A 55,254-nucleotide genomic window follows, 5' to 3' on the forward strand; every position below is an offset into this window, starting at 1 on the left:
CAGATCAAGAATGAAAATCTGCAGGATCGCGATGGGTTACATACCCTGGTGACCTGGCAAGGCTGGAATATCGTCGAGGGGCCGGGTAACGAATATCGCGCGCAGGGTGACGATCCCGGTGAAAATTTCGACGACTGGTCCGGCAAAGGCATGAGCACGAATCAGCAAGCGACGCTACAGCAGGTCAAAGTGTTGTATCAGGTGATGGCACCGCTGGGAAGCCGCGCGCTGGACGCCGCCAGACAGGCGCCGAACATTACTGCGGAAGAAGCGAGCGTCTTGCAACGAACGATTAAACAGACCCGCCCAACGTTGCGCGGAAAGGAACCGATCCGGTGGCAAGAGGGCATGTGGCACAAAGTGCAACCTGGTAAAGAGGCGAAACATTTCGCCCAATGGGACAGCAAACCCGTGTGGCGCAAGCGCCTGCACAGCGACTTGGCTCAGGCAGGCTAAACTTCGCCCCGCGCCGGATTGGCGGCGCGGGGGCATCAATTCGGCGCTAATCGCACAGCGCCGCTATCTCGTCGTACAGCGTCCTGGGGATTTCCACGCCGTATTGTTCGCTGTGGCGTCGTTGCCGATAGCGCCGCTCGCCGGGAATGCGTGCGCCTTGCGCTTGCATGTCGGCAAACATCGCCTCCGCGCTGGCGAAATACCGCTCCTTATCCGCGCCGAGAAAACGCTCGGGATCCAACGCGATGATCAGTTCACCGCCGTAGGGCGATGAACCCGTGCCGTCGTCATAGGCCAGCGATTCTTTGCTGGTCATGTCGCCGATCAGCGGCCCAGCCAACAATTCAACCATGGCCGCCAGCGCCGAGCCTTTATGGCCGCCGAAAGTCAGCATCGCGCCCTCCAACACGCTGGCGGCGTCGGTGGAGGGGTTGCCTGCCTTATCAATGCCCCAGCCTTCCGGCAGCGGGGTGCCGGCGCGGCGATGCAATTCGATTTCGCCGCGCGCCGCTGCGCTGGTGGCCATGTCGAACAAAAACGGCGGCCGAGCCGGGCGCGGCCAGCCGAAGGCGATGGGGTTGGTGCCGAATAGCGGGCGTGAGCCGCCGGCCGGCGTCACCCAGGCGTGGCTGGGCGTGCAGGCTAAGGCCACTAAACCCTGTTCGGTCAGCGGTTCGATGTCGGCCCACAGCGCGGAGAAATGCACGCAGCGGTTGATCGCCAGGGCGGCGATGCCGTTGGCGCGCACCTTATCGATAAAGGCCGGCAGAGCGGTGCGGTAGGCGAGCAGGGAAAAGGCGCCGCCGGCATCGGCGCGCAAGATGGCCGGCGCCTGGTCGAAGAGCCTGGGTTTCGCATCGGCAGAGACTTTGCCCGCCCGTAATGAGCGGACGCAGCCCAACAGCCGGTACAACCCGTGCGAAGCACAGCCGTCGCGCTCGCCCTGAATGACATTTTGCGCCACTGTCTCGGCATGCGCCTGATTGAAGCCGTTGCAGCGCAGTGCGCGTAGCGCCAGTTGATAAGCGTGTTCCAGCGACAAAACGTGCATGGTTGTCATTTCGATGTCCTCCCTGGGTCATTCTTCTTCATCGCCGATAAAATTGGCCTGGGGTAAACAGGTATAGGCGCCCCAGTAGTAAATCGCCAGCGCAATCACCGCCATGGTGAGGGTGTCCCACGGATGAGCAATAGCGCCGATGCCGCCGAAACTGCTGAGGTAGGAAAGCGCGATCGTCAGCGCATAGAAGACGATTAGCCACAGCGAGGACCAAATTTGCTGCCTGAGGCTAACGGCGTGGGTCGGCACCTGATTCTTGAACAGGATGTAGATGAAGAACATCAGTATCTGCAAGCCGAGCAGCCAGGAGACGGTGTCCCAGCCGGACCAGAAGACGATTAGCGCCGAAATGATAAATGACAGCGGGCCGAGCACGCAGAAACCGCGCACCCGGAACGGACGCGGCATATCGGGCGCATTGCGCCGCAGCCCGGCGGCGGTGACCGGGGCGATGGCGTAACTCAGCACCAGCGCGGCGGACACCACGCCGATCAGCTTTTCCCACGATGGGAACGGCAGCGTCCAGAAGACCGAGAGGGCGAAGGTGAGCCACAACGCCGGGCGCGGGATACCGGATTCACCATCCACCCGGGTGAACAGTTTGAAGAAGGTGCCGGCGCGCGCCCACCCGTAGATCACGCGAGGCGTGGCGTTCATGTAGATGTTGCCGGTGCCGCTGGGCGAAACGATCGCGTCGCTGACTACCAGAAACGCCAGCCATCCCATGCCGAGCGTGATGGCGATATCGCGGAAAGGCAGGGAAAACTGTTGGCTGATGCCGGCCCAGCCGCCGCTCAGCATCTCGCTGGGGATACTGCCGAGAAACGCTATCTGCAGCAGCACATAGATGATGGTGGACAGCACGACTGACAGGATCAGCGCGATGGGAATGGTGCGCTGCGGTTTTTGCACCTCGCTGGCGACCGAAATGATCGGCGTCAGGCCGAGGTAGGCGAAGATGATGCCGCCGGCGGAAATGGCGGCTTCAACCCCGGCGGAGCCGAAGGGGGCAAAGCCCTGGCTGTGCAGGTTTTCCGGTTTGAAAAAGCTGAACAGCACCACGATCACCAACAGCGGCACCAGAAACTTCAGCACGCTGATGAGATTATTGGATTTGGCGAAGGTTTTGACGCTGTAGTAGTTGAGCGCGAAGAAAAAGCACAGCAGCGCCAACTGCACCAGCCAGCCGAGCGCTGTCGGATCGCCGGAACCCGGCTGGCTGAGGAGCGGGAACCAGGCGGCGGCGTACTGACGGGCGGCGACGACCTCGATAGCGATCAGGCTGGAGAAGGCGATCAGCGTGATAAACCCCAGCAGATAGCCCATCAATTCGCCGTGCGAGAACACCGGATAGCGAATGATGCCGCCGGCGCGCGGCAGGGCGGCGCCCAGCTCGCAGTAGACGATGCCCAGCAGCAGCACCGCCAGGCAGCCGATCAGCCAGGAATAGATGCCGGCGGGGCCGGCGATGGAGGAGACATGGCTGGCGGCGAACAGCCAGCCTGAGCCGAATATGGCGCCCAGACCGATGAACGTCAGATCGGTGAGCGTAAGCTGCTTCTTGAATTTGCCTTGGGTTGTCATGGTATTACCCTTTTGTTATTGAGTGGCAGGCAGATGCGGCCGGGCTAATGTTGGGCAGGTGAAACTATGGGATCTCGGGTGTAAACGCCGTTCACCAGCCGCAGCAGGTTGAGCGGGTTGGCGTCCTGCAGCGGCGGCGGCAGCAGCGCCGCCGGGGTGTTTTGCAGGCAGACCGGCCGCAGGAAACGCTCGATGGCCAGCGTGCCTACCGAGGTGCCGCGTGCGTCGCTGGTCGCCGGATAAGGGCCCCCGTGCACCATGGCGTCGCACACCTCTACCCCGGTTGGATACCCGTTGAACAGCACCCGGCCGGCTTTGCGCGTCAGCAATGCCGTCAGCCCGGCGGCCATATCGAGATCGCCGTCTTCCGCCAGCAGCGTGACGGTCAGCTGGCCTTGCAACGCCGCCAGCGCCGCATGCAGCTGCGCTTCGTTATCTACCGTCACCAGCACGCTGGCCGGGCCGAAGACCTCTGTTTGCAGCAGCGGATCGGCCTGCAGCAGCAATGTTTCCTCCGCCTGATAAAGCTGCGCCGCTGCCCGGTGAGGCAGAATCTCGCGCTCCCCCGCCAGATGCCGTATGTGCGGATGGGCATCGAGCGCGGCCAGCCCGCGCCGGTAGTGTTCGAGCGTGCCGGCATTCAGCATCGGCTGTGGGGGGGCGGCGTCGACCAATGCGCTCATCGTCGCGGCCAACCGTTCGAAGGCGACGCCGCGCAGCGCGACGATCACGCCGGGCTTGGTGCAAAACTGGCCACAGCCGAGCGTGAAGGAGGAGACCAGTTCCTGCGCGATGTGCTGCCCGCGCCGAGCCAACGCCTGCGGCAGGATCACGACCGGGTTAATGCTCGACATCTCGGCGAAGACCGGGATCGGCTGGGGACGCTGCGCGGCCAGATCGAACAGCGCCCGGCCGCCTTGCAGTGAGCCGGTAAACCCCACGGCCTGAATCGCCGGATGCTGCACCAGCTCGGCTCCTACACGGTTGCCGAAGATCATGTTGAAGACGCCGGTGGGCATGCCCATACGTTCCCTTGCGCGCTCGATCGCCTGAGCGGTCAGCTCGGCGGTGATCATATGGCCGCTGTGTGCCTTGAACACGACCGGGCAGCCGGCGGCGAGCGCGGCGGCGGTATCACCGCCCGCGGTGGAAAACGCCAGCGGAAAGTTGCTGGCGCCGAACACCGCCACCGGACCGAGCGCCGTGCGATATTGACGCAGATCGGGACGCGGCAGAGGAGAACGCAGCGGCAACGCGCAGTCGATGCGTACGCCCTCGACGTCGCCGCGTCGCAGCAGCGTGGCGAACAGCCGCATCTGGCCGCTGGTTCTGGCGCGTTCGCCGCTTAACCGCGCCGGCGGCAGGGCGGTTTCCTGCATGGCGAAGGCGAAGAAGGTCTCATCCAACGCGTCCAGCTCCTCGGCGATGGCGTCGAGAAAACTCGCGCGTTGTTCGGCGCTGCATTGCGAATAGGGATCAAAGGCCGCCGCGGCGGCTTCGGCGGCGGCGGCGGTTTCTGCCGCCGTAGCCTGGTGGAAGCGGTAGCCGGTCGGCTGACCGTCGTCGGCGCGCAGGCTGAGCAGCGCCGCTTCTCCCGTAGCACGGCGCTGGCCGCCGATAAATTGTTGGCCGCTGATGGCGGCATCGCGAGCGTTGGGCATGGGTCCCCCCGGTAGAGAAAGTGCGACGCCCGGCGTGGCCGGGCGGTGAAGGCGTTACAGGCCGACGTTCGGCAGCGCGGGACGAGTGGCCAGCGCTTTATCGATCACGGCGTTGATTTCGGTGAGCGTTTCACCCTGCAGCGCCAGACGCGGCGGGCGAGTGATGGCGCTGCCGCGGCCGACCCGCTGTTCGCACAGCTTGATGCATTGCACCAGATCGGGGCGGGCATCGAGATGCAGCAGCGGCATGAACCAGCTGTACAGCGCCAGCGCTTCCTCATAGCGTTTTTCCTTCGCCAGACGGAACAGGGTTTCCCCTTCGCGCGGGAAAGCGTTGGACATGCCAGAGATCCAGCCTTGCGCGCCGACGGCGATGCTCTCCAGCACCACATCATCCAATCCGGCGAACAGTACGAAGCGATCGCCGACTTCGTTGCGCAGATCGATAAAGCGGCGGGTGTCGCCCGACGAGTCTTTGAAACACACGATGTTCTCGCAGTCGACCAGTGAGGTCAGGATGTCGGGCGTGACGTCATTTTTGTAAATGGGAGGGTTGTTGTAGACCATGATCGGCAGATCGGTAGCGCCGGCGACGCTGCGAAAGTGCGCGGCGGTTTCGTGCGGCTTGGCGGAGTAGACCAGCGCCGGCATCACCATAATGCCGTCGACGCCGGCCTTTTGCGCTTCACGCGCCATGTTTTGCGCGAAGGCGGTGGTGAATTCGGCGATGCCGGCGATCACCGGCACTTGGCCGTCGGCGGCGTCCCTTGCCACTTCGATCACCGCCAGCTTTTCCTGTACCGTCATCGAGGTGTTTTCACCGACGGTGCCGCAGACGACCAGGCCGGAGACGCCGTCGCGCACCAGGTTTTTGATCACCGTATGCGTGGCGTCGAGGTCCAGAGAAAAATCGTTGCGGAACTGGGTCGTCACCGCCGGGAATACGCCGCTCCAGCTTAGGGTTTTATGGCTCATCGTGTTTGTCCTGTCGTCCGAAAGTGTTAATAAAAAGTGAATCTTTGGTGAGGCTCACCGACAGATTGACCGGTATTGCACAGGGAGGCTTGACGCTTTTCGCCGATTGCTGCGACGAAATTGGCACAATGGCACCGGAAAGCGGGCATGCAGAAATCGGGCGCCGGTGCGCCATAAAGAATGATTTTAATGCGGTAAATCAGCGAATTAAGCGGAAAGCGTCAGGCGGAAATCGCGCGGCGTGGAACCGGTCATCGCTTTGAACTGACGGCTGAAGGCGCTGTGATCGGTATAGCCGCACTGCAGCGCGATGTCGGTGATCGGCAGCTCGCCCGCCAGCAGTTCCGTGGCCTTTTCCAGCCGCACTTTGTGGATCATCTGGCGCGGAGTGAGGTGGAAGATACGTTTGCAGTAGCGTTCTATCTGCGCCACCGATAACCCGGTCAACGCCGTCAACTCCTCGAGCGCGATCGGCCGGGCGTAGTGGCGGCGGATGTATACGTCGATCGCGGCCAGCCGTTGGTAAGCCGGATGATTGGCTTTGGCCTCTTGCAGATCGTGTGAAATGCCCGCCATTCCGATGATTTTTCCCTGCGCGTCGTACAGCGCCAGCTTTTGCGTCAGGCACCAGCCGGTTTCACGGCCGTTGTACAGGTGCATTTCCAGCTGATCCTGGATCAGCACGCCGTGGCGCAATACCCGCAGATCTTGCTCGGTGTAGCCGGATCCGAGCTGCGCGGGGAAAACGTCGGCGGACGTCTTGCCCAGCAGCGGCGCGACGGTCTTGAAGCCGCAGCGCCTGGCCAGCGTCAGGTTGGCCAACAGGTAGCGCGCCTGGGCGTCTTTGATAAAGAACACCACATTGGGAATCGCGTTCAGCAACGGCGCGATCAGCGCCAGCGTATTGAGCAGATCGCGCAGGTTGTTCGGACGCTGCTGCGCCAGCCCGTCGCACAGGCGCGACAAATGTTCGACGGCGAAAACGTCCTCCTGATCCGGCAGCTCCACCAGGGCAGGCGGTGAGGGAGAAATCTGATGTTGATGGTCTGAAATGGATCGCATAGCAGTCCCTTTTCGGTCGTTAGCCGGAAAAACAGGCGGCCAGGTTGGCGCTTTCGCATCAATATTAACTTTTTTGTAACGAATCAAGCGCTATTTCCGGCTGGCTACCAAATATGCGGATCGCCGCATACTTTTGCCGGACGGCGCGCGCCGGTTGCTTGAAAACTGCGGTATTTCTCGCTACGCAGTGGTCTAGCATGAAAGTAACGTCATGATAAATAAGTTATTGTTATGGTTGCGTTAAACGTATGCCCGTGATGGGCCAGGCTAGCCTGTCCTCATTGTGCTGATTTCTTCATTCGCCACGCCGAAACGCATCAAGCCGTCATGCGCGCATTCGTTCAGGCTAACGCCATTGGTAACATCTCATTAACCCTGGAGACGCCGATGGCACTTTCTGCGCATATCACCGCTTTGCGGGCGATCGATTCTCATACCGGCGGGGAGCCGACCCGGCTGATCGTCGAAGGCTTCCCCGACCTTGGCGAAGGCAGCATGGCGGAACGGCGGGCGCATTTCGCGCAACATTATGACGATTGGCGCTGCGCGGTGATGCTCGAACCCCGCGGCAATGACGTGTTGGTGGGGGCGTTGCTGTGTCGGCCTTGTTCGCCGCAGGCTACCGCCGGGGTGATCTTTTTCAACAACACCGGCTATCTGGGCATGTGCGGCCACGGCACTATCGGGCTGATTGCTTCGTTGGCGCATCTCGGGCGCATCCGCGCCGGGCGTCATCTGATCGAGACCCCGGTCGGCCCGGTGAACGCCACGCTGCATGATGACGGCAGCGTTACCGTAGAGAACGTGGCGGCTTATCGTTATCGCCACCAGGTGCGAGTTGAGGTGGCCGGTTACGGCCCGGTGACGGGGGACATTGCCTGGGGGGGAAACTGGTTTTTTCTCATCGGCGAGTCGCCGTTGACCATCGATAAACACAATCTGGAGGCGCTGACCGCGTTCACCTGGGCGGTCCGGCAGGCGCTTGAACAGGCGGGCATTCGTGGCGAAGACGGCGGGGCGATCGACCATATCGAGCTGTTCGGTGACGATCCGCAGGCCGACAGCCGCAGCTTCGTGCTGTGCCCCGGCAAAGCCTACGATCGATCGCCGTGCGGCACCGGCACCAGCGCCAAGCTGGCGTGTCTGGCGGCGGACGGCAAACTGGCGCCCGATATGCACTGGCGCCAGGCCAGCGTTATCGGCAGCGAATTCCAGGCTTATTACCGCTGGAACGGCGAGCGCATCACCCCCTTTATTCGTGGGCAGGCTTATGTATGCGCCGATAGCCAACTGTTGCTCGACGAACGCGATCCTTTTGTCTGGGGCATACGCTGATGGGCGGCGGACGGGGAGTTGATGCCATCGTGGTGGGTGCCGGCATCATCGGCGCCGCCTGCGCCTGGCGGTTGGCGAGGGAGGGGTACCGCGTCTCGGTGGTGGACGACTGTCGCGCTGGCGCCACCGCCGCCGGCATGGGGCACCTGGTATGCATGGACGACAACCCGGCCGAGCTGGCGTTGAGCGCTTATTCGCTGCGGTTATGGCGTGAAGTGACGGGCCGGATGCCGCAAGCCTGCGCCTGGCGCGGCTGCGGAACGCTGTGGTTGGCGGAGCAAGCGAATGAAATGGCCATCGCCGAACAAAAGCGGGCGCGGCTGGCGGAGCAGGGCGTGGCGGCGGAACTGCTGACGGCGGAGCAGGTTGCCGCCATGGAGCCGATGCTGCGGCAGGGGCTCGCTGGTGGGCTGCGGGTGCCGGGCGACGGCATTTTGTATGCGCCGCAGGCGGCGCGTTGGCTGTTGGCCGACGCTGGCGTGGCGATCGATGTGGTGCAGGGTGAAGCGATCGCGCTGGACGAGGCGGCTGTGCGGTTGGCGGACGGCAGAGAGCTGGCGGCGCCGGTGGTCGTCTTGGCCTGCGGCCTGCGGGCCAATGATTTGTTATCGCAGCCGTTGCTGCGTGCCAAGAAGGGCCACCTGGCGATCACCGATCGTTATCCGCCGCGGGTGCGGCATCAGTTGGTGGAGCTGGGGTATGGCGCCAGCGCGCATGCCAGCGACGGCGCTTCCGTGGCGTTCAATGTGCAGGCGCGGCCCACCGGGCAATGGCTGATCGGTTCTTCCCGCCAGTTCGATTCCGTCGATTCGTCATTGGATATGCCGCTGCTGGCGGCGATGCTCATGCGCGCGCAGCATTTCTTGCCCACACTGGCGCAGCTGAACATCATTCGCTGTTGGACCGGGCTGCGCGCCGCCTCTGCCGATGGATTGCCGCTGTTGGGCGCACATCCGCGGCATACCTGGTTGTGGTTGGCGTTGGGGCACGAGGGGCTGGGCGTCACGACCGCCCTCGGCAGCGCCGCGCTGCTTGCTGCGCAGATCGGCCGGCAGGCGCCGGAGATTGATGATTCCCCGTATTTGGCGGCGCGGGCGTTTGCCGCCGAGGAGTTGTCCGTATGAAAGAGAGGCAAAACACGCTCGCGTTGAGCATCGATGGCAAACCCTACCGGGTGCCGGTTGGCATCAGCGTTGCCGCGGCGCTCAGTTTGTGCGGCGGGGATCATTGCCGGTTGTCGATTTCACGCCAGCCGCGCGCACCATTTTGCGGCATGGGCGTTTGTCAGGAGTGCCGGGTAACCATTAACGGTCTGCGCCGCCTGGCGTGCCAGACGTTGTGCCAATCCGGCATGCGGATTGAGAGGAGCGATGATGAGTGACTTCGATTGCGAGGTGCTGATCGTCGGCGCCGGGCCGGCCGGCATGGCGGCAGCGCTGGCGGCGGCGGAAAACGAGGGGCAGATACGGGTGATCGATGATAATCCGCACCCCGGTGGGCAAATCTGGCGTGATGGGCCGCAGGTGGCTTTGCCTGAAGCGGCGAGACGATATCGGCAGGCGATGGCGGCGCGGGAAAATATTGTGCTGCACTCCGGCTGCAAGCTGGTGGCGCAGTGTGGCGCTAACCGATTGGCGTATGAAGACGCCGAAGGCTGCGGCGTGATTCGCTATCAAAAGCTGATTCAATGCAATGGCGCCCGTGAGCTGCTGCTGCCGTTTCCTGGCTGGACGTTGCCGGGAGTGAGCGGCGCCGGTGGTCTACAGGCGCAAATCAAGCAGGGGCTGGCGATCCGCGGTGAGCGGGTGGTGATAGCCGGCAGCGGTCCGTTGCTGTTGGCGGTGGCGAAAAGTGTGAAACAGGCCGGTGGCGAGGTCGTGCTGGTCGCGGAACAGGCGGCGCTGCGGCGATTGGCGGCGTTCGCCGGCGGCCTGTGGCGTTGGCCGTCCAAGCTGCGTCAGTCGTTTTCTCTGATTCAGCCTCATTACCGTGCCGATAGCCGAGTATTGGCGGCATTGGGGCAAGAGCGTTTGACGTCAGTGCGCGTCGGCAACGGCGGGCGGGAAAGTACGGTGGCCTGCGACAGGCTGGCCTGCGGCTTCGGTTTGGTGGCGAATATTGAACTGGCGATGCTGCTGGGATGCCGGATCGCACACGACGCCGTCGCGGTGGATTATTGGCAGCAAACCAGCCAGGCGCAAATTTATGCCGCCGGGGAGTGTACCGGTATCGGCGGCAGTGAATTGGCGCTCACCACCGGCGCCATCGCCGGTTATGCCGCCACTGGACAAAAGGCAAAAGCCGAATCCCTGACGGTGCAGAGGCGGCGATGGCGGCGTTTCGCCACGTCGACAGCGGCCGCTTTTGCGCTTGATGAACGCATGAGTTATCTGGCCAAACCGCAGACGCTGCTGTGCCGCTGCGAAGACGTCACGCTGGAACAGGTATGCCATCAACCTGACTGGAACACGGCCAAGCTGAGCAGCCGCTGTGGTATGGGAGCCTGTCAGGGCAAGGTTTGCGCGACGGCGGCTCGGCACCTGTTGGGGTGGCCTTTGCCGCCGCCACGCGTCCCTTTAACGCCGGTGCGGACGGAAACGCTGGTTGCTCTGGGAAGGCATTGCAGCGACGACGATAATTGATGGGGCATCGCGGCAGTGGCGTTTCAGTCCAAATCGATTTCGCTGCATCACCACTGTGGCCAATAGTAGGTTTTCTCTCGCCAGCCCTTGCCGTACATGCAAGCCTCGATGGTGGCGTTTCGGGCTGACTGATTGCGATCGGTCTGTACCGTTTTGATCGACGGCTCTTTGTCATAGCGATATCCCGATGGACAATCTTTCTTATTCTTCTCGCAAGGGATGTATTTGTTTTCGTAGCTGAACTCTACGTCCCGCACGACGTCTGGCGGGAAGCGATCGTAGCCCCGACTGCGGCATTCGGCATATTCGGCATTTCGGGTGCTCTCAACTGCGCCGGGTCTTTCCCATTGGGTACAGGCAGTCATCATCAATAACGGTAAAACAATCAAACAACGGTAATTCTTCATGGTGTCCCTAACTCTTCCTCTATCCTGGTGATCACTGACTAGGAATCTTCCCAACCAGCGATGCGAAAAAGTGTAATCAACTGACGGCACAATTGGAAATGATAATGGTTATTGTTTAGGGGTGGTTGAGGCAACGGCACCCTGAAATGCGCCGTCGGCGATAGGGGAGAGGCTTACAAGGGGCTGATCTGACGATGAGAGTGTGTGGGCAGAGCGATTTTATATCTTTTCTCTTTTTGCTGCATGGCCTGGTCATTATCTCAGCGTTATGAGAGGGAAGAACAGTATGCAAGCTAAGTATTTTCTTATCCTGTTTAAATGGAATTTTGAATTAAGATATTTACCCATGGCCAAGTTTTAATGCACGGTATTAATGCTCTATTTTTTTATTTCTGTTTTTTATTGTGCCTTTATTTTCGGAATTCTTCCATTAAATACTTTTTAGTTACAGGGAATTCATTTGCATTTTAAATTTGGATTTTTTAAATTCAGCTCAGATGAGGGATAACCGTTAGCGACAGGTTCAAAAAAGGAGTTTATTTTGTCTGGGATAAAGAAAACGCCTGAAAGCCATGGCGGTTTGCCTTCACCATCAGGGGATTATGATAATTTTAAGCACCTTTCCGATGTTGGCACCGTGTTGGGATATGGGCGAACTCGCTTTTATCAGTGGTGCCGCGGACGCGGATTTCTAACGCCGATGAATGTTCCTTCGCATGAAATGCTCAGTCTGGGATATATGGTGGCAGTGCTGTCAGAGACCGGTCATACCCGGGTTTACGTCACGCCGGATGGCTTCAGCTACGTCAGTGACGCGTTTGCGGCAGATATCCAACGTGGCATGGTAAAGTTTTAAATTTGTAAAAATCGCCTTTATTTCAAGGTCTTTAATACAGAATCTTCTTATCCGGAAAGACGCGCTGGGCGATGAGTGGGAAGTTATCCGATTTTTTCGTCTTTGCGACATGAAGGCTACTGACAGCAGCTATTCTCTTGTTACGATAAGCATTATTTTTTTCAGGAGCCAAGGATGAAGCATTACGCCGCGTTGTTGTTCGCCTCTGCACTGTTGACGGGATGTGCGACCCAAGCCGTACCACCGCAACAGGCTGAATTACCGCCCCCAAGCCGTCTGATGCTTTATCAGAATATCCCGGATACGCCATACGCCACGGTGGTGGTGGTGCGCGACAGTGGAATGCTGGCGGGTAGCTGCCGCACCGGCGTTTATGTGAATGGGGAGTTCGCTGCTTCGCTGGGCGCGAAAGAAAAAGCGGAGTTTCGCGTGCCGCCGGGCAATACTTCGGTGAGCATCGGGCAAGATATGATAGAGAACTCTCTGTGTATTTGGCGAGATACCAGCGGCAGCGTGCCGATGACGCTGCGCGCCGGTGAAAGCCGCTATCTGCGTATCGCCGGCGATCGGCAGAGAGGCTTCGTTTTGCAGGCAGGGCGGCCGTAACCGCCCAGGCAAGGGCGTTAACGTCCTTGCCACCATCCCCACAGCGTAATTAATAGCCACGCCGCCGCAATCCAGCACAGTACCGCCGCCCCCAGCGCTAACGACAGCCGCAGACTGTTAATCAGGAAATACAGCGAAATCAAATACACCAGATAGGGCAACACCGCCCACATGCCGAAAATCAGCGTCGTTTTCAGCGCCGCTATTGAACGTTCGCTGCCGACAACATAATGCGCAATCAAAGCGAAAGTGGGGAAGAGCGGGACTAAACCGGCGATATAATAGTTGCGCGTTTTGGCCAGCAGGCCGATCAGAACCACGACCAGCGCGCCTATCAGCGCTTTGACAAAGATGCCCATAACGGTCTCGGGTGTCGGGGGAAAGCCAACACACTGCCCGAAAGCCTGAGCAGAATCAATGGCGTATTGCGTAGTGCGGGGAAAAACAGACCCGCATGAATCGCGGGTCTGAGCGGCAACGTTTACTGGCGGTAAGCGTGCTTGATTTGCTGAATGCTGTTCTTGAAGATTTCCGCCTGAGTCGGATCTTCAATCTGGGCGATGAAACGTTCCATGTTGATGATGACTTTCCCGGCATCGGCCTGGCCGATCGACTTCAGGATCAGCGTCAGCGTGGCTTTGAGGCAGGCAACCTCGGTCGCCAAGATCTCCGGGTTTGCAGACGTAGTGAAATCAACGTTGCTCATTTTCTCTCCTGATTTTTGAGGCCGTAGCCTGATACAAGCTGCTTTAGCGCACCGCGCGCGGACTATAGGCAAGTTGCCCACGCACGGCGGCGAATTTAACTGGGCGCGGAGTATAGCATAGCATGCGTCAGCCATCTGCACCGGGCTTGCTCTGGCGGCGCTGGTGGGTGAAGTTTGCTCATTGCACGTCCGGGTCATCCATTGTCGGCCAGTTATTTCGAGGCGGTTAACAAGTATTTGCCCGGCTCGTTATTGTTGAACAATCGGGGTTATTATAATTATTAGGGGCGGGTGGCACTGATTTTGCTGGCGTTGGTCGGTAATAATAGTTTTGTACGCCGGCTGTCAGGCTCGCGTTGGCCGCGGCTTTAAATATCAAATGATTACAAACAGCCAACAGCCGTGTTAATATTATTCATGTCGTGATTGCTTACACAGATTTCTCCCTCGCGGCATGATTGTCGCGCTATCCTGTGTCTGACGCAGCGCGACGAAATTATTTTCGTCGCTCGATCTTTTCCGACGTGACGATTTATCGGCGGCATAGACGGCTAAAATTGAAAAATCAGCTATGCTCCGCAAAGTTATTCGGAAGTATGTATTAATCTGTGTTCATTCTTGTCTGAAAAACAAGTAATATCTCTGGCGAAAACAGAGGCTGATTGCGTTACTCCCTTTTTTTGGAGAATTTTCCTTGATTAGCGTTCTTCTTGTTGATGACCACGAACTGGTGCGCGCAGGGATACGACGCATTCTTGAAGATATCAAAGGTATAAAAGTTGTCGGTGAGGCCCAGTGCGGTGAAGACGCCGTAAAATGGTGCCGTGGCAACGCTGTCGATATCGTGCTGATGGACATGAATATGCCGGGCATTGGCGGGCTGGAAGCCACGCGCAAGATTGTGCGTTATGCACCCGACGTCAAAGTCATCATGCTGACTATCCATACCGAAAATCCCTTGCCCGCGAAGGTGATGCAGGCGGGTGCCGCCGGCTACCTGAGCAAGGGCGCCGCGCCGCAGGAAGTGATTAACGCCTTGCGTTCCGTGCATGCGGGGCAGCGCTACATCGCGTCTGACATCGCCCAGCAAATGGCTCTGAGCCAGCTGGAGCCGCAGGCCGAAACGCCGTTCAGCTGCCTGTCTGAGCGCGAGCTGCAGATCATGTTGATGATCACCAAAGGCAAAAAAGTGAATGAGATCTCGGAGCAACTGAGTCTCAGCCCGAAAACGGTGAACAGTTACCGTTACCGTATGTTCAGCAAATTGAATATCAGCGGCGACGTCGAACTGACCCACCTGGCCATCCGACATGGATTGTTCAATGCGGAGACGTTGTTAAGCAGTGAATGACCGTTTTGATGCCAAAGCTTTCCTGAGTACCGTCACCAGCCAACCTGGCGTCTATCGTATGTATGACGCCACTGGCACGGTGATCTACGTCGGTAAAGCCAAAGACCTGAAAAAACGTCTCGCCAGCTATTTTCGGCAGCAGGTCAGCAGCCGTAAAACCGAAACGCTGGTTAAAAATATCGCGCAAATAGACGTAACGGTTACCCATACCGAAACAGAAGCGCTGTTGTTGGAACATAACTACATTAAATTGTACCAACCGCGATATAATGTTCTTTTGCGAGACGATAAATCTTATCCGCTGATTTTTCTCAGCGCCGATACCCATCCCCGTTTAGCGGTGCATCGCGGCGCCAAACACGCCAAGGGCGAATATTTCGGTCCTTTTCCCAACTCTTACGCCGTGCGCGAAACGCTGGCGCTGCTGCAGAAGCTGTTCCCGATCCGCCAGTGCGAAAACAGCGTGTATCGCAACCGCTCGCGCCCGTGTCTGCAGTATCAGATCGGCCGCTGCCTGGGCCCTTGCGTCGCCGGCCTGGTGAGTGAAGAAGAGTACCGGCAGCAGGTGGACTACGTACGGCTGTTTCTTTCGGGCAAAGATCAACAGGTGTTGCACCAGCTGATTGCCCGCATGGAAGAGGTCAGCAAGCTGCTCAATTTCGAAGAGGCGGCGCGCATACGCGATCAAATTCAGGCCGTGCGCCGCGTTACCGAGCGGCAGTTCGTGTCGGGCGACAGTGACGATCTGGATGTCATCGGCGTGGCGTTCGACGCCGGTATGGCATGCCTGCACGTGCTGTTCATCCGTCAGGGCAAGGTGTTGGGCAGCCGCAGCTATTTCCCTAAGGTGCCGGGCGGTACGGATATGAGCGAAGTGGTGCAGACTTTCGTCGGCCAGTTTTACCTGCAGGGCAGCCAGGCGCGCACGCTGCCCGGCGAGATCCTGTTGGATTTCAGCTTGCCGGAAAAGGACCTGCTCGCAGAATCGCTCTCCGAGTTGGCGGGGCGCAAGATCCAAATTCAAAGTAAGCCGCGCGGCGACCGCGCCCGTTATCTGAAGCTGGCCCGCACCAACGCGGCAACGGCGTTGACCACCAAGCTTTCGCAACAGTCGACGATCCATCAGCGGCTGGCGGAATTGGCCAAGGTGCTGAATCTGGCGGAAATCAATCGTATGGAGTGCTTCGATATCAGCCATACCATGGGCGAACAGACCGTAGCTTCGTGCGTGGTGTTCGACGGAAACGGCCCGGTGCGTTCGGAGTATCGGCGCTACAATATTAGCGGCATCACCCCCGGCGATGACTACGCGGCGATGACGCAGGTGCTGAAACGCCGTTACGGCAAAGCGCTGGAAGAGAAAAAAATCCCGGATGTCATTTTCATCGACGGCGGCAAAGGGCAGCTCGGCATGGCGATCGACGTGTTCAACTCGCTGAACGTCACCTGGGACAAGAATAAACCGTTGCTGATCGGCATCGCCAAAGGCGCCGATCGCAAGGCCGGGTTAGAAACGTTGTTCTTCGTGCCGGAAGGCGAAGGGATTTCGTTGCCACCGGATTCGCCGGCGCTGCATGTGATCCAACACATCCGCGATGATTCACATAATCATGCGATTACCGGTCACCGGCAAAGAAGGGCGAAAGTCAGAAATACCAGCGCACTGGAACTGATTGAGGGCGTAGGGCCGAAACGGCGCCAGGTGCTGTTGAAGTATATGGGCGGACTGCAACCTTTGTTGAACGCCAGCGTGGAGGAAATTGCAAAAGTGCCGGGTATTTCACAAGCATTGGCAGAAAAGATCTACAATGCATTGAAACACTGAGGGCAATGTAGCAACATACTCTTAATTTCCACTTTAGCCAGATAGTTACCGTAGCATTATGCAATTGAATATACCGACTTGGCTTACCCTGTTTCGCGTAGTTCTGATCCCATTCTTTGTGCTGGCGTTTTACCTGCCGTTCAGCTGGGCTCCGATGGTTTGCGCCGTTATCTTTGTGTTTGCCGCTGTCACCGACTGGTTTGACGGTTTCCTGGCGCGCCGCTGGAAACAAACGACGCGCTTCGGGGCGTTTTTGGATCCGGTCGCGGACAAAGTGATGGTGGCGGTAGCGCTGGTGCTGGTGGCGGAGCACTACCACAGCTGGTGGATCACGCTGCCGGCGGCCACCATGATCGCCCGCGAAATCATCATTTCGTCGCTGCGCGAGTGGATGGCGGAAATTGGCAAACGCAGCAGCGTGGCGGTGTCCTGGATCGGCAAAGTGAAGACCATGGCGCAGATGATGTCGCTGGTGGGCTTGCTGTGGCGCCCGGATCGCTCTGTGGAATATGTGGCGATCGGCTTGCTGTATATTGCGGCGGTGCTGACTTTCTGGTCGATGTTCCAATATTTGAACGCGGCGCGTAACGATTTGCTGGAACCGTGATCGATACGCTGCAAAAAGCGGCAAACGATCGTGATGGGCCAACAATTTTATTGACTCATCACGTCAGGTAAGTAGAATGCATCGCATCAGACGACAACGATGAATTGCCGAAAGATAGCAAAGAAATCAGTCAGTTCTGGTAATGCGGGAATAGCTCAGTTGGTAGAGCGCAACCTTGCCAAGGTTGAGGTCGCGAGTTCGAGCCTCGTTTCCCGCTCCAAACATTAGCCTGTTGAATCCCCGTGATTCGGCTGGTAAGGAAAAGGGGCTTCGGCCCCTTTTTCGTTTTCTGCTTCTGCGCCATTCGGCGAAACCTTTCTTCATCTTCCCATATCGATTATTGACTCTCCTCACGTATCTTTCCTGTCGTTGTCATACTGCTGGATGCAGCCGTTAAACGGTGAAACAATAATTTGATACGTCGGGCGGTTCGCCATGCAAGAAGAAAATAACGCGGCATATGACACCATCCGAGCTCTCAGGCACAGCCAGGCTGCGCTGTCGCCTCGCCAAATCGCTGGGTTATCGGCAAAGTGAAGCGGTAGGTCCGCCTTTTGGAACCGGGCATAGGAGGATGTATGGAGTCTGGTGCTTTAAAGCATCTGATAAGAACGGCGGCGGGATGTGCGCTGTTCTTCGGCCTGGTCGCCCCGCCGTTGGGGGGCGTGCTCATGTTTCTGCTAATGGCGTTCGGCAGCGGTGAGTGGGTGGGAATAAGTCTGCTCGATGCCGGCGATTTGCTGGGCATGGCGGGGTTTATCGGCATTTTTTCTTATGCGCTCGGTTTTTTGCCGGCATGTTTGGCGGGGGCTGTCGCCGGTATCGCCCATTCAGGCATTCGCCAATTGCGGTGGTTTCTGCTGTTGTGTGCGGTGGTGTCCGCCATTGCTCCCGGGTTGCTGAATGCCGATCAGCGTATTTTTGGCGCGATCGCGGTCTTACCGGGAATGTTCGCCGGGTTTTTATGGTGGCGCCGGAGATTGCGTGATGCCCCGACTGATGAGGTTTTGCACGATAGCCCTTCGCCATAAGCAAGCGAAAAGCCGGGGAGGGCCATTCCTGTCGAGAAAAAGAACCGTTTTGCCCGTGAATTCCTGAGCCGATGCATATAATATCAACATTCCGCTTGCCTTTTCGTTGGCATTGTGAACAGTGCGCCCACAAAATAAGCAGTTGAAAGCGTTAGAGAACTTTTTGCTATTTCGGGGGGTTGCCAAGGTGGGGGGTTTAGTCCATAATGCAGTCCATCGATTCGGCAGTAACGAAATAAATTACTTAAGAATCAGATGATTAGGATAAGCGATTTTATCATCGCAATCCCGAAGAACAAAACGAAGTGGGTGATTCACCGGCTTTGGCCTGAAAAGGCAAAACAGAATAAAGGCGCGTTAACAAAGCGGTTATGTAGCGGATTGCAAATCCGTCCAGTCCGGTTCGACTCCGGAACGCGCCTCCAACTTTCCCGAGCCCGGGTGGTGAAATCGGTAGACACAAGGGATTTAAAATCCCTCGGCTTATGGCTGTGCGGGTTCAAGTCCCGCCCCGGGTACCAGGGAACGAAAATACCGAATAATCAAAGCAATAAGTAGTAATGTCGTAGACCGCCGAGAGGCGGTTTTTTTGTGCCTGAAATTCGCATTACGCCTGCATTTTTTTCCTTTTTTGTCATGCCGCCACCCTGCCTGCAGGGAGCCCCGCAGGGCTCCACACTACAGATCATAAGAAACCGAACGCCGCGGCGAGGATCCAGCCGAAGACGCAGGAGACGCTGACGCCGATCAGGCCCGGTAGAATGAAGCTGTGATTGATCACGAAGCGGCCGATGCGGGTGGTGCCGGAGCGGTCGAACTGAATTGCCGCCAAATCGCTGGGGTAGGTCGGTAAAATATAATAACCGTAGCAGGCCGGCGCCGAAGCGACGATATAGGCCGGGTTGACGCCGATCGCCAGCGCCACCGGCACCAGCGCCGCCAGCGCGGCGGCCTGCGAATTGACGAATTTCGACACCAGCAGCAGGATCAGCGCATAGGCCCAGGGGTACTCTTTCACCAGCACGCCCAGCGTGGCTTCTATCTGCGTCAGGTGCGCGCCGAACATGGTTTCCGCCATCCAGGCGACGCCATACACCGCCACGATGGCAATCATGCCGGAACGGAACACCTCGTTTTTAGAGATAGACGCCGGGTTGGTGCGGGTAATGATGACGATCAGCGCCCCGGCCATCAGCATGCACATCTGGATCACCAGAACCATGGAAAGTGGCTTGCCACCGAAGCTGGGCCGCAGGTCGGAAAAAGCCCCCAGCACCGCCACCAGGGCGATCGTGGCGAGGAAAATCCACATGGCGATCCAGTTGCTGCGTGGCAATACCCGGTCCAGCAGGGTGGCGGCGTCGCCATAGACGTAGCGATGGTTCTCCGGCACCGAGATGAATTTCTGAAACTCGGGATCTTTGTCCAGGTCTTTGCCGCGGAACCAACTGAAGATACCGATCGCCAGAATGCCGCACAGAGTCGAAGGGATGGTGATCGACAGCAGATCGAGGAATTCCAGATGGCGGCCATTGAAGGTGTAGCTGCTGAGCATCGCCACCAGTGAAACGACAGCCACCGAGACCGGGCTGGCGATAATGCCCATCTGCGCGCCGATCGAGCTGGCTGCCATCGGCCGTTCCGGGCGGATGTTATTTTTGATCGCCACGTCATAGATGATCGGCAAGATGGTGTACACCACATGGCCGGTGCCGCACAGGATAGTGAGAATGCAGGTGACGAACGGCGCGATGATCGAGACATATCGCGGGTTGCGCCGCAGCATCCGCTCGGCGATCTGGAGCATGACGTCCAACCCGCCTGAGGCCTGCAGGGTGGCGGAGGCCGCCACCACCGCGATGATCACCAGCATCACGTCTACCGGCGGTTTGCCGGGCTGCAGGTGAAAGCCGAACACCAGAATCATCAAACCGATACCGCCCAGCAACCCCAGCGCAATGCCGCCTTTACGCGCCCCATACAGCAGGCATGCCAATATAACCGCTAATTGCAGAAAGAAATCCATGATAGATACGCCTTAATAATGTTGAACTTAACTACGTTCAGTTTCCGGCGGCGTTTACAGCAGAAAGTTGTTTTAAATCTAAAGGCATTAATAAATTGTGGTTATTAACCTTAAAGAGTGATGTCGGTCACATTCAAAGAACATAGAGAGCGGGCGGAAAGCGGTATCAGCACGAAAAAGCAAGCCAAGAGGTCAGACCTCTCCTATATGACGGATTTACCACCAGAGGAGAGAGTTATGGATCCGACAAAAATGACGGGGCTGGCGTTATTACAGGCAGCGATGGCCGGCAAAATTCCACCGGCTTCGATCGCTGAAACGGTGCCCATGAAACCGGCCGCGGTTGAAGAGGGATATATCCGCATCGTGGCGCGGGCCGACGAACGCCATCTTAACCCGCTGGGCGGCGTTCATGGCGGCTTCGCCGCCACGGTTTTGGACTCGGTGACCGGTTGCGCGGTGCACAGTACGCTGGGCGCAGGGACGGGTTATGGCACCGTCGATCTGCAGGTGAAAATGTTGCGCCCGGTGCCGAAGGAGATTGATCTGATCGCCGAGGGGCGTCTGGTCTATGCGTCGAAAAACGTCGCTTTCGCGGAAGGCACGCTCAAAACGGCGGAAGGAAAATTGCTGGCTTCGGCAACCGCCACTTGCTTTATCATTCGCTCTACCGAACAGCCGCCACAATAACCTGCCATTTATCAGGCCCCGGTTCTTCCATCCGGGGCCTGATGCATTTCTCTGTCGGCTGCACCGATCGCCGCGATACGGCTGCAGGCGCGATGCGTCATTGTGGTCTAGTATTCTTGGGTAAAAATTTATCGGGGTGAGTATGCAGCCGTATAAAGAGGTTGAGTTTGATCATGAGCTTTGTCTGGCGATCGGCAGAGCCGTATTGGACGTGGTAGCGCAAGGGGAAGAAACCAGCGCGACGTCGGTGATGAGCGCCATTGAGCGGGCGGTGGAACAGGGGCTGAACGACGACGACACCGCCGTTGCCGACGACGCGCTGGATTTGATGGCTCGTCTCATTCACGGCTGCGGATTTATTAATCTATCGGGTGAAGAGGAGACTTCCCATGCATTGGTTGAATTTCAAGCGCTACAAGAGTGACGTCGCCAAACAGGCCGTGCCGCCGCATCTGAATGCCGCTGAATTTGCGCGGCATTATGCCGATAAGCCGCAGGAGAATACGGAAGAGTATCTTTCGCTCAGCGGGGAGATGTGTTGGGATGCGGTGGTGCTGTGCGCCCACCGTTCCGGCGCGCTCAGTAAGGCGAAATACAAGCAGCTGTGGCTGACGGTGTTCGATAAGCAGTACAAACATTTCGTCAGCCCCGACGATACCGAGATCCGCACCATGGCGGATATGCTGCGCGCCCCGCAGGGATGTTTTATCGGGATATTCTCCATGCGCGACGCGGCCTCGCCCCGATTGCTGCATGCCATGATCGGCACCGGCGCGGGATTTGCCGCAGGCAATAAAAATCTTTGCATCGGCGTGGGAGGCGCGGTCGGCTGGGAGAATCTCAATCTGGCGCGCGATCTGCGCTGGCAGCCGGAAGGCGGTTTTCTACGCCAGGGCGACAGTGAAGTGCTGCGTATTTTTTATCGGCCTTTCCCCGCCTGAAACGGTCCGGACGCTTTTTAGGGTAAAAAAAACCGCCGTTGGGCGGTTTTTTGCGTCTTATTTGAACCCGCCGCTGCGGATGAAGTCGAGACCGGCGGCGGTGATCCGCGTTTGGTGCGGATCGATATCATAGTTGTTCTCGTCGATGTCGCTCATCACGTAGGCCTGTATCAGCCCCTTGGTTTTGAGATAGGCGAAGGGATCCGCGAAGGCGTGCGGGCTGGTGGCGTCCTGCTTCCACAATTCGTAAGTTTTCTCATCCAGCGTGCCGGGATGATTGGCGGCCAGTCGGGTCAGGATCTGATTGTAGAACACATAGTCGGTCATGATGCGGTCCTCTTTATCGCGAGCGACAGTCTCGGAAAATGACGTAACATCTATCAATCATAGCCGATGTTTGCTCGCCGCCTGCGTTATCGCGAATCCAGGTTATCCACGCTGGCTTTCGAACCAGTGAAACAGGCGTGAAATGGTGAGGCTGAGATCGCCGATGTTGAAGAGCGCGCCGAGCCACAGGGTTAGCATAACCAGGATGCCGATGATGACGGGAAGATCCATTTTGCCCATGAGAATGTTTTGCAGAGGTGACGGTGCCACAAGGGTAACACCGTTTTCCGGCAGGATAAAATGTGCCGCCGTTATTTCGATTGTGCCGCTGTGGAATGGCGAAGGCCGGCCATCAGGGTGACCGGCCGGGTTTCAACAGCCTATCTTGCCGCCAAACGATCAGGCATAGTGGCGGGCGATATGCTCGGCGGTGGCGATCGTCGTCACATTAGTGGCGACGGAGGGCACGTCGGGGAAAATGGAGGCGTCGACAACCCGAAGCCCGTGCACGCCGTGCACGCGGCCCTGAAGGTCAACGACCGCCTTCGGGTCGCCGGCATTCCCCATCGGCGCGGAGGAGGTCGGGTGATGATAGGTATCCAACGTCGCCGTCATCGAGGCCAGAATGGCCTCGTCGCTGTCTGCGGCGGGCGCAAGCTCGCTGTGGATAAGCGTAGACAGCGGAGCGGTTTGCCCTATTTTTCGCGCCAGTTTAACCCCCTCCAGCAAGCGAACACGGTCACTCTCTTGCGCCAGGAAGTTAAGGTCAATGTGAGGGGCTGCCATCGGATCGCGGCTTTCCAGCCAGATGCGTCCGGTGGATTGCGGCCGAGTCAGCGCCACCGCCAGGACAAAACCGACGCCGGTGGGGCTTTGGTCATGTGGGAACAGATGCGTCGCGGTAATGTGCAGATCGAGCTCCTCCGGTTCCGCCCGGCTGCTGCGGGTCCACAGCTTGGCGCCGATAACCGGCGATTGGCTGCCGATGACGTCGGGGCGGGCTGCGTAGGCATTGTAATAAAAGGGGTGATCGACCAGGTTTTCACCGACGGGCAAATCGGCGACGACGGGGATCCCCAGACGCTTCGACTGTTGCGCAGGCGCAATGCCGGATCGCATCAAAACGGCGGCGCTGCCGTAGGTTCCGGCGCTCAGGATCACTTCAGCGGCATGGATTTCTTCGCCACTGGCCAGGCGAACGCCGATCGCGCGCTGCCCGTCAAATATCACGCGGTCGACCAGCGTATCGGCACGCAGGATGAGATTGTCTCTGGCGCGCGTTTTCTCATCCAGATAGGCCATGCCGGTGTTAACGCGCACACCGTTGACGATATTCATCGGGTAGGGGCCGACGCCATTCGCTGAAGGGCCGTCAAAATCGTCGATGGCGTCATAGCCGTTGGCGCGCGTGGCGGCGACGAAAGCGCGTTGCATTGGCGTGATGTCATCCAATGTGAGTTGCACGACGGGGAAAGGACCGCTATCGCCATGGATTGCGCGGTCGTGCAGGCCATGACGAGTCTCCAGTTTTTTGAAGGAGGGCAGCAGATCCTGATAGCGCCATCCCGGCAGATCCCAGCGTTTGAAATCTTCCGGGCGGGCGCGGATCGCCACGGCGCCGTTGACGCCTGAACTGCCGCCCAGGACTTTACCGCGGATGGCGCCGATCGCGTGGCTGACATAGCCGGGTTCTGTCCGGTATCCCCATTCGAATTCCGGGTCGCCATTGGCGCCGAGCACGTCGCTGTTCGCGATGAGGCGCGGATAATCGTAGGGCGCGTAACTGTGTCCGGCCTCTATCAGCAGGACCCGGCGCGCCGGGTTTTCGCTGAGGCGAGCCGCCATCACCGCGCCGGCGGAACCGCCGCCGACGATGATCACGTCGAAGGTGGATGGCTCGCTGGCGCGTTGGGCCGGTTGTGTTTGCGCCGCCGACGCGGAACTCGATGCGCAAGCGCTGAGCGTGGCGGCGGCTGAAACGGCCAGCGTTTGGGATATCAGCTGACGGCGTGACAGGTCTTTCATGGCGTAGTCTCCAGAGCGGGCGGAAGGTGTGTTCTGCAGACTAAAACCCGGAGATAAAAGCGACAAGCGGGCGAAATTCGAACCTGCCGTTCGCGTTCTGCGAACCTTTCAGGTTGACGTCAGGAAAGGGGACAGCGCGGTTTCCCAGCTGGGCGTAGGGCCAATGTGCTCGCTCAGAAAGTCCACCAGCGCCTTGATCTTGGGGGATGCGCGTTTTGAACGGCGATAGACGGCGGAAATGTCGCCGCCGTCGGGTGAATAGGCGGCCAGCACAATGCGCAGTTCCCCTGCGCGTATCGCGTCGGCGGCGATAAATGCGGGCAGGATGGCGAGGCCCAAACCAGCTTTCGCCGCCGCCAGCAGGTGAAAAGCATTATCGGTGCGCAGGCGTTTGCCGATACGAAACGATCGGATCTCGCCTTCGATGGGGAGTTGCAGCATGCCGGTCGGCTCGCGGTGAATATACAGCAACCCCTGATGCTGTTGCAGGTGTTGCGGGTGCGTCGGCGTGCCTTGACGCGCAAGATAGGCTGGGCTGGCGCAAATCAAGTGACGGTTGGCGCAGATGCGCTGCGCGATCAGGTCGGAATCCGCCAAGGCGCCGATACGGATGGCGACGTCGAAATTTTCCTGATTCAGATTGGCCAGGCGATCGCTGTACTCCACGTCCAGATTGAGGTTCGGGTATTGTTCCATAAAGGCGGATAACAGCGGCGCCAGATAGCGGATGCTGAACGCCATCGGCGCGGTTAACCGCAGTGGGCCCTGCAGTTGGCCGTGCAGTGTTCGCACCGACTCTTCGGCATCGCTCACTTCGCTTAATATGAGAACGGCGCGCTGATAGAACAGATGGCCGGCGTCGGTCAGCCCAAGCGTTTTCCCGCGTTCGAACAGCACAGTCCCAAGGCGCGTCTCCAACTGCTGGATGCGTTTGCTGACCACCGACTTGGTGGTGCCCAAGCGGCGGGCGGCGGCGCTGATGTTGGCGGCCTCGACCACGGCGATATAGGTCGCCATCTCCTGAAACTGATTCATTCATCTCTCCTTCGGCATCCGCCGGGTCAAGTTACCACTCTGTGCACGCCAGGCAAAAAAAACCACCCGGGCGGGTGGTTTTTGCTTGTCAGTGCGAATCAGTCCAGTTTGGGGTGCTGGTCGATCAGGATCTGTTTTTTCTTTTCCAGTTCGGCGATCTGCGCGTTGATGTCCTCGACTTTCTGTTCGATGTTGTCGTAGGTTTCCTGCAGCAGCTCTTTTGCCTCGGAGCGGTCAGAGGCGGCCGGCGTCGCGCCGCGTAGCGGCTTGTTGGCGGTTTCTTTCATGTACAGACCGGTGATAAGACCGATCACCGCAACAACCATCAGGTAGTAGGCCGGCATGTACAGGTTGCCGGTCGCTTCCACCAGCCAGGCGGCAACGGTCGGCGTCGCACCGGCGATCAGTACCGAAATGTTGAACGAAATCGCCAGCGCGCTGTAGCGGATGTGCGTCGGGAACATCGCCGGCAGGATGGAGGCCATCACCCCGGTGAAGGAGTTGAGCAGCACCGCCAGCACCAGCAGGCCGACGAAAATCAGGCCGATGACGTTGCTGTTGATCAGAATGAAGCACGGGATCGCCAACGCCAACAGGCCGATGCTGCCGCCGATGATAAACGGCTTACGGCCGATGCGGTCACTGGTCAGGCCGATCACCGGCTGCACGAACAGCATGCCGATCATGATGGCGATGATGATCAGAACGCCGTGATCTTCCGAGTAGTGCAGGTTATGCGACAGGTAGCTCGGCATGTAAGTCAGCAGCATGTAATAGGTCACGTTGGTGGAAATCACGATACCGACGCACACCAGCAAACTTTTCCAGTGTTTGGCCGCGATCTCTTTGAACGAGGTCTTTGGCGGATTCTCGATGGCGTTGCGATCCTCTTTCTCCATCTTGTCCACGTGCTGCTGGAACGCCGGGGTTTCTTCCAGCGCATGGCGCAAGTAGAGACCGATCAGGCCCAGCGGCGCGGCGATGAAGAACGGGATACGCCAGCCCCAGTCGAGGAAGTTGGCTTCGCCGACGATACTGGAGATCAGCACCACTACGCCTGCGCCCATCACAAAGCCGGCGATGGAGCCGAAGTCCAGCCAGCTGCCCATAAAGCCGCGTTTGCGGTCCGGTGAGTATTCGGCGACGAAGATCGCCGCACCGGAATATTCACCGCCGACGGAGAAGCCTTGCGCCAGTTTGGCCAGCAGCAGCAAGATCGGCGCCCAGATGCCGATCGACGCATAGGACGGGATCAGGCCGATACAGAAGGTGCTGACCGCCATGATGATAATGGTGACCGAGAGCACTTTTTGACGGCCGAACTTGTCGCCCATGGCGCCGAAGAACAGACCGCCGAGCGGACGCACCAGGAAGGGGACGGAGAAGGTCGCCAGTGCGGCGATCATTTGCACGCCGGGAGAGGCGCCGGGGAAGAAGACCTGGCCAAGCGCATAGGCGACAAAGCCGTATACGCCGAAGTCGAACCACTCCATTGCGTTGCCGAGGGCCGCGGCGGTAATGGCCTTCTTGAGTTTGCTGTCATCGATGATGGTGATGTCGTTAATGTGCATCGGTTTATGTCGTTTTTTTCTTAACTTCATATAATCATCCCTTAATGAATTATTCGTTGTTCGTGAAAGCGTAATCTCCGTTCACTGTTGTTTTCGAGTTATCAAATCGGCTAATCGAATCGCGGTTCAAGACGATTCATTATCCACATTTAAGTTGAGATGTGGATCACAAAATAGCGTCGCTCATGCCGATGTTATGTCATTTAGGTGACTAATTATTTTGCATCTATAGCTTAACGTTATATCTTGCGGCGATCAAATCCAGCAGTTTAACTTAAGTGTTTGCACCGATTTGGTGCGAGAATGGTCTGATAATTGTGCGATCTGGCGATTTTTCGGCTGATTGATGGTGTTTCCAGTATAGAGAATACGGGAGATAAAACAGGAAAAATTGATGTGTTCGCCGCTAAAAAAACGCCTGGCCAGGTGGCCAGGCCGGTGAGATTACGGCGCCGATGAACCGCCGAATTCGAGATAGATTTTCGCCAGATTCTGGTACTGCGCGAAGCGGTTCTCATCCACCGCCAGTTCCGCCTGACGGCGTTGTTCCTGAGCGTTCAGCCAGTCGGTAATGGTGACGGCGCCCTGTCGGTAACGCACCTCGTTCAACCGCTCCGATTTACGCGCCAACGCCAATGAGGCGCGCAACTGCGTCTCCTGCGCCAGCAGCTGCGTGCGCAGTGACAGCGCGTTGTTCACATCGCCCATCGCTTTGTACAGCGCCTGCTTGAAGGCCAGAACTTGCTGTTCATAGTCGTTGCGGGCGATCTTGATCTCCACGCCCATTTGCCGCCACTGCAGGAACGGCAGCGTCAGGCCGGCGCTGAGGCTGCCCGTCGGGTTGCGCAGGAATTCCAGCAGCGCGCTGCTGCTGGCGCCCAGTGAACCGGTCAGGCTGAACGCGGGATAGTATTGCAGACGTTTTTCATCGACGTTGGCCAGGGCGGCGCGCAACCGCAGCTCTTGAGCGCTGAGATCCGGGCGACGACTCAGGACGCTGGCGGGAATGCCGGTGTTGATCTGCGGCATCGCCGTCGTCGGCAGGCGCGCGGGCGCGATGGTGGCCTGGCCTGATGGCGCGCCCAGCAGCACCGCCTGTTCGTTCAGCGCCTGTTGACGATCGTGTTGTAACGCCACCAGGCTGCGTTCCTGCGTCAGCAAGTTTTGTTCCGCATTCACTACGTCCAGCGCCGAGATGCTGCCGGCCTGATAACGGGCGTTGGCCAGCCGCAGCGTCGTTTTGGCATAGGCGATGCTCGCCTGGCTGACGCTGATTTGTTGATTGAGAAAACCGATGCGCCAGTAGTTGGTGGCGGCGTCGGCCAACAGCTTCAGGCGCGCCGCCTGCAGATCCTGCACGGAAGCCTGGCTGCTCCACTCGGCCGCGTCGCGCTGGCGCGCCAGCTTGCCCCACAGATCGACCTCATAGCTGGTGGTGAGCGACGCGTTGCTGGTTTTATTCCACGCGGAGGACTCGGACAGCGGGCGATTAATGCCGCTGCCTAATGAGGCGCTGACGCCGGGCGCGGTGCTGATGCCGACGCGTTCCGCCTCGAGCCGCGCGCGGTAAACGCGCAGCACGGCGGCGGCCAGATCGTTATTGCTCGCCATCACCTGTTGCAGCCAACGATCGAGCTCGGGATCGTGGAAATCGCGCCAGTCGAACGGCGTCGGCGCGGCGTTGTCGGCAGCGTATTGCCACCCCGCAGGATAGTTGACCTGCGGCGCCCGGTAGTCGCTTTTCAGGGCATTGCCGCAGCCGGCGGTGAGCAGGGCGGCGAGGCTTAACGCCAGGGGAGATAAAATTTTCATGGGTTACTCGCTGGCCAATGAAACGACCGGATCCATCCTTGCCGCTTTGCGGGCGGGGAGATAACCGAAGATCATGCCGATTAAGGTTGAACAGAAAAATGCCGTGGCGGCGGCTTGCCAGGAATAGATGGCGGTGAACATGCCGCCCGCCAGCGAGGTGAACAGCGACCCGGCGGCGAATGATAGCGCGATGCCCAAAGCGCCGCCGATCAGACAGACCAGCACCGCCTCTATCATGAACTGTTGCATGATGTCGCTGCGCCGCGCGCCGACCGCCATGCGCACGCCGATTTCGTGGGTGCGTTCGGTCACCGAGACCAGCATGATGTTCATCACGCCCAGGCTGCCGATCACCAGCGCGATGGACGCCACCATCAGGATCAGCAGGCTAAAAGTCATTGACGTGCGTTCGATGGACTTTCGGATTTTATCGAAGTTGTACAAACGGAAATCTTTTACGCCATGGCGTTGGGTCAACAGCTGTGTGATAGCGGTGACGGCCGATTCGCTGGCGACATTGTCCTTTAGCCGAACGGTGATGCCGCTGAGCGTCGGTTTGCCTACCATGCGATACATCACCGTGCTGTAGGGCATCCAAACAGTAATGCGATTGGGCGCGTAGTTGCGATTGCTTTTCGCCACACCGATCACTCGGGCCGGCACCGAGCCGAGAAACACGATCTGGCCGAGCGGCTCGACGCCGAAATCGCCGAACAGCGCCTGGCGCGCATTGTCGTCGATGATCACTTCCTGCAGCGCATTACGATCGTCGCGGAAAGTCACGCCTTGTAACAGCTCGACGCCGTTAACGCGGAAATAGTCGCGCCCGACGCCGGTGATCGAGGCGGTGGCGGATTTGCTGCGAAAACGGATGCTGTCGGAAGCGTCTACTTCCGGGCTGACGCTGTCGACGAAGCTTTGCTGCGCCAGCGCGTCGGCATCGGCCGGCACCAGGGTGCGGATGCTGTCGATGGCGTCGTCGAAGAAATCGCGGCCCGGATAGATGCTTACCACGTTAGTGCCGAGATCTTTGAGGTTTTCCAGCGTGCGCTGTTTGGCGCCTTCGCCCAGCGCCACTACCGTGACCACGGCGGCGATGCCGAAGATGATGCCGGTCATGGTCAGCGCGGTGCGCAGACGATGAGCGTTCATCGCTTTCAGCGCCATGTGCAGCGATTCACGGGTGCGGTCGATCAGGCGTTGCCAGCCGCTTTGCCGGCTGCGGTTCGGCGGCGGCAACGATGGGCCGGACGCCGACTTGCGGCCGCTGTCAGCGATGATCTTGCCGTCTTGCAGTTCGATGACGCGCTGCGCATGTTGCGCCACTTTCATATCGTGGGTGACGATCACCACGGTATGGCCGCGCTGATTCAGTTCGCTCAGGATCGCCAGCACTTCCTGACCGGATTGGGTGTCCAGCGCGCCGGTCGGTTCGTCCGCCAGGATGATCTCACCGCCGTTGATCAGGGAGCGGGCGATGCTGACGCGCTGCTGTTGGCCGCCGGAAAGCTGGCCGGGTTTGTGATCTTCGCGTCCCTCAAGCCCCAACCGCGCCAGCAATTGCGCCGCCCGCTGCCGACGCTGATCGCGCCGGGCGTTGGCGTAGATGGCCGGTATTTCGACGTTGCCCAGCGCGCTGAGATCGGGCATCAGGTGATAGCGCTGGAAGATAAAACCGATATGTTCGCGGCGCAGGCGGGCCAATTCGTCCGGCGACAGGTGGGCGGCGTTCTGGCCGCTGATGTAGTAATCGCCGCGATCCGGCACGTCGAGGCAGCCCATGATGTTCATCAGCGTCGATTTGCCGGAACCGGAGGCGCCGATGATCGCCACCAGCTCGCCGGCGGCGATGGTCAGATCGATGTCTTTCAACACCGTTAACGCTTGACCGCCGTTGGTGTACGTTCGGCTGATGCCTTTTAGTTCGATGATCGCGTTCACAGGAAGATGCCATCCTCAGCCGATTTGGCGGCGGGCTGCGACAGCACCACGGTTTCACCGGCTTTCAGGCCGCTGAGGATCTGAATGTCGACATTGTTGGTGATGCCGGTGGTCACTTTGCGCGTTTCCAACCGCTGGTCCTGGGTCAGCACCTGCACCTGCTGCTCTTTGCCATCGATTTTATGCACCGCCTGGATCGGCACCAGCAGGGTGTTCTTCGCGTCGCCGAGCAGCAAGGACACCTGCGCGGTCATGGCGATGCGCAGGCGGTTTTCCGGGTTTGGCACGTCCAGCAGCGCGTTGTAATAGACCGAGGCGTTCGAGGTGCCGGAGCCGGAAGCGGAGCTGGTGCCGGCGAGCGAGTCGTCTTTCATCACCGATTCCGGTGCCAGCTCGATAGTGCGCAGCGTGGCGTCGTAGCGTTTATCCGGATCGGAGAAAATAGTGAAGTAAGCCTTTTGTCCCGGCGAAATGCGGGTGATGTCGGCTTCGGAGATCTGCGCCTTGATGGTCATCATATCCAGCCGCGCCAGCTTGACGATGGTCGGCGCACTTTGGCTGGAGTTGACCGTTTGTCCCTGCTGCGTGACCACGGCGATAACAATGCCGTCCATCGGCGCAACCACGCGGGTATAGCCCAGATCGATTTTTTTCTTCTCGACTTCGATCTGCGATTGCACCAACTGCGCATTGAGCGCCTGCAGATCGGCGCGAGTGGTGGCGAGCGAGGCTTCGGCGGTCTCGAAGTCTTCCCGAGAACTGGCTTCGTCGTTCAGCATGCGGCGCTGGCGTTTGAAACGCGACTCCGCCTGTTTCAGCAAGGCCTGTTTGGCTAACATATTGGCTTTGACTACGTTCAGCGCCGCTTCGGCGTTGCGCAGATCGTTGCGCTGTTGCAGATCGTCGATGTCGGCGATCGGTTGCCCTTTGGTGACGCGATCGCCCAGCTTGACCTTCAGCGATTTGACTTCGCCGGAGACGCGGGCGCCGACGTTGACGCGTTCGACGGCATCCAGTCGCCCGGTGGCCAGCACGGCGTTTTCGATATCGCCCAGGCGGGCCGGCGCGGTAACGTAATCCTGCTGCGGCGGGCGTTGCCAAAAGATGGCCAGCGCGACGGCGACGGCGATGAAAACGATGGCGGCGATCAACGCCAGACGGCGGGAGGGGAGTTTCAGTGATGACATACCCAGGTTTTCCATAACGATAAAAGCGGCGGTTCCAGTCTGCCATCATGGCAGCGCCAGCTTGAACTGGCGCTAAACGTGAGGCGCTTTCCCGCTGGAAAGGGGATAGTAAAGGCTTTCCCGTTAAAGATCACGGTGAGTTATTATCCGCTGGGTGTGCAACCGGCTGCGTTGGGCGTTATACTGGGTAAAAAACCAGTATTCATTCATCAGCAGGATAATGCCACCGCCATGATGCCAAACCGCCTCGAGCCAGAACTCGACATTTATCAATACCCGGAGCACCTGCGCGCCTGCCTGGCGCCGTTGCCTAAAGGGCCGGGCGTGTATGTGTTTCACGGTCAAAGCGAGAGCCTGCCGCTTTACATCGGTAAAAGCGTCAATATACGCAGCCGGGTGATGGCGCACTTTCGCGCGCAGGACGAGGCTAAAATGCTGCGCCAAACCCGACGCATCAGCTTTATCGAGACCGCCGGTGAGTTGGGCGCATTGCTGCTGGAGGCGCAGTTGATCAAACAACAACAGCCGTTGTTCAACAAACGTCTGCGGCGCTCGAAACAGCTGTGCGCGCTGCGCTTGCAGGCTGATGCGGTGACGATTGCTCACGCCAAAGAGATCGACTTCGCCGTCACGCCCCATCTCTACGGGCTGTTTGCCAATCGCCACGCCGCGCTGGAAAAGCTGCGCGCCATCGCCGACGAGCATCGTTTATGTTACGGCAAGCTGGGGATCGACAAGCTGCCGGCGGGGCGAGCCTGTTTCCGCTACAGCCTGCGCAAGTGCGCGGGCGCCTGCTGTGGCGTGGAGTCGGCGCAGGAGCATGCGCTGCGGCTCAGCGCGGCGCTTGAGCAGCTGCGTATCACCTGTTGGCCGTTCGCCGGGCGCGTGGCGCTGGAGGAGCAGGGCGAGACGCTGCGTCAGTACCATGTGATCCACAATTGGTTTTATCTGGGCTCGGTCGGCAATCTGGCGCAGGCGGAGCGGCTACAGAGCGCGGCCAGCCATTTCGACAGCGATGGCTACAAGATTTTGTGCAAGCCGCTTATCGCCGGCGATTACCCGATTATTGAGCTGCCATAAGGCCATAACGCTGGCGATAACCTAAGACTTATCCGTAAAATCAGGGCATTATGCTAAAAAAGCTTGAGTCCATAATGTTGTTATGGATAATAACGCCCCGAAGCGAAGGAACGCGCTATTAACTCAGTTGGCAGAGTGATTGGTTTTATAATGGCTTGTTTTGGCTTGAAAATTGATAGACGCGGGTTCGAGTCCTGCATAGCGCGCCAGCTTTCTTTCACTTCATCTCATCGCGCTTATCGTAAAGCGCACCCGGGTTGATTTGCACTATCGGCTCCTCGTTGGGATTTTCGGGTGTGCTTTACCGTAACCGCTGGCTTTCCTTCCTCTTTCTCTCTCGATCCTTTGCTAAACTGTAATCAGGCAGGCTTGCTGCCCGGCAACAGGAGGTCGATATGTCCCACTCCGAGCAACTGCAGGAACTCTTGCAACGCGTCGCCGCCCTCGAGGCGAGAGAGAAGGCGCTGACCGCCGCGTCCAACGCTTACCAGGCGATTATCACCACCATGTTGGGCAATATGGAGAAGACTGAACGTGATCGCATCATCGCGATGATCGATCAGGCCCATGAAATCGCCTACGCCCGCGCCATTCAACGCAGCAACGAACCGCAAAAGCAGAAAATCAAACAGGCCGACGACGTCGCCCAGCGCATGTTCATGTTTGCGCAAGGCAAAGCCGCTCAACCGCGCTGAAGCCGAACTATAACAGTTGCCGCCATTAAGTTGGTTAACTGATCTACCCGGCAAAACTGTACTTGTGTTACTTTTAGCGGTGAGATTTGATGGCAATGCTGTTTCCAGCATAAGGTTGTAACGATGGACGCGATTAAAAGCATCTTGGTTAAAGAGATTGAACAGATCAATCGGCGCGAAGGGCGCGACGGCAAGCCGCGCTTCAACAGCGAATTCGCCCGCACTCACCGCTATTTGTGCCTTGCCATGTTCGCCGGTTACTTCGCGGTGATCGCCGTGATGTATCAGGTGCCGTACATGGGGATGTATGCCTTCCTCGGCTTCACCGCCTTTGTGCTGTTCATGTTCGCCATGCTGCTGATAGAGATCCGGCCGGTCTACCGCTTTGAAGACATCGGGGTGCTGGATCTGCGGGTGTGCTATAACGGCGAGTGGTACTTCACCCGCGCGCTGTCGCCTTATGCGGTGCAACAGCTGCTGGATGAGCCGTCCATCGGCGCCGCGCTGAAACAGAAGATGAGAGTCATCATCGGCAACAAGGGCGAAATCGACTTCTACGACGTGTACGACATGGCCTACGGAAAAAAGCCTCAGGATGAGCCACCGCAGCTGGCGGCGGCAAACTGAAAGGTTTCCGGCCGGTGGCTTGTCGATTATACTCAGCGTTTGAACGCGAAGCAGAATGAGGACCAAGCGATGAGTGATGATATTTTCGATTTTGATATCGATGCCGAACTGGCGAAAGCCGAAGAAAAAGCGGCGCAGAAGGTAAAAGAGGTCCCTGAATTCCTCGAAGACGAAGCGGACTGCGAAGGTTGCAAGATCTGATCGCCTGACCCATAAAAAAACCGCCGCGGCGGTTTTTTTTATCTCTGAGCGTCCTCGGCATCAGTCCAGCATGAATCCCCAGATGAGGAACGCCGCCACCAGAATCAGGCAAAGCGCGGACACCGTCACCAGTATTTTCCCCAGAATGTCTTTTTCTTGTTCCCGCTGCGTCACGTTGAAATTATCCAATTAAAAGTCTATGGACCAAACCGGCGATGCTGAGATCGAGCGCCGCTACGCCCAGCGCCATGATCATCATCACCGAAAGAAATCGAGTCTTGCCGTTCACATCCCTAATCCCCGTTGGCGCCGCTGTTAAATTGTTTTTATATCAAACGGATATAATTCAGCGACGCCGTACTTCATGCATCATGATAGTGATTAAGAACGTTCTTAAGGCCAGAAGTTCCCTCATCTGATATCGCGGCCGCGTTAGTCGGTCACGATCCTGACGCCTATCTTGCTGACCTGATTGCCCTCCATTTCGGCAATGGTCCAGGTCAGGCCGTCCCACTCCACCTGGTCGCCGATCACCGGTTCACCGCCGATCAGCTGAATGACGAACTGCCCCAGCGTCTGTTGCTCGTCGACATCGTCTTGCAGATTGAGGCCATAAACCTGCGAGATGTCGCTTAAACGGGCGTCGGATTGCAGGATAAAGTCGCCGAAGAAGCGTTCGTCGAGCGTCACGGCCGGCGCTTGGCTAAACAGTTTGCCGAGGATCGGCAGATCGTGCTCATGGCCGATAACGCACAGGATATCGTTCTCGCGCAGCCGGGTACTGCCGCTAGGGTGCAGCAGCTCTTTGCCGCGGAACAGGGCGGCGATGCGGGTATTGGGCGGCATTTTCAGCTCGCGCAGCGCGGCACCGACGCACCAGTTTTCCGCCGAAAGCTGATACACAAACTGTTCCCACTGGTTTTCCGGGTGCACGTCCAGCCCAACGCGGGAGATCGGCGTCAGCGCCGGCGGCACGATCACCTTGGCCTTTTTGGCGGCGAACGACAGCGTGGTGCCTTGCAGCAGCAGGGAGACCAGCACCACGAAGAACGCCACGTTAAAGAACAGCTGGGCGTTGGGCAGCCCGGCCATCATCGGGAACACCGCCAGGATCACCGGTACCGCGCCGCGCAGGCCAACCCAGGAAATAAAGCCGCGTTCGCGCAGGGTAAAGCTGCGGAACGGCAGCAGGCCGATAAACACCGACAGCGGGCGTGCGAACAGGATCATCCACAGCGACAGCAGTAGGGCAGGGATGGCGATCGGCAACAGCTCATGCGGATTGAGCAGCAGGCCGAGCACCAGGAACATGCCGATCTGGCTGAGCCATGCCAGGCCATCGAAGGTTTGCACGATGCCGTGACGGTTGCGAATTGGACGGTTGCCCAGCAGCAGGCCGCACAGGTACACCGCCAGAATGCCGCTGCCGTCCAGCGCGGTGGTCAGCGCGAAAATAAGAATGCCGCCGCTCACCGCCAGCAGCGGGTAGAGGCCGTCCGCCAGCTTGATGTGGTTAATCAGCGTCAGCAGCAGCCAGCCGCCGCCGAGACCGAAGACGATGCCCATGCCGAACTGCTGCATCAGATGCAGCGGGAAGGTCCAGCTCAGCGCGGTTTCACCGGCGGCGATCATCGCAATCAGCGTGATGGTGAGAAATACCGCCATAGGATCGTTGCTGCCGGACTCGATCTCCAGCGTGGCGCTGACGCGTTCGTTCAGGCCTTTGCCGCCCAGCAGCGAAAATACCGCGGCGGCGTCGGTAGAACCGATGATGGCGCCGATCAGCAACCCCTGCAACAGATCGAGATTGAACAGCCAGGCGGCGGCCATGCCGGTCAGCCCGGCGGTGATCACCACGCCGACGGTGGCGAGAGACAGTGCCGGCCACAGGGCCACGCGGAACGAGCTGACCCGGGTGCGCATGCCGCCGTCGAGCAGGATCACCGCCAACGCGAGGTTGCTGACCAGATAAGCGACCGGGTAATTGCTGAAGACGATGCCACCGGGGCCGTCAACGCCGGCCAGCATGCCGATCGCCAGGAAGATCACCAGGATCGGAATGCCGAGCCGGGAAGAAAATGAGCTGAGCAGAATGCTTGCCCCCACCAGCACGGCACCGATGACGAACAAGCTGTTAATGGTGCTGGCATCCAAAATATCGTTCTCCTGAGGCTGGGGGATAGGGGACTCTGCGCGTATTTCGATGATAACGTGTTTAGTGGGTAAAACGCCAAGGCTGATTGCGAAAACAATCGATCAATTATTACCCTTTGGTGCGATTAAACTAAGAAAGTGAGGGGAAGAGGTGAAGTTCTGCCTTTTATCCAACATTATCAGGCTGCTGTATTTCGGTTTTGGCAACAATGCCGGGTTTGCACGGCGGGAAAAACCATTAAGCCCGCGCAGGCAGGCTTAATGGTTTGCAGGCGCGGTAGGGTTAATGGTCGAGCGATTCCAGCGACCGTTTGATCAGCTCGGTGGCCAGTTTGCGTTCCGCTTCGGAAATGCCGTCGAGATTGAAGTTGGAGAGCTCAGCGACCAAAACGCTGCGTTCTTTACCGCTGATCGAAGCGTCCAGCGCGGACAGCAACCTGCTGAGGATCTTCAGCAGGGTGGCGTTTTCCGCTACGGCTTCCTGAGCCTGGGTATTTTTATCGGTCATTCAAAATCCTCTCTGTCGTGACGGAAGGGAGAGACAGGTAACGCCATCGAATCAATCAAGCGATCGCGCAGCCCTTCGGGGGTTGAGCCCAATCACTACCGTAAGGCAGGGATCCGGATTTCTACTTATGCATCGCAGTTATAACGATTAGGGTATGTATTCAGCCGTATCACTTTGCCCTAACGGACGGCGCCAGGCTGAGCAATGTGTGCTTTGCATGCAAACCACCAGTATAGGCTTTTTGCACGACGGCAAGATGACAGGAAACCCCTGCAAACGATCGGGTTTACAGGGGCGGAAGGTTATTGCGGCTTGCCGGAGAACAAGAAACGCAGCACCGGAATACGCTTGTGCAGTTCATATAAAGCGAAGGCCAGCGAGAACACAAACAGCAGGCCCAGCAAGAATCCCAACAGGTTGTTGCCGATATAAGGCGTCACGAAAGCGCCATATATCAGGGTCAACGGGTGGTGCACCAGATATATAAACAGCGAGGCGTTGACCAGATAGGTGATGCGCGGCGAGTGATAATTCAGCAGGTTATGCCCAAAAGAGAACACCACGTTGGTCATGAGGATCCCCATTAGGGTTTTGATCACCACTTCCAGCTCGAACATATAGCTGCTGTGCGCCAACAGCTTTTGATTCAGCATATATGCGATAAACAGCAGCAGCGAGCCGAGCAGCGCCAGCGGCGAGCGACGCAGAAAAATCTCCTTAAGCCACACGTACTTAAACACATAAGCGCCGAGGATGAAGAACGGCAGGTAGAACATCGTCTCCATCACCACGAAATTGAACAGGCCGTTGGATAATAGCTGTGGCGCGAACATTAAAATAATACGGTGCGCGGCCGAATAGCATACCGCATAAATAAAGAAACACAGTGAGATGTTTCCTAATCCACGCATTCGGTTTATTAACTCTGGAATATGATCGCGGGTTTGACGCTTGATTTTACGGAACAGATAAAAACAGGCGCAGGTTAACAATGACAGGGTCAATAAGAACCACAGATGAGACACCAATTCCCAAACTGTTACATTTATTTTCTGATAGAGAGAAAACTCGTCCCAGCCGTTTAATTTATCGGTGAAATATTTCAGCATGAAAAATTGCGGCACCGTAATTAGCGGGATGGAGCTCAACAGCGGGATCGCCACCCGCTCCAGCCTGACCTTCAGCCACTGATGGCGCTCGTAACGCTCGTAGAGCATGTAGGAGAAGTAGCCGGAAATCACGAAGAACACCTGCATGCGGAAGGCGTGGATGAAGTCGTTCAGCACCGTGAGTGAGAAGGAGGGCGACGCGCTGTTCACCGCCCAGGCGTGGCTGGAATAAATCAGGGAAAGGTGAAACGGAATGCCGAGCAGCATCAAATAGGCTCGGATCGAATCGAGGAAAAACTCGCGCTGTTTGCTGCCTTTAGTCATAGATTACCGCTGGTGATTTAATCGGGTGCTCATTAACACGCTTAATAAGTCGTCAAACGTTAAATTGTTATCCGGAACCCTACTATAGCCCCTCGCATTTTTCCATAGCGTCTTGTTGCGCGGCTTGCTACGCTGGTGCTCCATCAGCTGCTTAAACAATGAGCCGTAAACATGAACCATCCATTTATCATGTTGTCGGAAAGCTGAGTAATCCATTAATATGGATTTAAATGATTTGAGCACACGAATAGGGGGGGATGTGCTAGTTAATATATTATCCGGACAACCACGCGCCGCGAGCGTTCGTTGGTTAGGTGCTACCGTATTGTTCACGCTGTTCAGTTCGCCGGCATGGGCCTTTTCTATTGATGATGTGGCCAAGCAGGCGCAGGATCTGGCTGCGAAAGGTTTCGAAGCCCCGAAGAGCAACCTTCCTTCTCAGTTCCGCGAGATGAAGTTCGCAGACTATCAGCAGATTCAGTTCAATCACGATAAAGCCTATTGGAGCAAGCTGAAAACCCCTTTCAAGCTTGAGTTTTATCATCAGGGGATGTATTTCGATACGCCGGTGAAAATCAACGAAGTCACCTCTACCAGCGTAAAACAGATCAAGTACAGCCCGGATTACTTCAACTTCGGCTCGGTCAAACACGATCCTGAATCAGTGAAGAACCTCGGCTTTGCCGGCTTCAAGGTGCTCTACCCGATCAACAGCGCCGACAAAAACGATGAGATTATGAGCCTGCTGGGCGCGAGCTATTTCCGCGTGGTGGGTAAAGGGCAGGTTTACGGGCTTTCCGCTCGTGGCCTGGCTATCGATACCGCTTTGCCTTCCGGCGAAGAGTTCCCGCGTTTCCGCGAATTCTGGGTTGAGCGTCCGAAGCAGGGCGACAAACACCTGGTGATCTACGCGCTGCTGGATTCCCCGCGCGCCACCGGCGCTTACCGTTTCACGGTGATCCCGGGCCGTGACACCACCGTGGACGTCGAGTCCAAAGTGTTCCTGCGCGATAAGGTGGGCAAATTGGGCCTGGCGCCGCTGACCAGCATGTTCCTGTTCGGCCCGAACCAGCCGTCGCCGACGCTGAACTACCGCCCGGCGCTGCACGATTCCAACGGTCTGTCTATCCATGCCGGCAACGGCGAGTGGATCTGGCGTCCGCTGAACAATCCTAAACACCTGTCCGTCAGCACCTATACCGTTGAGAATCCGAAAGGCTTCGGTCTGCTGCAGCGCGGTCGCAACTTCAAAGAGTACGAAGATCTGGACGATCGTTACGATCTGCGCCCGAGCGCCTGGATCGAACCGAAAGGCGACTGGGGCAAAGGCAAGGTCGAGCTGGTGGAGATCCCAACGGCGGATGAAACCAACGACAACATCGTCGCGTTCTGGACGCCGGATACCTTGCCGGAAGCCAAAAAACCGCTGACGCTGAGCTACCGTCTGAACTTCACCCGCGATGAAGACAAACTGCATTCGCAAGACATCGCCTATGTGGCACGGACCATGCGTTCGACCGGTGACGTGAAGCAGTCCAACCTGATCCGCGAGCCTGACGGCAGCGTCGCCTTCCTGGTCGATTTCGTCGGCCCGGTGCTGAAAGCGCTGGACGCCAATACGCCGGTCGCTTCTCAGATCAGCATCGGCGACAACGGTGAAATGGTAGAAAACAACGTCCGCTATAACCCAGTGACCAAAGGCTGGCGCCTGACGGTGCGTCTGAAAGTGAAAGACGACAAGAAGCCGGTAGAAATGCGCGCGGCGCTGGTCAATGGCGATAAGACACTGTCGGAAACCTGGAGCTATCAGCTACCTGCCAATGAATAAGCCTACTCAACCCGCCCAGGATTATCTTGCGGCGCTGCCTCTGACCGCCGAGCGGTCGGAGGCGCTTACCCCTAAAACGGCGGATGACGCTCAGGCTCTGGAGGCGCTCCATCGGCAGATGGGCGCCGCCGACGCCAACGTCAATAGCTTGTCGGCGGATGACGTGGCGCTGGCCTCGGTCAAACCGCGCATCGAAAGCGCCTGGCCGGATGCGGTCAGCGATGACGACTTCGATACCGACGCCGAAGGGCGCGCCATTCTGAAGGCGACGCCGCCGATCAAACGCACCACCATGTTCCCGGAAGCCTGGCGCACCAACCCGGTGGCGCGCTTCTGGGATTCTCTGCTGGGGCGGTCGCCGCACAATCGGCACGCCACCAAAGAGGAGGCCGAGGCCGAGAACCGCTGGCGTACCGTCGGCTCCATGCGCCGCTATGTGCTGCTGGTGCTGATGCTGGTGCAAACCGGCATCGCCACCTGGTACATGAAAACCATCTTGCCTTACCAGGGCTGGGCGCTGATCGATCCTATCGCCATGCTGGACCAGGATCTGATGCAGTCGGTGCTGCAGCTGCTGCCGTATGTGCTGCAAACCGGCATTCTGATCCTGTTCGCCGTGCTGTTCTGCTGGGTCTCGGCCGGTTTCTGGACCGCGCTGATGGGCTTCCTGCAGCTGCTGATCGGCAAGGACAAATACAGCATTTCCTCCACCATCAAGGGCGATGAGCCGATCAACCCGGCGCACCGCACCGCGCTGATCATGCCGATCTGCAACGAAGACGTCGAACGCGTGTTCGCCGGCCTGCGCGCGACCTATGAGTCCGTCGCCGCGACCGGTCAGCTGGAACACTTCGATATCTACGTGCTGAGCGACAGCTACGATCCGGACATCTGCGTGGCCGAGCAAAAGGCGTGGATGGAGCTGTGCCGCGATGTCGACGGCCACGGCCGCATCTTCTATCGCCGCCGTCGCCGCCGCGTCAAACGCAAGAGCGGCAACATCGACGACTTCTGCCGTCGCTGGGGCGGTGAGTACAGCTATATGGTGATCCTGGATGCTGACAGCGTGATGAGCGGCGAATGCCTCACCGGGCTGGTTCGCCTGATGGAAGCCAACCCGAACGCCGGCATCATCCAGTCCGCGCCGAAGGCGTCCGGCATGGATACCCTGTACGCGCGCGTGCAGCAGTTCGCTACTCGCGTTTACGGGCCACTGTTTACCGCCGGTCTGCATTTCTGGCAGCTGGGCGAGTCGCACTACTGGGGCCATAACGCCATCATCCGCGTGAAGCCGTTTATCGAGCACTGTGCGCTGGCGCCGCTGCCGGGCGAGGGCTCCTTCGCCGGTTCTATCTTGTCGCACGACTTCGTTGAAGCGGCGCTGATGCGCCGCGCCGGCTGGGGTGTGTGGATCGCTTACGATCTGCCGGGCAGTTACGAAGAGCTGCCGCCGAACCTGCTGGACGAGCTGAAACGCGACCGTCGCTGGTGCCACGGCAACCTGATGAACTTCCGCCTGTTCCTGGTGAAGGGCATGCACCCGGTGCACCGCGCGGTGTTCCTCACCGGCGTGATGTCCTACCTGTCGGCGCCGCTGTGGTTCATGTTCCTGGCGCTCTCCACCGCATTGCAGGTGGTGCATACCCTGATGGAGCCGCAATACTTCCTGCAGCCGCGGCAGCTGTTCCCGGTCTGGCCGCAGTGGCGGCCCGAGCTGGCGATAGCGCTGTTCTCCACCACGCTGGTGCTGCTGTTCCTGCCGAAGCTGCTCAGCATCGTGCTGATCTGGGCCAAGGGGGCGAAAGAGTATGGCGGCGCGTTCCGTTTGTTCATTTCGATGCTGATGGAAATGCTGTTCTCGGTGCTGTTGGCGCCGGTGCGCATGCTGTTCCATACCGTGTTCGTGGTGAGCGCCTTCCTCGGTTGGGAAGTGGTGTGGAATTCGCCGCAGCGTGACGACGACGACACGCCGTGGGGCGAAGCGTTCCGCCGCCATGGCTCGCAGATGTTGCTGGGCCTGGTGTGGGCCGGCGGCATGGCGTGGTTGGATCTGCGTTTCCTGTGGTGGCTGTCGCCAATCGTGTTCTCGCTGATCCTGTCGCCGTTCGTGTCGGTGCTGTCGAGCCGCGCGACGCTGGGCATGAAAAGCAAACGCGCCAAGCTGTTCCTGATCCCGGAAGAGTACAATCCGCCGCGTGAGCTGCTGGCGACGGAAGAGTACCTGCATCTCAACCGCAACCGCGCGTTGACCAACGGCTTTATGCACGCGGTGGTCAACCCGTCCTTCAACGCGTTGGCGACGGCGCTGGCGACGGCGCGTCACCACCTGCGCGCGACGCTCGATCGCAATCGCGAGGAGCGGGTAAACGAAGCGCTGCAGCTGGGGCCGGAGAAGCTGGTGAAGGGCAAGCGTCTGGAACTGCTGAGCGATCCGGTCATGCTGGCTCGTCTGCACCAGCGCGTCTGGCTGCTGCCGGAAGGCGCCGCCTGGCGTGAACACTACCAGCAGTTGCCGCACAACCCGCTGGCGCACCCAACGGGCCGGCGTTAATCGCTTAGCGGCAACGCTTAGACGGGGAATGCGCACGGCGCGTTCCCCGTTTTTTTTACCTTTTGCCTGAGCGCGCCGGTGCCGGTGAAAAAAGGGAACTGTGATAGACTGCGGCCGATGCGTTGTTCACTCGCGAAACAACCCCTTTCTCAGAGTCAATGTCGTGAAGCTCTCTTCCTACTTTCGCCTGGCCTGCGTGACGGCCGGCGTGATGGCCCTAACCGGCTGCGGCAGCATCATCAGCCGCACCGTGCCCGGCGCCGGGCACGGTCATCAGTATTATCCCGGCGTGCAGTGGGATCTGCGCGATACGCCCTGGCGCTACGTCACGGTGATAGACGTGCCGCTGTCGATGGTGGTGGACACCTTTATGCTGCCGTTCGATGCGCAGCATGGCCCCTACGAGTAACTTCGTTCAGCGGGTGGCGAACACCACCAGCTGATAGCCTTTCTGCCCGCAATGGAAAGGTGCCAGCGCCGTCATCCCCAGCCCTTGCACGTGAGCGGCCAACGAATGCGGATTGTCGTCGTCGATAAACAGTGCGCCCACGTCGTAATCATGGCGGGTGTGCGCTTTGACTGCGGCGTAGAGGCGCTTTAATACGCCTTTGCCGCGCCAGGCCATGCCGAGGCAGACCGGGCCGTAGAGAAATACCCGCTGCTCACGCAGCGGCCGTCCGGCGAATGAGTGCGTGGCGAGCGTCGCCAGCATCGCATCCACCACCGGCGGCCGCGGCTGCGCGTCGGCGGGCATCAGGCAAACGAACCCCGCCAGTTGGCCCTCCTGTTCCGCCACCCATATGCCGATGCCGCGGTTGATCGCCGTCAGCTGCGCTTCATTCATGCGCGATACGATAAATCCCTGCCGTTTTTGGCGCTCATCGAGCGCTTCCGGCACGTTTTCCGCCTGCAGCTGCAAAATGGCGGGGTAGTCGGTGGGGCGGGCCTGGCGAATGTTCATGCTGCCTCCTTGGCGTTCAAAGCGTCGTGCGGGTTAACGTTCATCCCACTCATCGGCGGCGGCCTGGCCTTCTTCGGTATCCAACGGCGGCTCGAGCTGGAAGTCGCCTTCCTCCCATTCGTACAGGGTGTTTTCGTCTATCCACTCGGCGGTGATTTCCACCTCGTCGTAGTCACCGTCGAAGATCGCCTGCGCCGCCGCACCGCTGCGCAGCGTCAGGCATTCCACCGCCTCGCCTTCTTCTTCGAAGAACTCCGCTTGCCACATCGTGTCGCCATCCTGCATCACATACTTTTGCAGATTGAACTGCTGCGGCACCGGCGGTTCATCGCCGCTGCTGCCTTCGGCGGTGTCGATAAACTCTTCGCGTGCGGCCTCGATGGCTTCTTCCAGGGTTGCATACAGGCTCATGTTCGCCTCCGTTGACAATGAGAGTAGAGCGCCCGGCGTACTGCCGGTGCGGTGGGAGAAACGTCAAAACTAATTGTTGTCTCACTGGCGCAGGATGCAAATTTTTTTGTTGTCCGCTTTGCGACGACGGTTGTCCGCAAAGCGGGAGAAGCAGGCGCGGAGGCGGGAAATAATGACGGTATCGTTCACTCAGGCATCAGGAGAAGCCCATGTTAATCGACCCTTCAAGCAAATACCGACCGTTCCCGCCGGTGACGTTACCGGATCGCCAGTGGCCTTCGCGTACCCTGCGACAGGCGCCGCGCTGGTGTTCCAGCGATCTGCGCGACGGCAACCAGGCGCTGGCGGAGCCCATGGATAACGCGCGCAAGCGCGAGTTCTATCAGCTGCTGTTGCAGTGCGGTTTCAAAGAGATCGAGGTGGCTTTCCCTTCGGCGTCGCAAACGGACTTCGACTTTGTGCGTGCCCTGATCGACGAGCGGCTGATCCCGGACGATGTCACCATTCAGGTGCTGACGCAGTCGCGCGACGATCTGATCGACCGCACCTTCGAGGCGCTGCAGGGGGCGCCGCGGGCTATCGTGCATCTGTATAACGCCACGGCGCCGATGTTTCGCGACATCGTGTTCCGCCAGGATAAGGCGGCTACCGTGGCGCTAGCGGTGAACGGCGCGCGGCGCATTCGCCGGCATTGCGAGGCGCAGCCTGATACCGTCTGGTGTTTCGAATATTCGCCGGAAACCTTCTGCTTTACCGAATTGGCGTTCGCGCTGGAGATCTGCGAAGCGGTGGCGGATGTTTGGCAACCGGGGGCACAGCGGCCGATGATCATCAACCTGCCGGCGACGGTGGAGGTGAGTACGCCCAACGTGTATGCCGATCAGATCGAATGGTTCTGTCGCCACTTCAGCCGTCGCGCTGATGTGACGATCGGCGTGCACCCGCATAACGATCGCGGCACCGGCGTCGCCTGCGCCGAGCTGGCGCTGCTGGCCGGCGCCGATCGGGTCGAAGGCTGCCTGTTCGGCAACGGCGAGCGTACCGGCAACGTCGATCTGGTCACGTTGGCGTTGAATCTCTATACCCAGGGCGTGGCGCCGGGCCTGGACTTCAGCCGCTTGAAGCAGGTGGTGGAGGTGGTGGAACAGTGCAATCAGCTGCCGGTGCATCCTCGCCATCCTTATGCCGGCGAATTGGTGTTTACCGCCTTCTCCGGATCGCATCAGGATGCGATCAAGAAAGGCTTCGCCGCGCAACGGCAGCGGCAAGATGGCTGGTGGCAGGTGCCTTACTTGCCGCTCGATCCCGCCGATGTCGGCTGCAGCTATGAGGCGGTGATCCGGGTTAACAGCCAGTCCGGCAAAAGCGGCGCCGCCTGGCTGTTGGAGCAGAACCATGGGCTGGCGCTGCCGCGCGGTTTGCAGATTGATTTCAGCCAGGTGGTCCAGCGGGCGACCGACGGCAGCGGGAAGGAAATGAGCGGCGCACAGCTGTGGCGCTTATTCCGCGACACTTACGGGCTGGTGGAGCAGCCGCGCTTGCAGCTGTTGAGCTATCAAACGGAAAGTCACGGCGTGGAAGCGTACAGTTTCAACGCGCGAGTCGCCTGGCAGGGGGAGCCTCTGCAGCTGCAGGGGGCCGGCAACGGCCTGCTTTCCAGCGCGGTGGATGCGCTGCGCCAACGCTTCGGTTTGCCGTTGGCTATCGAAGATTACCACGAGCATACGCTGGGGCATCAGAGCGACAGCCGAGCGGTGGCTTACATTCGCTGCGTTTTGCCGCACGGCGAGGCGAGCTACGGCGTTGGCATCGACGTCGACTCCGCCAGCGCTTCGCTGCAGGCGTTGTTCAACGTCGCCGGGCGCTATCTGGCGTCAACGTCGGCGCGGCCCGGCTGAAATAGTCGCTGGGCGCTACCCCCAGCACCCGGCGAAACATGGCGCTGAACGCGCTGGGGCTGTCATAGCCGAGATCCAGCGCCACTTCCAACACCGAACGTCCGATCGCCAGCGCGTTCAGCGCCGCCAGTAAACGGGCGCGTCGCACCCAATCGCCAAAACGCAGCCCGGTTTCTCGCTGGAAGCGCCGCGACAGGGTGCGTCCGCTGACATTGAGGCGTTCGGCCGCCTGTTCCAGCGTCCAGGGCTGCGCCAGCGTGGCCTGAATATGGCGGCACAGGGCGAGCAGCGAGGCCTCGCGCGGTTCGGGCAGGTGCAGCGGCAGGCTCGGCAGCACCCGTAATTCATCCAGAATCAATTCCATGATGCGTTCGTCGCGCCCGCCGCTGGGGTAGCCGGGCGCAATCTCCATCGCGCTGATAATCAGCTCGCGCAGCAGCGGCGACACCTGCACCACCTGGCACTGAGCCGGCAGATCGGCGCGCGCCAGCGGATCGATGAACAACGTCCTGGCCGCTACCTGGCCGGTGATGCGTAGACTGTGCACCACTTTCGCCGGTACCCAGACGCCGCGGCCGGGCGGCACCACCCAACTGCCGAGCCGGGTAGTGACCTGCACCACGCCGCTCAGGCTGTGGATCAGCTGCGCGCAGTTATGGTAGTGCTCCGGCTCGCTGTCGCCATGATGATAATCCCTGGCTAACGGCCGGACAGGCTGATCGGGCGGCAGAACGTCGTGAAAAAACAGCATCGCTGGCGCCCTCCGCGCGGCAAAAGGATAAGACCAAACAGCATGCCATGCGGCGTTATTTCACGCCAGCCTGTGGCTTTGTGTGCGAATACTTTATAAAATAATATTATATAATTTTATATATTGATGGAGGAGCAATGGATATTGACGCGATGCGTAAGGCGGCGACGCAGGCCGGCACGATGCTGCGTACCCTGGGCAACGAAGATCGGCTGCTGCTGCTGTGCCGGCTCAGTCAGGGCGAGATGGCGGTAAGCGAGCTGGCGCAGGCGCTGGATATCCGCCAGCCGACGCTGTCCCAGCAGCTTGGCGTGCTGCGGGAGGAAGGGTTGGTGTCCACCCGGCGCGCCGGCAAGCAGATTTACTATGCGGTGGCCGATGCCAAAGCGCTGGCGCTGCTCCATACCCTGTATCAGCTTTATTGCCCACAACCGGAGAACCGCGATGACCATTGACTGGCAACACTTCACGCCTTATTCCGCGCTGGCGGGCGGGGCCATTATCGGCGGCGCGGTGGCGCTGCTGCTGCTGTTCAACGGCCGGATCGCCGGCATCAGCGGCATTACCGGCGGTGTATTGAGTGCCGGTGGCCAGGAGCGGGGCTGGCGCGCCGCATTTATTGGCGGGTTGCTGCTCTCTCCCTGGCTGTATGCTGCCGCTGCGGCTTTGCCGTCCGGTGAGATCGCGGTCGGCAACGGTGGGCTGGCGGCCGCAGGGCTGTTGGTGGGATTGGGCACTCGATTGGGCAGCGGTTGCACCAGCGGGCACGGCGTGTGCGGCGTCGCACGGTTGGCGCCGCGTTCGCTGGCCGCCACGGCGGTGTTTATGCTGCTGGGCTTTATGACCGTGTGGTTGATGCGCCACCTGGCGGGAGGTTGAGAATGCTTAAAACGCTGTTGGCGCTGCTGAGCGGCGTCATTTTTGGTCTGGGGCTGATCGTCGCCGGCATGGCCAATCCGGCCAAAGTGTTGGCGTTTCTCGACGTTACCGGCGCGTGGGATCCCTCGCTGGCGTTGGTGATGGCTGGTGCGATCGCGGTGGCGGCGCCGGCCTTCCTGTGGGCGAGGCGACGAGAGCGTAGCCTGTTGGGGGAAACGCTGCAGATCCCGGCCGCCGGGCGTCTGGATCGTCGTTTGCTGGCGGGCAGCGCGCTGTTCGGCATCGGCTGGGGCATCGCGGGTATTTGCCCCGGCCCAGCCTGGGTGTTGGCCGGGGCGGAGATAAGCCGGGTATGGCCGTTCCTGCTGGCAATGCTGGCGGGCATGGCGCTGTATGACGTTATCATGAGGAGGAGGACATGTCGATAGCCAAAGCGGTGTTGCGCATCGCGCGCCCGACCGATCGGTTGCAAGAGATTGCTACGCTGTATTGCCGCGGGCTGGGGTTCGAAAAGCTGGGCGAGTTTGTCGATCATCAGGGGTTCGACGGCATGATGATCGGGCATCCGCAGCATGCCTACCATCTGGAGTTCACGCAGCATCGCGGGGTACGGGTCGGGCAGGCGCCGACGCAGGATCATCTGCTGGTATTTTATCTGCCGGATGAGAACGAATGGCGGGCCGCGTGTGAGCGGATGCGGGCGGCGGGATTCTTATCGGTCGCCGCCTATAATCCCTATTGGGATCGGGCGGGGCAAACCTTTGAAGATCCTGATGGCTACCGAGTGGTATTGCAGCATCAGGCCTGGCAAGCATAAAAAAACCGGCGCATCGAGCGCCGGTTTGCGAGATAAAACGGGCTATCCGTCAGGCGTTGGTCGCCGGTTTTTGCGCGCTCTTGGACTGGGTATTTTCCAGCATGCGGCGAATCGGCACGATCAGCACGATAAGCACGGCGGCGCAGATCAGCAACGCGACTGAGCAGCGGGCGAACAGATTCGGCAGCATATCCAGTTGGTCGGCCTTGACGTGACCGCCGATCAGACCGGCTGCCAGGTTGCCCAACGCGCTGGCGCAGAACCACAGCCCCATCATCTGACCGCGCATTCTCTCCGGCGCCAGCAGCGTCATGGTGGCCAGCCCGATCGGGCTCAGGCACAGTTCACCCAGCGTCAGCATCAGGATACTGCCCACTAGCCACATCGGCAATACGCCGGCGCCGCCATTGCTCAGCACATTCTGCGCGGCCAGCATCATCAGGCCAAAACCGCCGGCGGCGCACAGGATACCGATCACGAACTTGGTGATGCTGCTCGGACGCACGTTATTGCGCGCCAGCGCAGGCCAGGCCCAGCTGAAGACCGGTGCCAGCAGGATGATGAACAGGGCGTTGATCGACTGGAACCATACCGCCGGGATCTCGAAGTCGCCGATCATGCGATTGGTGTAATCGTTGGCGAACAGGTTAAACGAGGTCGGTTTCTGTTCAAACGCTGACCAGAAGAACGCGGCGGAGATCAGCAGGATGAAGCACACCAGCAGGCGTGCGCGCTCTTTGCGGCTCAGGCCGGCAAAGGCGAACAGATAGATGAAGTACAACGTGACCGACGCGGCGATCACGTACACCAGCACGCTGGCCACCTCGACCGGATTGATGACGATAGTGCCTTGGGCGATCAGCACGATGACCGCCACCAGGATGGCCGCCAACGCCAGCAACCAGGTGCCGACGCCTTTTTTCTTCGCGACCGGGCTGTTCCAGGTGGAGTCCAGGCCCACTTCGCGGTCATAGCGTTTCATCGCCGGGACGGCGAACACCCGGAAGATCACCAACGCCACCAGCATCCCGATGCCGCCGATGCCGAAGCCCCAGTGCCAGCCGTGTGACTTGATCAGCCAGCCGGAGATCAGCGGGGCGATGAACGAACCGATGTTGATGCCCATGTAGAACAGCGAGAAACCGCCGTCGCGACGCGCATCGCCTTTCTTGTACAGCGTACCGACCATCACCGAGATACAGGTCTTGAACAGGCCGGAACCGAGCACGATGAACATCAGACCGATGAAGAACAGGTTGGTGCCCATCACTGCGGACAGCGCGATCGACAGGTGGCCGAGCGCGATCAGGATCGAACCGTACCAGACGGCCTTGCGTTGGCCGAGCCAGTTGTCCGCCAGCCAGCCGCCGGGCAGCGCCGCCAGGTACATGCTGCCGGCGAAGATGCCGACGATCGCCGACGCGTTCTCGCGCGCCAGGCCCAGGCCGCCGTCGTACACCGTGGCGGCCATAAACAGGATCAGCAGCGGACGGATGCCGTAGAACGAGAAGCGCTCCCACATTTCGGTGAAGAACAGAGAACCCAGCGGATAGGGATGGCCGAAGAAGGTCCGGCTTTCTGACTTATTGACAGAGGATTGCATAACGATTTCCCAATAAAAGGCGCTGCAAGGCTGCAGCCCGTACTGTGGTATGTATGTGTATTTAATGAAGGCGATCCGCCCAATGCGGATTACCCGACAAAACCGCGGCTGCAACGCTGATAAACCGTGGAAAGCGTGCTGACCTTTTCTTCACTTGGCCGATGGTTCACATCTGGCGTGATATTATTTAACCATTTGATAACTGGTCGTTGGTTTTGTCTAGTACCTGTATCCCATTTTTTAGACGAAAAGTCGACAAGCATCTCCTTTTCTGGTTTTTCTGTTGGTTGTGACAGGAATATGATTGACAGCGGGTTTTATGCGCTGAAAGTTAATTATTTGTTGATAAACAAGATGTTGTATTAAGAATGTTCTGAGTTAGGTGAAAATTCACCGGCGGCGAGAAAGCATTATTAAAAATAGGGGAAACGCGCCGTTGATCCGGCCAATGGCGAAAGCTGGCGATAAATGCAGCTATTACTCTTCCTGCAGCGTATCTTCCCGCATATAGCCCGGCCGTCGTCGCAGACACCACCAGGAATAGCCGGCGTTGAACAGCACCACCAGCGCGGTGACGCCGAAGACCGCGCGAAAACCGTAACCGGCGGAGACTGCGGCGCCGAGCAGCGGGCCGCTGACGTTGCCGACGTCGCGGAACGACTGGTTATAGCTGAAAATACGGCCGGCCACCTGATTGGTGCAGTTATAAATCAACAGCGTCTGTACCGCCGGCAGCAACGCGCCGTCGGCCGCCCCCAGCAGAAAACGCAGCACCCCGAGTTGCCACGGCGTTTGCACGAACGCCATCGGGATCAGCAGCAGCACCGAAACGATCAGCATGAACACCAGTATGCGTTCCGGGCCGATGCGATCGCCCAGCTTGCCCAGCCGCGGGGCGCTCATCAATGCCGCGACACCGGGCACCGAGGCGATCAGCCCGCTGATAAACGCCAGATTGTGGGTGGCGCCGGCCAAATCGCGCACATACAGCGTCAGGATCGGCGCGATCGAGCCGGTGGCGATCTGGATGATCATGGTGGTGACGAACAGGCTGAGCACCAGCTTCGGGTTTTTCAGCGAAGCGAACACCTGTTTTGCGTGCAGCATGTCGCGCTTTTGCACCGGGGTGAATTGTTCTTTGACATACAGCAGCGTCAGCACGAAGCAGACGAACAGCACCGCGGCAGTGATATAAAACACCGGGCGCAGGCCGTATAAATCGGCCAGCAGCCCCCCGATCAGCGGGCCGATCAGCGCACCGCCGACGCCGCCGGTGGACAGGGTGCCGAGCGCCCAGCCGCTGCGGTTGCGCGGCACCTGGGTGGCGATCAGCGCGTTGGCGTTGGGAATGAACCCGCCGAGCAGCCCCAGCACCGCACGCAGCGCGAGAAACTGCCAGACCGTTTGCGCCATGCCCATCAGCGCCATGACGATCGCCATACCGAGCGCCGAACGCAGCAGCATCAGTTTGCGGCCGCGTCGATCGGCCAGGGCGCCCCAGAACGGCGCGGCGATAGCGGAAAACAGGAAGGTGATGCTGAACAGCAGACCGGACCACATGTTGAGCGCCTGATGGTCGGTAACGCCCAGCGTCTCTACGTACAGCGGCAGAAACGGCATCACCAGGCTGAAGGCGGCGCCGGTGAGAAAACATCCCAGCCAGGCGACGAAAAGATTGCGTTTCCAGTTAACGGGGTCTGCTGCCGAAGCCATAAATGTCCACTGCCGAAAGGTGACGCGTTTTGCCGGTGGCGAGATGATGGGGCAAAACGTGAAAGTTAGCGTGGTAAGTATGCGCCGCAGGCGCGGCGACGGCAAACGAGGGGACGCAGATAGGGCAAAAAATGAAATAAAGTTTTAAAAATGGCGTTTAAACCTTATTCCGCGCTTGGCGCGCGGAATTTACAGCGTTTTATAGTCCGGCCAGCGCCTCGAAACCGGCGGCGGTGGTGGTGGCGCTAAAGTCGGTGACCTCGTAGTGGGCCACGGCGTTGAACGGATCTTCGGCCAGGATGGCGTCCAGCCGAGCACGCTCAATGCCTTTGGCCAGGATCACGCCGCCGGTGCGGGGATTCTTGCGGCCGGAGGCGACGAAGGTGCCGTCCTGAAAATATTTCTTAAGCCAGGCGATGTGCCCGTCAAGGTGGCTGTCGACGTCGGCGATCGGGCGATGGTAGGTCAGGCTGACAATATACATGGCGGCTCCAAGGGTGGCGACAAAAGCATTACCATCCCACCCTCGCCGGCGATTCTCAAGGGGCGCGCAATAAAAAACCCGCCGGCGGCGGGTTTGCGTGATCAGTACAGCGAAGGCTCGCCTTCCGGGCGGGTCTTGAAGCGGCGGTGCAGCCACATGTATTGGTCCGGCGCCATCAGGATCTCTTTTTCCACCACTTTATTCATGAAGGCGGCGGCGTCGAGTTCGTTGTCCAGCGGGAAGTTTTCCACCGCCGGCTGCATGATCAGCTCATAGCCTTTGCCGTCCGGCAGGCGACGCGGGGTGAACGGAATGATCGCCGGTTTGCCCATCCGCACCAGCACGTAGCTGCCGGTGGTGGTGGCGGCTTTATCCACCGCGAACAGCGGCACGAAAACGCTGCTGCGCGGGCCGTAGTCGTGATCCGGCGCATACCAGATGATATCGCCCTGTTTCAGGGCGCGGATCATGCCTTTGACGTCTTTACGATCCAGCATCGATTTGTTGGAACGCATCCGGCCCCAGGTTTGCAGCCAGTCCATCAGCTTGTTGTCGTGCGGGCGGTAAACGCCGATGCCCGGGTTGTGAATGCCGAAGATGCGCGCGCCCAGCTCCAGCGTCAAAAAGTGCAGGCCAATCAGCAACACGCCCTGATGGTTGTCGCGCGCTTTTTGAATGTGCTCCAGGCCGCTGACCTTGAACCAGCGCTCGATGCGCCAGTTCGGCCAGAACCACGCCATGCCGGTTTCAAACAACCCCATGCCGACCGATTCGAAATTCTTTACCACCAGCGCATCGCGTTCAGCCTGCGGCATGTCGGGAAAACAGAGTTCGAGGTTACGTTGGGCGATAACGACGCGCCGCTTGAGAAAGCGCATGGAAAATCGCCCGATCGAGGTGCCGAGCCAGTAGATGACGGGATAAGGCAGCAACACCAGCAGATACAGCAAGCCAATGCCTACCCAGGTCAGCCAGTAGCGCGGGTGCAGTAAGGAGCGATTGAAAGTAGGAACTTGAGTCATGGGTTCTCTGTTTTAATACGGTTGTTTAAGTGTAATGACAGAGTCATAGCATGGTCTGACGGCCGGGTGGGCTCGGTCGCTAGGTTCGTTTCTGCCGATTGTTTGCGACTATTGTGGCATTTTTCTGACGATCCGGGAAAACACAACGCATTAAAATCCCCTTTTGGGCGTTAAATATGCATCGAGTGCCGAATTTTTCCACAATATTTCCTGCCAAAAGCCCATGGCGATATCCTTATCAGGAAGGTCAATACGGTGGCATCCGGGATGAGTGCGCGATGCAGGTATGCGCACGCGAGCGCCAGGGCTGCGCGGCGGCGGTTTTTCGGGTATGATGTGCGCCGCGCGCGGGCCGGCTGGCTGCGCGCGGTAATCAGTCACCTCCCGAAAGACAGGAAAGTACACCATGCCAGTGTTACATAACCGAATTTCTAATGAGGAACTGAAGGCGCGCATGCTGGCGGAAACCGAGCCGCGCACCACAGTTTCTTTTTACAAATACTTCTCCATCGACGATCCCAAGGCGTTTCGCGACAGCCTGTACGTTCAGTTCGAAAAACTGAAGGTGTTCGGCCGCATCTACGTGGCGAAAGAGGGCATCAACGCGCAGATCAGCGTGCCGCAGCATAACTTCGACGCGTTCAAAGCCGCGCTGTTCGCCTCGCACCCGGCGTTGGATCAGGTCCGCCTGAATATCGCGCTGGAAGACGACGGCAAATCCTTCTGGGTGCTGCGCCTCAAGGTGCGCGAGCGCATCGTGGCTGACGGCATCGATGACGAGAGCTTCGATCCGAGCAACGTCGGTGAGTATCTGCAGGCCGATCGCGTCAATCAGATGATCGACGATCCGAATACGGTATTCGTCGATATGCGCAACCACTATGAGTACGAAGTCGGCCATTTCGAAAACGCCATCGAGGTGCCGTCGGATACCTTCCGCGATCAGTTGCCGATGGCGGTGGAGATGCTGCAGGACAGCAAAGACAAGAATATCGTCATGTACTGCACCGGCGGCATTCGCTGTGAAAAAGCCAGCGCCTATATGCTGCACAACGGCTTTAAAAACATCTACCACGTGGAAGGCGGGATTATCGAGTACACCCGCAAAGCGAAAGAACAGGGGTTGCCGCTGAAGTTTATCGGCAAAAACTTCGTGTTCGATGAGCGTATGGGTGAGCGCATCTCCGACGATGTGATCGCCAACTGCCACCAGTGCGGCGCACCGTGCGACACCCATACCAACTGCAAGAACGACGGCTGCCATCTGCTGTTCATTCAGTGCCCGAGCTGCGCCGCCAAGTTTGAAGGATGCTGCAGCGAGATTTGCCGCGAAGAGCTGAAGCTGCCGCGCGAAGAGCAGCGCGCGCGCCGTGCCGGCCGCGAAAACGGCGTCAAGATTTTCAATAAATCGAAAGGATTGTTGCAGACCACGATGCACATTCCGGCACCGGAAGAAGAAGGCCCAGCCCGCTGAGCCTGAGGAACCGACAAGCCCGGCCGCCAAGCCGGGCTTTTTTTTTATTTCTCGCGCACGCCTTCTACGGAGATGATCAGCTCAACGTCTTGCGACGCCGGGCCAAGATCGGTGGTGATGCCGAAATCTTTCAGCTTGATCTTGCCGTTGGCTTCAAAGCCGGCGCGGTAGCCGCCCCACGGATCGTTGCCCTGGCCAATCAGTTTGGCATCGAGCGTAACCGGTTTGGTGACGCCGTTCAGCGTCAGGTTGCCGACCACCGCGTAACCGTCGCCGCTTTTCTTCACTTCGGTGGATTCAAACTTGGCTTGCCTGTTCTTCTCCACGTTGAGGAACTCGGCGCTGCGCAGGTGCTTGTCGCGCTCGGCGTGGTTGGTGTCGACGCTGGCGGTATTGATGGTCACGTTGACCTTGTCCTTGGACGGATCTTTCTCGTCGAAGGTGA

56 protein-coding genes and 4 tRNA genes (2 of these 60 running past the window's edge) are annotated in these 55,254 nt (G+C 58.9%); 31 read left to right on the forward strand and 29 right to left on the reverse strand.

The annotated features are described in order from the left end of the window. Positions 1-456: the 3' portion of a hypothetical protein gene (locus ACJ8J1_RS15165; protein ID WP_033642624.1), read on the forward strand. The gene continues 225 nt to the left of window position 1, outside the view; the window shows 456 of its 681 coding nt (coding positions 226-681); its start codon lies off the left edge, out of view; its stop codon occupies positions 454-456. Positions 457-502: 46 nt separating this feature from the next. On the opposite strand, the gene ACJ8J1_RS15170 is transcribed toward ACJ8J1_RS15165, so the two are convergent. The 5 genes from ACJ8J1_RS15170 to ACJ8J1_RS15190 all read right to left on the reverse strand — a co-directional run bounded on the left by ACJ8J1_RS15170 (position 503) and on the right by ACJ8J1_RS15190 (position 6,798). After that, positions 503-1,516: an Ldh family oxidoreductase gene (locus tag ACJ8J1_RS15170; RefSeq protein WP_033642625.1), complete on the reverse strand. Its 1,014-nt coding sequence runs from the start codon at positions 1,514-1,516 to the stop codon at positions 503-505. A gap of 18 nt (positions 1,517-1,534) precedes the next feature. Next, positions 1,535-3,100, reverse strand: a complete 1,566-nt coding sequence (locus ACJ8J1_RS15175; RefSeq protein WP_442520378.1) for an APC family permease — start codon at positions 3,098-3,100, stop codon at positions 1,535-1,537. Between the two features lie 44 nt (positions 3,101-3,144). After that, complete coding sequence (locus ACJ8J1_RS15180; protein ID WP_033642627.1) at positions 3,145-4,761, reverse strand: aldehyde dehydrogenase (NADP(+)); 1,617 nt, start codon at positions 4,759-4,761, stop codon at positions 3,145-3,147. 54 nt (positions 4,762-4,815) lie between these two features. Beyond that, positions 4,816-5,736: a dihydrodipicolinate synthase family protein gene (locus ACJ8J1_RS15185; RefSeq protein ID WP_033642628.1), complete on the reverse strand. Its 921-nt coding sequence runs from the start codon at positions 5,734-5,736 to the stop codon at positions 4,816-4,818. Positions 5,737-5,943: 207 nt separating this feature from the next. Continuing rightward, positions 5,944-6,798: an AraC family transcriptional regulator gene (locus ACJ8J1_RS15190; protein ID WP_033642629.1), complete on the reverse strand. Its 855-nt coding sequence runs from the start codon at positions 6,796-6,798 to the stop codon at positions 5,944-5,946. A 387-nt stretch (positions 6,799-7,185) separates the two neighbouring features. Here ACJ8J1_RS15190 and ACJ8J1_RS15195 point away from each other — a divergent pair, with 387 nt between their 5' ends. The 4 genes from ACJ8J1_RS15195 to ACJ8J1_RS15210 are packed head-to-tail and all read left to right on the forward strand — an operon-like array spanning position 7,186 to position 10,775. Then, positions 7,186-8,133, forward strand: coding sequence for a 4-hydroxyproline epimerase (locus ACJ8J1_RS15195; protein WP_033642630.1), 948 nt, complete (start codon positions 7,186-7,188; stop codon positions 8,131-8,133). After that, positions 8,133-9,257, forward strand: coding sequence for an NAD(P)/FAD-dependent oxidoreductase (locus tag ACJ8J1_RS15200; RefSeq protein ID WP_033642631.1), 1,125 nt, complete (start codon positions 8,133-8,135; stop codon positions 9,255-9,257). The genes ACJ8J1_RS15195 and ACJ8J1_RS15200 overlap by 1 nt, the downstream gene beginning before the upstream one ends. Further along, positions 9,254-9,514 (forward strand): (2Fe-2S)-binding protein, encoded by a 261-nt coding sequence (locus tag ACJ8J1_RS15205; protein WP_033642632.1) that lies wholly within the window; start codon positions 9,254-9,256, stop codon positions 9,512-9,514. Before ACJ8J1_RS15200 ends, ACJ8J1_RS15205 begins: the two co-directional genes overlap by 4 nt. Continuing rightward, positions 9,507-10,775: an FAD-dependent oxidoreductase gene (locus tag ACJ8J1_RS15210; protein WP_442520379.1), complete on the forward strand. Its 1,269-nt coding sequence runs from the start codon at positions 9,507-9,509 to the stop codon at positions 10,773-10,775. The genes ACJ8J1_RS15205 and ACJ8J1_RS15210 overlap by 8 nt, the downstream gene beginning before the upstream one ends. 47 nt (positions 10,776-10,822) lie before the next feature. On the opposite strand, the gene ACJ8J1_RS15215 is transcribed toward ACJ8J1_RS15210, so the two are convergent. Then, positions 10,823-11,182, reverse strand: coding sequence for a hypothetical protein (locus ACJ8J1_RS15215; RefSeq protein ID WP_033642634.1), 360 nt, complete (start codon positions 11,180-11,182; stop codon positions 10,823-10,825). A gap of 541 nt (positions 11,183-11,723) precedes the next feature. On the opposite strand from ACJ8J1_RS15215, the gene ACJ8J1_RS15220 reads away from it, so the two are divergent. Both ACJ8J1_RS15220 and ACJ8J1_RS15225 read left to right on the forward strand, forming a co-directional pair. Continuing rightward, a complete protein-coding gene (locus ACJ8J1_RS15220) occupies positions 11,724-12,038 on the forward strand; it encodes a hypothetical protein (protein WP_033642635.1) in 315 nt (104 codons plus the stop codon). Positions 12,039-12,212: 174 nt separating this feature from the next. Next, positions 12,213-12,644: a hypothetical protein gene (locus tag ACJ8J1_RS15225; protein WP_033642636.1), complete on the forward strand. Its 432-nt coding sequence runs from the start codon at positions 12,213-12,215 to the stop codon at positions 12,642-12,644. A gap of 17 nt (positions 12,645-12,661) precedes the next feature. Here ACJ8J1_RS15225 and ACJ8J1_RS15230 read toward each other — a convergent pair whose 3' ends face one another. Continuing rightward, positions 12,662-13,003, reverse strand: a complete 342-nt coding sequence (locus tag ACJ8J1_RS15230) for a GlpM family protein (RefSeq protein WP_033642637.1) — start codon at positions 13,001-13,003, stop codon at positions 12,662-12,664. Positions 13,004-13,125: 122 nt separating this feature from the next. Next, a complete protein-coding gene (locus ACJ8J1_RS15235) occupies positions 13,126-13,350 on the reverse strand; it encodes a DUF2594 family protein (protein WP_004927950.1) in 225 nt (74 codons plus the stop codon). 694 nt (positions 13,351-14,044) lie between these two features. Here ACJ8J1_RS15235 and uvrY point away from each other — a divergent pair. The 7 genes from uvrY (at position 14,045) to ACJ8J1_RS15270 (ending at position 18,685) form a co-directional block, all read left to right on the forward strand. Further along, positions 14,045-14,701 carry a UvrY/SirA/GacA family response regulator transcription factor gene (gene uvrY / locus ACJ8J1_RS15240; RefSeq protein WP_004927947.1) on the forward strand — a complete coding sequence of 219 codons (657 nt, stop codon included), beginning with the start codon at positions 14,045-14,047 and terminating at the stop codon, positions 14,699-14,701. After that, complete coding sequence (gene uvrC, locus ACJ8J1_RS15245; RefSeq protein ID WP_071991642.1) at positions 14,694-16,526, forward strand: excinuclease ABC subunit UvrC; 1,833 nt, start codon at positions 14,694-14,696, stop codon at positions 16,524-16,526. The genes uvrY and uvrC overlap by 8 nt, the downstream gene beginning before the upstream one ends. Before the next feature lie 58 nt (positions 16,527-16,584). Further along, positions 16,585-17,133, forward strand: a complete 549-nt coding sequence (gene pgsA, locus ACJ8J1_RS15250; protein ID WP_033642639.1) for a CDP-diacylglycerol--glycerol-3-phosphate 3-phosphatidyltransferase — start codon at positions 16,585-16,587, stop codon at positions 17,131-17,133. 144 nt (positions 17,134-17,277) lie between these two features. Next, a tRNA-Gly gene (locus ACJ8J1_RS15255) sits at positions 17,278-17,353 on the forward strand. Between the two features lie 358 nt (positions 17,354-17,711). Next, entirely contained in the window at positions 17,712-18,164 is a 453-nt protein-coding gene (locus ACJ8J1_RS15260) for a hypothetical protein (RefSeq protein ID WP_033642640.1), read from the forward strand. A 351-nt stretch (positions 18,165-18,515) separates the two neighbouring features. Then, positions 18,516-18,589 (forward strand) — tRNA-Cys (locus tag ACJ8J1_RS15265). A gap of 10 nt (positions 18,590-18,599) precedes the next feature. Then, positions 18,600-18,685: transfer RNA gene (locus ACJ8J1_RS15270), tRNA-Leu, on the forward strand. A 164-nt stretch (positions 18,686-18,849) separates the two neighbouring features. Here ACJ8J1_RS15270 and ACJ8J1_RS15275 read toward each other — a convergent pair. Beyond that, on the reverse strand, positions 18,850-20,190 hold the full coding sequence (locus tag ACJ8J1_RS15275) for an anaerobic C4-dicarboxylate transporter (protein ID WP_033642641.1): 1,341 nt from the start codon (positions 20,188-20,190) through the stop codon (positions 18,850-18,852). A 237-nt stretch (positions 20,191-20,427) separates the two neighbouring features. On the opposite strand from ACJ8J1_RS15275, the gene ACJ8J1_RS15280 reads away from it, so the two are divergent. The 3 genes from ACJ8J1_RS15280 to ACJ8J1_RS15290 all read left to right on the forward strand — a co-directional run bounded on the left by ACJ8J1_RS15280 (position 20,428) and on the right by ACJ8J1_RS15290 (position 21,821). Then, on the forward strand, positions 20,428-20,880 hold the full coding sequence (locus ACJ8J1_RS15280; protein WP_033642642.1) for a PaaI family thioesterase: 453 nt from the start codon (positions 20,428-20,430) through the stop codon (positions 20,878-20,880). A 142-nt stretch (positions 20,881-21,022) separates the two neighbouring features. Continuing rightward, positions 21,023-21,304 (forward strand): hypothetical protein, encoded by a 282-nt coding sequence (locus ACJ8J1_RS15285; RefSeq protein ID WP_033642643.1) that lies wholly within the window; start codon positions 21,023-21,025, stop codon positions 21,302-21,304. After that, positions 21,270-21,821 carry a hypothetical protein gene (locus ACJ8J1_RS15290; RefSeq protein WP_033642644.1) on the forward strand — a complete coding sequence of 184 codons (552 nt, stop codon included), beginning with the start codon at positions 21,270-21,272 and terminating at the stop codon, positions 21,819-21,821. The genes ACJ8J1_RS15285 and ACJ8J1_RS15290 overlap by 35 nt, the downstream gene beginning before the upstream one ends. Positions 21,822-21,878: 57 nt before the next feature. On the opposite strand, the gene ACJ8J1_RS15295 is transcribed toward ACJ8J1_RS15290, so the two are convergent. From ACJ8J1_RS15295 to ACJ8J1_RS15330, 8 genes are all read right to left on the reverse strand, one after another. Continuing rightward, positions 21,879-22,148, reverse strand: a complete 270-nt coding sequence (locus tag ACJ8J1_RS15295) for a hypothetical protein (protein WP_033642645.1) — start codon at positions 22,146-22,148, stop codon at positions 21,879-21,881. Positions 22,149-22,250: 102 nt separating this feature from the next. Next, entirely contained in the window at positions 22,251-22,418 is a 168-nt protein-coding gene (locus ACJ8J1_RS15300; protein ID WP_154219868.1) for a hypothetical protein, read from the reverse strand. Positions 22,419-22,547: 129 nt separating this feature from the next. Beyond that, a complete protein-coding gene (locus ACJ8J1_RS15305) occupies positions 22,548-24,173 on the reverse strand; it encodes a GMC family oxidoreductase (protein WP_033642646.1) in 1,626 nt (541 codons plus the stop codon). A gap of 108 nt (positions 24,174-24,281) precedes the next feature. Next, positions 24,282-25,208 carry a LysR family transcriptional regulator gene (locus ACJ8J1_RS15310; protein WP_033642647.1) on the reverse strand — a complete coding sequence of 309 codons (927 nt, stop codon included), beginning with the start codon at positions 25,206-25,208 and terminating at the stop codon, positions 24,282-24,284. A 98-nt stretch (positions 25,209-25,306) separates the two neighbouring features. Next, the gene (gene proP / locus ACJ8J1_RS15315; protein ID WP_025302375.1) at positions 25,307-26,809 is read right to left on the reverse strand and encodes a glycine betaine/L-proline transporter ProP; all 1,503 of its coding nucleotides are present in this window, start codon (positions 26,807-26,809) and stop codon (positions 25,307-25,309) included. 414 nt (positions 26,810-27,223) lie between these two features. Then, positions 27,224-28,591, reverse strand: a complete 1,368-nt coding sequence (locus ACJ8J1_RS15320; protein WP_033642648.1) for a TolC family protein — start codon at positions 28,589-28,591, stop codon at positions 27,224-27,226. A 3-nt stretch (positions 28,592-28,594) separates the two neighbouring features. Then, positions 28,595-30,532 (reverse strand): MacB family efflux pump subunit, encoded by a 1,938-nt coding sequence (locus ACJ8J1_RS15325; RefSeq protein WP_033642649.1) that lies wholly within the window; start codon positions 30,530-30,532, stop codon positions 28,595-28,597. Continuing rightward, positions 30,529-31,734, reverse strand: a complete 1,206-nt coding sequence (locus ACJ8J1_RS15330; protein ID WP_080273383.1) for an efflux RND transporter periplasmic adaptor subunit — start codon at positions 31,732-31,734, stop codon at positions 30,529-30,531. Before ACJ8J1_RS15330 ends, ACJ8J1_RS15325 begins: the two co-directional genes overlap by 4 nt. 216 nt (positions 31,735-31,950) lie before the next feature. Between ACJ8J1_RS15330 and cho the strand changes: the two genes are divergently transcribed. From cho to ACJ8J1_RS15355, 5 genes are all read left to right on the forward strand, one after another. Further along, the gene (gene cho / locus ACJ8J1_RS15335) at positions 31,951-32,799 is read left to right on the forward strand and encodes an excinuclease Cho (RefSeq protein WP_033644249.1); all 849 of its coding nucleotides are present in this window, start codon (positions 31,951-31,953) and stop codon (positions 32,797-32,799) included. A gap of 112 nt (positions 32,800-32,911) precedes the next feature. Then, positions 32,912-33,008 (forward strand) — tRNA-OTHER (locus tag ACJ8J1_RS15340). A 186-nt stretch (positions 33,009-33,194) separates the two neighbouring features. Then, positions 33,195-33,494 carry a sigma-S stabilization anti-adapter protein IraP gene (locus tag ACJ8J1_RS15345; RefSeq protein WP_033642650.1) on the forward strand — a complete coding sequence of 100 codons (300 nt, stop codon included), beginning with the start codon at positions 33,195-33,197 and terminating at the stop codon, positions 33,492-33,494. 123 nt (positions 33,495-33,617) lie between these two features. After that, the gene (locus tag ACJ8J1_RS15350; RefSeq protein ID WP_033642651.1) at positions 33,618-34,121 is read left to right on the forward strand and encodes a YlaC family protein; all 504 of its coding nucleotides are present in this window, start codon (positions 33,618-33,620) and stop codon (positions 34,119-34,121) included. Between the two features lie 69 nt (positions 34,122-34,190). Next, complete coding sequence (locus ACJ8J1_RS15355; RefSeq protein ID WP_015377413.1) at positions 34,191-34,322, forward strand: hypothetical protein; 132 nt, start codon at positions 34,191-34,193, stop codon at positions 34,320-34,322. Between the two features lie 60 nt (positions 34,323-34,382). Here ACJ8J1_RS15355 and ACJ8J1_RS15360 read toward each other — a convergent pair whose 3' ends face one another. The 4 genes from ACJ8J1_RS15360 to mdoC all read right to left on the reverse strand — a co-directional run bounded on the left by ACJ8J1_RS15360 (position 34,383) and on the right by mdoC (position 38,417). Next, a complete protein-coding gene (locus tag ACJ8J1_RS15360) occupies positions 34,383-34,511 on the reverse strand; it encodes a hypothetical protein (RefSeq protein ID WP_033642652.1) in 129 nt (42 codons plus the stop codon). 243 nt (positions 34,512-34,754) lie between these two features. Then, a complete protein-coding gene (locus tag ACJ8J1_RS15365; protein ID WP_004927894.1) occupies positions 34,755-36,476 on the reverse strand; it encodes a potassium/proton antiporter in 1,722 nt (573 codons plus the stop codon). Positions 36,477-36,759: 283 nt separating this feature from the next. After that, the gene (locus ACJ8J1_RS15370; RefSeq protein WP_033642653.1) at positions 36,760-36,984 is read right to left on the reverse strand and encodes a hypothetical protein; all 225 of its coding nucleotides are present in this window, start codon (positions 36,982-36,984) and stop codon (positions 36,760-36,762) included. Between the two features lie 302 nt (positions 36,985-37,286). Beyond that, entirely contained in the window at positions 37,287-38,417 is a 1,131-nt protein-coding gene (gene mdoC, locus ACJ8J1_RS15375) for a glucans biosynthesis protein MdoC (protein ID WP_033642654.1), read from the reverse strand. 259 nt (positions 38,418-38,676) lie between these two features. Between mdoC and mdoG the strand changes: the two genes are divergently transcribed. The 3 genes from mdoG to ACJ8J1_RS15390 all read left to right on the forward strand — a co-directional run bounded on the left by mdoG (position 38,677) and on the right by ACJ8J1_RS15390 (position 43,205). Beyond that, a complete protein-coding gene (gene mdoG / locus ACJ8J1_RS15380; protein WP_169539530.1) occupies positions 38,677-40,245 on the forward strand; it encodes a glucans biosynthesis protein MdoG in 1,569 nt (522 codons plus the stop codon). Next, positions 40,238-42,796 carry a glucans biosynthesis glucosyltransferase MdoH gene (gene mdoH / locus ACJ8J1_RS15385; protein ID WP_033642657.1) on the forward strand — a complete coding sequence of 853 codons (2,559 nt, stop codon included), beginning with the start codon at positions 40,238-40,240 and terminating at the stop codon, positions 42,794-42,796. The genes mdoG and mdoH overlap by 8 nt, the downstream gene beginning before the upstream one ends. 163 nt (positions 42,797-42,959) lie before the next feature. Then, a complete protein-coding gene (locus ACJ8J1_RS15390) occupies positions 42,960-43,205 on the forward strand; it encodes a YceK/YidQ family lipoprotein (protein ID WP_033642658.1) in 246 nt (81 codons plus the stop codon). A 6-nt stretch (positions 43,206-43,211) separates the two neighbouring features. Here ACJ8J1_RS15390 and ACJ8J1_RS15395 read toward each other — a convergent pair whose 3' ends face one another. Further along, positions 43,212-43,757 (reverse strand): GNAT family N-acetyltransferase, encoded by a 546-nt coding sequence (locus ACJ8J1_RS15395; protein WP_033642659.1) that lies wholly within the window; start codon positions 43,755-43,757, stop codon positions 43,212-43,214. Between the two features lie 33 nt (positions 43,758-43,790). Next, positions 43,791-44,168, reverse strand: coding sequence for a MysB family protein (locus tag ACJ8J1_RS15400; protein WP_033642660.1), 378 nt, complete (start codon positions 44,166-44,168; stop codon positions 43,791-43,793). A 209-nt stretch (positions 44,169-44,377) separates the two neighbouring features. Here ACJ8J1_RS15400 and leuA point away from each other — a divergent pair, with 209 nt between their 5' ends. Then, entirely contained in the window at positions 44,378-46,066 is a 1,689-nt protein-coding gene (gene leuA, locus ACJ8J1_RS15405; RefSeq protein WP_033642661.1) for a 2-isopropylmalate synthase, read from the forward strand. Here leuA and ACJ8J1_RS15410 read toward each other — a convergent pair. Then, the gene (locus ACJ8J1_RS15410) at positions 46,017-46,817 is read right to left on the reverse strand and encodes an AraC family transcriptional regulator (RefSeq protein ID WP_033642662.1); all 801 of its coding nucleotides are present in this window, start codon (positions 46,815-46,817) and stop codon (positions 46,017-46,019) included. The two genes, leuA and ACJ8J1_RS15410, sit on opposite strands and share 50 nt — an antisense overlap. 137 nt (positions 46,818-46,954) lie before the next feature. On the opposite strand from ACJ8J1_RS15410, the gene ACJ8J1_RS15415 reads away from it, so the two are divergent. Genes ACJ8J1_RS15415 through ACJ8J1_RS15430 form a run of 4 tightly spaced genes read left to right on the forward strand, consistent with a single transcriptional unit; the run spans position 46,955 to position 48,513 of the window. Continuing rightward, positions 46,955-47,272, forward strand: coding sequence for an ArsR/SmtB family transcription factor (locus ACJ8J1_RS15415; protein WP_033642663.1), 318 nt, complete (start codon positions 46,955-46,957; stop codon positions 47,270-47,272). Next, positions 47,262-47,696 (forward strand): YeeE/YedE family protein, encoded by a 435-nt coding sequence (locus tag ACJ8J1_RS15420; RefSeq protein WP_033642664.1) that lies wholly within the window; start codon positions 47,262-47,264, stop codon positions 47,694-47,696. The genes ACJ8J1_RS15415 and ACJ8J1_RS15420 overlap by 11 nt, the downstream gene beginning before the upstream one ends. Positions 47,697-47,698: 2 nt before the next feature. After that, positions 47,699-48,124, forward strand: a complete 426-nt coding sequence (locus ACJ8J1_RS15425) for a YeeE/YedE family protein (protein WP_033642665.1) — start codon at positions 47,699-47,701, stop codon at positions 48,122-48,124. Continuing rightward, positions 48,115-48,513, forward strand: a complete 399-nt coding sequence (locus tag ACJ8J1_RS15430) for a VOC family protein (RefSeq protein WP_033642666.1) — start codon at positions 48,115-48,117, stop codon at positions 48,511-48,513. Before ACJ8J1_RS15425 ends, ACJ8J1_RS15430 begins: the two co-directional genes overlap by 10 nt. Positions 48,514-48,562: 49 nt before the next feature. Here the strand turns inward: ACJ8J1_RS15430 and ACJ8J1_RS15435 are convergent, their stop codons facing one another. From ACJ8J1_RS15435 to ACJ8J1_RS15450, 4 genes are all read right to left on the reverse strand, one after another. Beyond that, positions 48,563-50,116 (reverse strand): peptide MFS transporter, encoded by a 1,554-nt coding sequence (locus ACJ8J1_RS15435; protein WP_442520380.1) that lies wholly within the window; start codon positions 50,114-50,116, stop codon positions 48,563-48,565. Positions 50,117-50,593: 477 nt separating this feature from the next. Further along, the gene (gene mdtG / locus ACJ8J1_RS15440; RefSeq protein WP_033642668.1) at positions 50,594-51,829 is read right to left on the reverse strand and encodes a multidrug efflux MFS transporter MdtG; all 1,236 of its coding nucleotides are present in this window, start codon (positions 51,827-51,829) and stop codon (positions 50,594-50,596) included. A 199-nt stretch (positions 51,830-52,028) separates the two neighbouring features. Beyond that, a complete protein-coding gene (locus ACJ8J1_RS15445) occupies positions 52,029-52,313 on the reverse strand; it encodes a YciI family protein (protein ID WP_033642669.1) in 285 nt (94 codons plus the stop codon). Positions 52,314-52,414: 101 nt separating this feature from the next. Next, positions 52,415-53,335 carry a Kdo(2)-lipid IV(A) acyltransferase gene (locus ACJ8J1_RS15450; protein ID WP_025159951.1) on the reverse strand — a complete coding sequence of 307 codons (921 nt, stop codon included), beginning with the start codon at positions 53,333-53,335 and terminating at the stop codon, positions 52,415-52,417. Positions 53,336-53,741: 406 nt separating this feature from the next. Between ACJ8J1_RS15450 and trhO the strand changes: the two genes are divergently transcribed. After that, on the forward strand, positions 53,742-54,809 hold the full coding sequence (gene trhO, locus ACJ8J1_RS15455; RefSeq protein ID WP_033638032.1) for an oxygen-dependent tRNA uridine(34) hydroxylase TrhO: 1,068 nt from the start codon (positions 53,742-53,744) through the stop codon (positions 54,807-54,809). A gap of 44 nt (positions 54,810-54,853) precedes the next feature. Here the strand turns inward: trhO and ACJ8J1_RS15460 are convergent, their stop codons facing one another. Next, positions 54,854-55,254: the 3' portion of a YceI family protein gene (locus ACJ8J1_RS15460; protein ID WP_033642670.1), read on the reverse strand. It continues 178 nt past the right edge of the window; the window shows 401 of its 579 coding nt (coding positions 179-579); the start codon falls outside the window, past its right edge — the gene reads right to left on this strand; the stop codon is at positions 54,854-54,856.

This window comes from Serratia sp. CY37869 (assembly GCF_052168895.1).
Lineage (GTDB): Bacteria > Pseudomonadota > Gammaproteobacteria > Enterobacterales > Enterobacteriaceae > Serratia > Serratia ureilytica.

Coding starts and splice junctions, on each gene's coding strand:
- ACJ8J1_RS15345 (WP_033642650.1), top strand. CDS start 33,195: ATGTCCCACTCCGAGCAACTGCAGGAACTCTTGCAACGCGTCGCCGCC.
- proP (WP_025302375.1), bottom strand. CDS start 26,809: ATGAAGTTAAGAAAAAAACGACATAAACCGATGCACATTAACGACATC.
- ACJ8J1_RS15215 (WP_033642634.1), bottom strand. CDS start 11,182: ATGAAGAATTACCGTTGTTTGATTGTTTTACCGTTATTGATGATGACT.
- ACJ8J1_RS15210 (WP_442520379.1), top strand. CDS start 9,507: ATGAGTGACTTCGATTGCGAGGTGCTGATCGTCGGCGCCGGGCCGGCC.
- mdoH (WP_033642657.1), top strand. CDS start 40,238: ATGAATAAGCCTACTCAACCCGCCCAGGATTATCTTGCGGCGCTGCCT.
- ACJ8J1_RS15305 (WP_033642646.1), bottom strand. CDS start 24,173: ATGAAAGACCTGTCACGCCGTCAGCTGATATCCCAAACGCTGGCCGTT.
- pgsA (WP_033642639.1), top strand. CDS start 16,585: ATGCAATTGAATATACCGACTTGGCTTACCCTGTTTCGCGTAGTTCTG.
- ACJ8J1_RS15400 (WP_033642660.1), bottom strand. CDS start 44,168: ATGAGCCTGTATGCAACCCTGGAAGAAGCCATCGAGGCCGCACGCGAA.
- ACJ8J1_RS15450 (WP_025159951.1), bottom strand. CDS start 53,335: ATGACTCAAGTTCCTACTTTCAATCGCTCCTTACTGCACCCGCGCTAC.
- ACJ8J1_RS15225 (WP_033642636.1), top strand. CDS start 12,213: ATGAAGCATTACGCCGCGTTGTTGTTCGCCTCTGCACTGTTGACGGGA.
- ACJ8J1_RS15370 (WP_033642653.1), bottom strand. CDS start 36,984: ATGACCGATAAAAATACCCAGGCTCAGGAAGCCGTAGCGGAAAACGCC.
- ACJ8J1_RS15195 (WP_033642630.1), top strand. CDS start 7,186: ATGGCACTTTCTGCGCATATCACCGCTTTGCGGGCGATCGATTCTCAT.
- ACJ8J1_RS15430 (WP_033642666.1), top strand. CDS start 48,115: ATGTCGATAGCCAAAGCGGTGTTGCGCATCGCGCGCCCGACCGATCGG.
- ACJ8J1_RS15290 (WP_033642644.1), top strand. CDS start 21,270: ATGCATTGGTTGAATTTCAAGCGCTACAAGAGTGACGTCGCCAAACAG.
- ACJ8J1_RS15410 (WP_033642662.1), bottom strand. CDS start 46,817: ATGCTGTTTTTTCACGACGTTCTGCCGCCCGATCAGCCTGTCCGGCCG.
- ACJ8J1_RS15175 (WP_442520378.1), bottom strand. CDS start 3,100: ATGACAACCCAAGGCAAATTCAAGAAGCAGCTTACGCTCACCGATCTG.
- ACJ8J1_RS15285 (WP_033642643.1), top strand. CDS start 21,023: ATGCAGCCGTATAAAGAGGTTGAGTTTGATCATGAGCTTTGTCTGGCG.
- ACJ8J1_RS15260 (WP_033642640.1), top strand. CDS start 17,712: ATGGAGTCTGGTGCTTTAAAGCATCTGATAAGAACGGCGGCGGGATGT.
- ACJ8J1_RS15435 (WP_442520380.1), bottom strand. CDS start 50,116: ATGCAATCCTCTGTCAATAAGTCAGAAAGCCGGACCTTCTTCGGCCAT.
- ACJ8J1_RS15320 (WP_033642648.1), bottom strand. CDS start 28,591: ATGAAAATTTTATCTCCCCTGGCGTTAAGCCTCGCCGCCCTGCTCACC.
- ACJ8J1_RS15425 (WP_033642665.1), top strand. CDS start 47,699: ATGCTTAAAACGCTGTTGGCGCTGCTGAGCGGCGTCATTTTTGGTCTG.
- mdtG (WP_033642668.1), bottom strand. CDS start 51,829: ATGGCTTCGGCAGCAGACCCCGTTAACTGGAAACGCAATCTTTTCGTC.
- ACJ8J1_RS15275 (WP_033642641.1), bottom strand. CDS start 20,190: ATGGATTTCTTTCTGCAATTAGCGGTTATATTGGCATGCCTGCTGTAT.
- leuA (WP_033642661.1), top strand. CDS start 44,378: ATGTTAATCGACCCTTCAAGCAAATACCGACCGTTCCCGCCGGTGACG.
- ACJ8J1_RS15445 (WP_033642669.1), bottom strand. CDS start 52,313: ATGTATATTGTCAGCCTGACCTACCATCGCCCGATCGCCGACGTCGAC.
- ACJ8J1_RS15295 (WP_033642645.1), bottom strand. CDS start 22,148: ATGACCGACTATGTGTTCTACAATCAGATCCTGACCCGACTGGCCGCC.
- ACJ8J1_RS15395 (WP_033642659.1), bottom strand. CDS start 43,757: ATGAACATTCGCCAGGCCCGCCCCACCGACTACCCCGCCATTTTGCAG.
- ACJ8J1_RS15205 (WP_033642632.1), top strand. CDS start 9,254: ATGAAAGAGAGGCAAAACACGCTCGCGTTGAGCATCGATGGCAAACCC.
- ACJ8J1_RS15350 (WP_033642651.1), top strand. CDS start 33,618: ATGGACGCGATTAAAAGCATCTTGGTTAAAGAGATTGAACAGATCAAT.
- ACJ8J1_RS15180 (WP_033642627.1), bottom strand. CDS start 4,761: ATGCCCAACGCTCGCGATGCCGCCATCAGCGGCCAACAATTTATCGGC.
- ACJ8J1_RS15200 (WP_033642631.1), top strand. CDS start 8,133: ATGGGCGGCGGACGGGGAGTTGATGCCATCGTGGTGGGTGCCGGCATC.
- ACJ8J1_RS15190 (WP_033642629.1), bottom strand. CDS start 6,798: ATGCGATCCATTTCAGACCATCAACATCAGATTTCTCCCTCACCGCCT.
- ACJ8J1_RS15230 (WP_033642637.1), bottom strand. CDS start 13,003: ATGGGCATCTTTGTCAAAGCGCTGATAGGCGCGCTGGTCGTGGTTCTG.
- cho (WP_033644249.1), top strand. CDS start 31,951: ATGATGCCAAACCGCCTCGAGCCAGAACTCGACATTTATCAATACCCG.
- trhO (WP_033638032.1), top strand. CDS start 53,742: ATGCCAGTGTTACATAACCGAATTTCTAATGAGGAACTGAAGGCGCGC.
- ACJ8J1_RS15355 (WP_015377413.1), top strand. CDS start 34,191: ATGAGTGATGATATTTTCGATTTTGATATCGATGCCGAACTGGCGAAA.
- ACJ8J1_RS15330 (WP_080273383.1), bottom strand. CDS start 31,734: ATGGAAAACCTGGGTATGTCATCACTGAAACTCCCCTCCCGCCGTCTG.
- mdoC (WP_033642654.1), bottom strand. CDS start 38,417: ATGACTAAAGGCAGCAAACAGCGCGAGTTTTTCCTCGATTCGATCCGA.
- ACJ8J1_RS15420 (WP_033642664.1), top strand. CDS start 47,262: ATGACCATTGACTGGCAACACTTCACGCCTTATTCCGCGCTGGCGGGC.
- ACJ8J1_RS15280 (WP_033642642.1), top strand. CDS start 20,428: ATGGATCCGACAAAAATGACGGGGCTGGCGTTATTACAGGCAGCGATG.
- ACJ8J1_RS15185 (WP_033642628.1), bottom strand. CDS start 5,736: ATGAGCCATAAAACCCTAAGCTGGAGCGGCGTATTCCCGGCGGTGACG.
- ACJ8J1_RS15415 (WP_033642663.1), top strand. CDS start 46,955: ATGGATATTGACGCGATGCGTAAGGCGGCGACGCAGGCCGGCACGATG.
- ACJ8J1_RS15170 (WP_033642625.1), bottom strand. CDS start 1,516: ATGACAACCATGCACGTTTTGTCGCTGGAACACGCTTATCAACTGGCG.
- ACJ8J1_RS15310 (WP_033642647.1), bottom strand. CDS start 25,208: ATGAATCAGTTTCAGGAGATGGCGACCTATATCGCCGTGGTCGAGGCC.
- ACJ8J1_RS15235 (WP_004927950.1), bottom strand. CDS start 13,350: ATGAGCAACGTTGATTTCACTACGTCTGCAAACCCGGAGATCTTGGCG.